We start from the raw sequence: 57,671 nt of genomic DNA on the forward strand, positions 1-57,671 counted from the left end.
GGTCATGCCGGCACCCGGTCCGCGTCGGTTACCGCCAGCCGGCGGGAGTTCTCCACCGCCATCGTCTGGATGTCCTGCTCGGTGAAGCCGGCTTCGAGTAGGCGGTCGGCGAAGAGTGCGAGGCCGTCCTCGACCGGTGGGTTGAATGGTTGTCCGAGGTCGCTGGAGAGTATCGAGTGTGCGATGCCGACGGTTCGGATGTTGTCGAACAGGTTGTCCCAGGAGACCTTTCCGGTGTACGCGGTGGTGTAGCAGCGTTCGAGCAGGGCGCCGGCTTCGGCGAGTTCGCGTTGCTGGTCGGCGGAGAGGCGTTGTGAGGTGAACTCGGGGTGGGTGACGACGATCCGGCGTACCCCTTCCTGCCTGGCGGCGTGGACCACGGCGAGGATTTCCGGGCCGTTGAGGTGTCCGGTGGCGAGGACGAGGTCGTGTCGGGCGATGACCCGGAGTACCTGGCGGACTCGTTCGAGTACGTGTCCGTGCGGGTCGAGTACCTCGACGATGTCGGGGACGATGCCCTGGGCGTGCAGGTCGGCCTGGAGTGCTCCCCACATTGCCGGTTTGGCGCCGGGTAGGTCGGTGGCGGTGCTGCGGCGTTGGTTGCCGGAGTCGACGGTGGGCATCCAGATGATTCGGGCGCCCTGCCGGCCGGCGATCTCGACGGCGGCCGGGTTCATCCCGCCGATCGTGCCGTTCAGGGTGAGTGCGCCGAGGACGTCCACTCCTGGTATCGCCTTGCGTACCACGGCCGCGCGTTCGGCGGTCGGCACGTAGTGGGACTTGAGGACGAAGCCGGCGAGTCCGACCTCGGCGAACCGGCCGGCCAGGTCGAGGTCGTCGATGCGCCGCTCCATCACGTCGGGTGCGATGTGCACGTGGGTGTCGTACGCCCCCCGCACCAGGGCACGGGCACGGGCGGACGGGACGGGATGTTCTGACATGACGCTCCTTGGCGGGGTGGGCGGACCGTACGCCGGTCAGCCCGGACGGGTGGGATCGGGCCGGCCGCTCCGGCGACGGATCGCGGTCGTGGTCCTGGCCAGGGTGGACTCGACGTGCCCGAGGTGCTGGCGCATCGCCGCCTCGGCGGCGTCCGGGTCCCGGGCCGCGATCGCCTCGACGATCGCGGTGTGCTCCTCGAAGGACCGGTTCGGCCGGCCGGGCACCAGGATGGTGCGGTACTGGAACCGGACGAGCTGGGCCCGGAGCCCGGCGATCATCCGGGCCGCGGTCTCGTGCCGGGCCGCCGCGATGATCGCGGCGTGCAGCTTGGCGTTCCCCTCCGAATAGCCGAGCAGGTCGTCGGAGTCGAGTTTTCGGGCCATCCGGTCGAGTATCCGGCGGATCCCGGCGATCTCCCGGGCGGTGGCGTGCAGTGCCGCCTGCCGCGCGGTGAGCGCCTCCAGTACCGCCCGGACCTGGAGGATTTCGACCGCCTCCTCCTCGGTGACCAGCCGGACGTGTGCGCCCCGGTTCGGGGTGAGTACGACCAGTCCGTCCTGACCGAGTCGGACCAGTACGGTCCGGACGACCGCCCGGCTGACCTGTAGCCGGGTCGCCAGCTCGATCTCGATCAGCCGCTCGTTGGGCATCAGCTCGCCCCGGTAGATCTCCTGCCGGAGCTGGTCGTACGCCTCCTCGGCGGACCGGGCCGGGCCCCGCCGGCCGGGCGCCGGTCGCTCCGAAGTGGCCGGTGGGTCGTTCCGGTCGGCCGACGGTTGCGGTGGGTCGACCGCCCGGTGCTGCCGGGCGCCCCGGGGACGAGCTCGGTCGGCTGATGGTGGCTGCTGCGCGGATTCGGTCATGATCCGGTCACCGGAGCGATCCGTGCCCGGTCGATCCGGGCGGAAATCTGTCCAACGTCCAACGTCGGTCAACATTTGGGCGATTTCGGTGGCAGCCGCGACGGAATCGATCGGGACGGTGAGACTGGTATGTCGGGTCCGCGGAGTCCACTGTGTCGACGGGGATATGCACGCGTCGGACCTTAGCCGGAGTGCGCCCGCCAACCGGGCAGTACGCCGGCATGGCGCGACCGGTGTCGGGCGGGTCGACCGGGTGCCGGCACCCCGCCAACTCCCAGCTCAGTGCGGCTGAACGCAACATTGTCTCCTGAATTATCAACAATATTGCGGACAGGTTTGCTGCTGTCGATGCCGAATGTCAATCGTCGTGACCTGCTGATATCTTCCGACGGGAAACGATCATGCGTCTGCTTGCCAGAATCTTGACCGGATCTTGTCGATGACATTTCGGACAAGGCTCATTTACGATTCTCGACCGAACGAGGGCCGGCAGGCCGGATACGCGCCGAGGGGTCGCGGCGTGCTGTTCGCGCGGGAGGCGTCGATTGCCCGCCCTCGGGTCCATTCCACAAGCGGGAGGCACACATGATCAGACGTTCTCGCCTGCTCGCCGCGGTGTTACTGGCGGCGGCGCTGGCGGTCACGAGCGGGTGCAGCGGCGACTCCGGTGCGGAGGCCGAAGCGTCCAAGAAGGACCCGGACAAGGTCGCGTACATCACTGCCTTCGGAGCGGTCGGCCGGGACGCGTTCGTCTGGGTGGCCAAGGAGAAGGGCTATTTCGCCGAGGCCGGCATCGAGGTCGACATCCAGAAGGGTGCGGGCAACGTCCCCAACCTGACGGCGTTGAAGTCCAACAAGGTGCAGTTCGCCGCCCTCGACTTCACCGGTGCGGTGATCCAGGCCGGCAAGGGCGAGTTCACCGAATGGCGGGCCATCGCCGCCGTACACCAGCAGACGCTGGTTGCGGTGATGACCACCAAGGACACCAACATCAACACCCCGAAGGACCTGGAGGGCAGGACCATGGCGACCGGCGCCGGGTCGGTCACCGAACTGCTCTTCCCGGCGTACGCCCGGCTGGCCGGCATCGACACGGCAAAGGTGAAGATCCAGGGGGCACAGGCCACCGCGTTGAACGGTCTGATGGCGTCCCGGCAGGTCGACGCGCTCGGCACCTTCCTGCTCAGCCGTACGGCCCTGGCGAACGTCTCCAAGAAGGAGGTGGTGGTGCTGCCGTACAGCGACTACCTCCGGGACCTGTTCGGCAACGCCGTCATCACCACGCCCGCCCTGATCGAGAAGAACCCCGAGCTGGTCCGCCGGTTCACCGGCGCACTGCTGAAGGGCTTGCAGTACTCGATCGAACACCCGGAGGAGGCGGCGCAGATCCTCAACAAGGCGGAGCCGAGCTACGCCGTGCCGTCCGGGATCGGCGAGATCAAGGCGATGACGCCCTACGTGGCACCGGTCGGCGGCGCGCCGATCGGCTTCATGGAAGAGCAGCGGGTGATGCGGACCATTGCCGTGATGCAGGGCGCCGGCCTCATCCCCGCCGGACTGACGCCGGACAAGGTCGTCGACTTCGGGTTCGTCCCGAAGTCCTGAGGGCCGAGGGTTCCGTACCGATGCCCTGCAAGGCCGGCCGGTGACGGAGCCGGGCCGGGACGGCGGTCGCATCGGCCGCCGTCCCGGTATCGCCCGCACCGTTCCCGGCGGCGCACCGACCGGGCCGCCGGCCAACCCCCTTCCGTCGCCGCGTCACCCCACCCGGAGGCCGTCATGACCAGTTCGCCGACGAACACCCGCCTGGCCCGACTCTGGACCAACGTCGGACTGCCGGTACTGGGTGCCGTGCTGGCGATCGGCCTCTGGTGGCTGGTCACCCGCCTCTTCGACATCTCGTCGTTCTTCCTGCCGGCGCCGCCGGACGTGGTCGACGCGTTTCTCCGGCTGCCCGGCTATCTGCTCGCGGAGACCTGGGTGACCCTGCTGGAGACGGTGATCGGGTTCGGCATCGCCGCCAGCGCCGGGCTGCTGGTCGCGCTGCTGCTGGCGGCGTCCCGGACGGTCGAGCGGATGACGATGCCGCTGATGGCGGCGGTCAACGCCGTACCGAAGGTGGCGCTCGCGCCGCTGCTGCTGGTCTGGATGGGCTTCGGCTCGGAACCGAAGATCGTCATGGTGATCCTGGTCTGCTTCTTCCCGATCGTGGTCTCCGCGATGGCCGGGCTGACCTCGACCCCGAACGACCTGCGCGAGCTGGTGCACTCGCTCTCCGCCTCGTGGTGGCAGACCTTCCTCAAGGTACGACTCTCCTGGGCGCTGCCTCAGATCTTCGTCGGGTTGAAGGTGGCGATCTCCCTGGCGATCATCGGCGCGATCATCGGCGAGGTGGTCAACCCCGACCGGGGGCTCGGGGCGGTCATCGTCAACTCCGGAGCCTCCGCCGACACCCCGCTCGCGTTCGCCGCGCTGACCCTGTTGGCGTTGATGGGCGCGCTGCTGTTCTACCTGGTGGTGGCGGTCGAGCGGCTCGTCGTACCGTGGGCACGGGCGATCGCGTCGTAGCCGGTGCCCGCCGCGCGGGGCTGCTGGCGGGCCGGTTCGCTCGCTACTGTGTCGCCAGGGGCGGTCCGGCCGGTCCGGCCGGTCCGGCCGGTGGTGTCGGGCCGGGCGGCCGGTGTGTTGGTGGTCGGTGAGGTAGGGGTGGCGGTGGTTGTGGTGGCATCGGGAAAGCTGCTGAGGTTCGACGAGGTACGCGGCTACGGGTTCATCGCCCCCGACAGCGGTGGTGAGGACGTCTTCGTGCACGCCAACGACTTCGGTGAGGACAAGCACCTGATCCAACCCGGGATGCGACTGGAATACGAGGTCGAGCAGGGGGAGCGGGGGCTGAAGGCGTCGACGATCCGGATCACCGACCGGCCCGCCAAGCCGCGTCCGAGCCGGGCGGCCGGCGACGACGAGCTGTGCGACGTACTCTCCGGAGCCGAGTTCAGCGCCGAGGTCACCGAACTGCTGATCGAGAAGGTGCCGTCGCTGACCGGTGCCCAGATCGGCGCGATCCGGCAGCAGTTGGTCGGGCTGGCCCGGTCGCACGGCTGGGTCGAGCCCTGAGCACGGCCGTTCGGCCCGACGTGCGGGCCCGGTAGGGTCGCCCGGTGACCACCTCGCGTCCCGGCGGCAGCCTGCTGGCCGTCAGCGACCTGCACGTCGGTTATCCCGAGAACCGGACACTGGTCGAGAGCTTCGTTCCGGGCTCGGACGAGGACTGGCTGCTGGTGGCCGGCGACGTCGCCGACCGGGTGGAGGACATCTACTGGGCGCTGCGGCTGCTGAAGGAGCGCTTCTCCACCGTGGTGTGGGTGCCCGGCAACCACGAGTTGTGGACGCCCCGCCAGGACACGGTCCAGTTGCGCGGGGTCGCCCGGTACGAGTTGCTGGTCGAGATGTGCCGGCGGATCGGCGTACTGACCCCGGAGGATCCGTACCCGGTGTGGACGGGTGCGGGTGGGCCGGTCACGGTGGTGCCGCTCTTCCTGCTCTACGACTACACCTTCCGGCCGGCGGGCGCGCAGACCAAGGAGGCCGGGCTGGCGCTGGCGCACGAGGCGGGGATCGTCTGCACCGACGAGTACTTCCTGCACCCCGATCCCTATCCGAGCCGGGAGGACTGGTGCGCGGCCCGGCTGGCGCTCACCGAACGCCGGCTGGCCGAACTCGCACAGGGCACCCGGACCGTGCTGGTCAACCACTTTCCGCTGGTCCGTGAGGTCACCGACATCCTGCGCTACCCGGTCTTCGCGCAGTGGTGCGGCACCGTGCACACCGCCGACTGGCACCGGCGTTACCGGGCCGCCGCCGTGGTCTACGGCCACCTGCACATCCCCCGGGTCAACTGGTTCGACGGGGTCCGCTTCGACGAGGTGTCGCTCGGCTATCCGCGTGAGTGGCAGCGGCGGGCGAAGCCGCCCCGCGGCCTCCGGTCGATCCTGCCGGTCGGCTCGCCGGAGCGGGACGCCGACCTGGCCTGGTGAGCCGGGTCCGGTTGCCCGGGCGTGAGCGGCGCGTAGCCGGGGGAGCGTCGGGTAGCCGGGGTGCCCGCAGTGGGGCACGACGGGTGGCACCCACCGGGCCGGTCAGCCGGTGCCGGGCGGTTGGTCGGCGCGACGCATCCAGAACGCGCCGGTGGGCAGTCCCCGGAGTTCGGCCGGCAGCGAGTCCGGGTGGCACGACCAGAGCCACGAGGTGAAGAGCAGCACCCGCCACGCCGCGTTGTCGGTGAGGAACGCCCGGAGCAGGTAGACCTCGGTCCAGTCCCGGCCCTCCCGGAGCCACCGCTCCGGATATTCGAACGGCCAGTGGATGTCGTGGATGTGCACGATCACCCCGGGACGCAGCGTCGGCAGGACGTGCAACAGCAGCCAGACGACGTCCGAGCCGGCCTTTGCCACGTGCGTCGAGTCGATCAGCAGGATGTCGCCGGAGTCGAGCCGGGCGAAACTGGACCGGTCGACGTCCTGGACCCGGTGCTGGACCAGGTCGACCCGGTCACCGGGGCGCAGCCGGGAGCGCAGCCGCTCCGGATGCGGTTCGACGCAGGTGATCCGCAGATCCGGCAGGTAGCGGTCGGCGACGTCGAGGGCGACCGCGGTGGAGTAGCCGGAGCCGACCTCGATCAGCCGGGCCGGCCGGTGGTGCCGGAGCATCGCGTGCAGCACGGCGGCGTCGGCGCGGCCGTACATGCCGTTGTGGTCGTGCCAGCGGTCGCTGGGGAGTTCACGCATCAGCGGACCGAGTTCGGCGGCCAGCCGGAGCTGCTCCGGCTCCCGCAGGTCGACGCCGACCGGGGCCAGGTCGCGCCAGCCGATCGCGGTGGCCCGGTCCGCCGGCGAGGTGGCCGGCGAGTAGAAGTGCCCCGGTTTCACGTACGGCGGTGTGCTGAGGGCGGCGCTGATCCCCCGGGCACGCCGGACGACCTGCGTCTGGAACTCTCCAACAGCCATGCGGGGAATTCTGTCCTTTATCGCGATACTTTCGCTAGTACCCCGCAAAAATGGAACTTCCGTGTCTATCCGGCGAGTGCTTGATCCGATCGAGGAGGTCAGACCACGATGGAGGACGTCACCGCGCTGATCCTGGACGACCATGCGGCGTTCCGCCGGGGATTCGCCCGGCTCGACGACGCCCGGGGCGAGGCGGCACTCCGGGCGGTCTGGGAGCCGCTGGCACTGCACCTCGACATCCACGCCGAGGCGGAGGAGGCGATCCTCTACCCGTACCTGGTCCGGCACGGCGATCCCGGTGCCGGGGAGGAGACCGACGACGCGATCGGGGACCACAACAAGATCCGGGACGCGATCGCCGAGTCGAAGCGGCACGTACCCGGCACCGACGGGTGGTGGGCGGCGGTCCGGCAGGCCCGCCGGGAGAACAGTGAGCACCTGGCCGAGGAGGAGGACGGCGCGCTGGCCGACTTCCGGCGTAACTCCAGCCTCGAACTGCGTGCCGAACTCGGCGCCCGCTGGCTCACCTTCTACGGCGAGCACCCCGGCGGGCGGGACCTGACCTTCCAGGACAAGGACCCGAAGGCGTACGTCCAGGAACACCGCTGAGCTGGCCGAGCCGAGCCGCCCCGGATCAGCCGAGCCGTCCCGAGGCAGAATGGCCGGGTGACGATCCGGGCCGCACTGGCACCGCTGACCGGTGGCGCCACCTAGCGCCGAAAAGTCTTCCTGCTGATCGGGCTTCGTGGTGCCGCCGCCGAACGGCTGAAGACTGGGTACCGCTGAACCGGCGCTGACCAGCGGATTCAAGGTTCTTACAGGCAATGCGCTAGGTCGCTGGGGCAGTCTCGGGGACGGATGGCCGGTCGGGGGCACAAGGGTGTGCGGCGCGAACCCGACCGGATCACAGGAAGTTGAGAGATGACGATGAGGCGACGGCGCATGTCGACCGGATCAACCAGTGGTCACGGACGTGGCCAGGACCCGTGGTGAAGTCGACCAGATGACGGCACCGGCACGTTGCGCTCGACCGACGGTCGGGTGCCACCGGACCGCCGACCAGCAGCGGCGGTCTGCGGAGCGCCAGACTGACGGGGGACGGACGCGTCACCCCGCCGGCCGAGCGTGACCGGGGCGGTACGTCCGTAACACAGCAGCCCGCCCCCGCTCTCCGGGCAGCGGGGGCGGGCTGCTGTGCGTCAGTCCACCGAGAAGGTCTGGATGGTGATCCCGACCTTCGGCGTCCCGCCGCCGGCCGCGATGGAGTTGTCGTGGCCGCCGGCTGCCACCCGGTCCACCACGTCGAGCCCGGTGCTGACCGTGCCGAACGGGGTGTAGAGCGGCTGGAGCCCGCTCGTACTGTCCTGGAAGATGATGAAGAACTGGCTGCCGTTGGTGCCCGGCTCCCCGGTGTTCGCCATCGCCACCACGCCCCGGCCGTACTGCGCGCCGGTCAGGTTCTCGTCGGCGAACCGGTAGTCCGGCCCGCCCATTCCGGTGCCGCTCGGGTCGCCACACTGGAGCACGAAGATCCCCTCGGTGACGAGCCGGTGGCAGCGGCTTCCGTCGAAGAACTTCCGCTCGGCGAGATGCTGGAAGCTCGCCACCGTGCACGGGGTGCGGGCCCGGTCCATGGTGATCGCGATCTGCCCGAGGTTGGTGCTCAGCCGCATCGTGGCGGTACCGGTCTGCGGCGCCCCGTCGAAGTCGGGCAGCCCGACCACTTTTGTCTGGGCGTGCGCCGGGGTGATACTGCCCGCACACCGCGCCGACGCGTTGCGCGACCCCGCGCTCGGCGGAGTTTCCGTGCTCTCGGTGCTGGCGTCCGATCTGCCGTCGTTGCCGAGCTGTACGTAGTAGACCACCAGGCCGGCGCAGCCGATGCCAAGGCAGAGCACGATCGCCACGGCCGCGGCCACCAGGCCGATCACCAGCGGGCGGCGGCTCCGCGCCGGCTGCGCTCCCGTCTGGTACGGCGACGCGGGCGGGACGGGACCGGGCGGCGGGACGGGACCGGGCGGCGGGAATTCGGCAGGCGGCTGACTCACCCGGCCAGCCTACCGACAGTGCTCGATGAGTACCCGGATCGGCAAATGCGTGGCTCGAATTACCTGGTCATGGCAGTATGCGCGGTCGTGACAGACCTCGACGCCATCCAGATCACCACGCTCGCCGAGCGGCCCGGGTTGACGGCCCGGATCTACGAGATCACCGACACCTGGCCGGTCTTCGCCAGCGAGGACCTGCTGGCGAGCGCGCTGCACCTGCGGGTACCCGGCGAGTTCCCGGAGTACTGCGTCGTGGCGACCGGGTCGTCGCGGGGGTTCGCCGTCCCGTTCAACGCCGTGTTGAAGGACCGGGAGGAATGCCGGCGCAGGGCTGGGACGTGGTGCTGGTGTGGGCGTTCAACGACCGGCGCCGGGGGAACGTGCCGACCGTCGCCAGCGCGCTGGAGATCACGATCGACGTCGACTACTTCGGCCGTGGTCTGTCCCACCGCATGGTGACCGCGCTGCGACAGGCGGCCGCGCGGCAGGGCCACGACGTGCTGTTGGCTCCGGTCCGACCGACGGAAAAGCAACGTCTGGGTACGGCACAGCACGCGATCTACCGCCCGGGCAGGTCGCTGACGAAGATCCGCCAGGCGTCCGGCCCGAAACTCAGCACCGGACCACTCGGGTCCTTGCTGTCCCGCACCGCGACGACGCCAGCCAGGTTGTCGGCGACCTCCACACAGTCGCCGCCGGTGCTGTTGCTCCGGGTGCTCTTGCGCCACCGGGCTCCGGTCAGGTCCATGTCTCCGCCACCTCCGCGATCAGGTCGAGCGACTGCTGGTGCGGCAGTGCCACGCTCCGGACGGTTTCCCAGACATCGATCATATAGTTCACGTAGTCCGACCGGTCGTCCATCTGACCGTGCCGGTGTCCCTCGAAGTAGACGACTGGTTCACCCATCGGGGGAGTCGCCAGCACGAACGAGCCGTCCAGCCCGGCGTAGGAACCGGCCGAGGCCGGCACGACGTGGATCTTCACCTGCGGCACGTTCGTGCCTGTCTTGACCAGGTGCAGCAACTGCTCGCGCATCACCGCCTGATCCCCGATCGGGCGCCGCAACACGTACTCGTCGAGCACGAAGGTGAGCAGCGGCGGCTTGGCTCGCGACAGGATCTCCTGCCGGTCCAGTCGGGCGGTCACCTGCTCTTCGACCTCCTCGGTGGAGAGCAGCCCTGGCCCGGAGAGAACCGCGCGGGCATATGCCTCGGTCTGCAACAAACCTGGGACGTAGGCCGGCTGAAACGAGCGCAGCGCTTTCGCTTCCTGCTCGACGCCGGCCCATTCCCGGAAGTACTGGACGACGATTTCTCGGCTGATCCGCTTCTGGATGCGTACGAAGCGGCCGTCGGTGGTGAAGACCGTGTCGCAGCGCCGGGCGAAGTCGAGGCTCGGTCGACGTTCGCAGCTCTCCACCTTGGCGACCATCGGCTGCGAGTAATTGATCGCCTCGGCCAGCGCCGTTTGCGACATGTTGGCGGCAGACCGGGCGAGCCGCAGTTCCTCGGCGAAGTGTTCGAGCATCGGAGACCGTTCCATATGACTCCTCCATGACGAAGGGCGTACAGGCGGGATAAACCCGGATACGCACGGGTCGTACCGATCGAGAAGCTCCTCAGCGTAGTGCCATCCACAGCAGAGTGTCACTAGCGGAACCGCTCGGAGCCATGGCATCGGAAAGGACGGGCGGGACCGCGCGGGGGCCGTCGGTTTCCCTTCCCCACCCGAGGCGGCCCCCGCTTCCAGATATCGAGGAGGTGGCCGGGTGTGAGCTGGTTTCGACGTACGCCGAGAATTCACCGCCGGGACTGGCGACGGCTCTGGCGGTACTGCCGGTGCGGGCACCGGTGGGGTTGCCTCGGCACACTTCCGCCGCCGGCTCCGGCGTCGCCGCCACCGATGCCGATGCCGCCCTCGCCGAGGCCGTCGGTGCGTGGGCGGGTACGGCCGACGAACCGGGGACACCTCCGCGACTGGAATGGTCGGAAGGGTGTGAACGGTGATCGACACGCCGGCCGTCGAGCGCCCGCCGAGGTCGAGCCGTCCGGCGGCGACCGCCGGCCCCGGGGCGCCGAGCGATGACCGGACCCGCCCCACGACCCGAGTCCGGATGCGCGGTCGAATCCGGGCCTGCCCACGACCCGAGTCCGGATGCGCGGTCGGATGAGCGTTGACGACCTCCGCCGGCCCGAGAAAGAGGTGGTCCGCCGCAGAGCCTTTAGAGCTGGGTGCACAAACCAGGGGGACGTTCTCGACCTCAACTCCCAAATGCCTACGAGGTGTTTCTACGGGGCGCTCAGCGATGATGGAGCCCGGTCGTCGGGCGGATGCACAAACGGGGCAGCTCGACAGTCTCGCAGACAAGGTATTGCCACCGGCCAGCCGGCGTACCTGTCGGGAAGTGGGCGGGCGGCTGGGACGGGCGCATCTGCCGCAACGGCCGAGCTGGCTGTGCCGGGCCTGTGGCGCCGCGTGGCCGTGCCCGGCGGCGCGGGGGCAGGGCGTTGTGCCACCGTAGACTTCCCGGCGGCCATCGCCCGGTCAGCACGACGACGGCGGACGACAGATCGACATCTCGGGGAACGAAGGTGCATCACGACCAGGTACGACGCCCGCGAATCCGGTTCGGCAGTGGGTGAACAACCGCATCTTGAGGCTGGCCAGGCCATCCGCGAGCCGGTTAGCTGGGGATGCGAGGCAGTAACCAGGGAATATGTGGGAGGAAACGCTACCGTGTCACCACCACCCGAGGAGGTCATCGCCGGCCAGGCCGTCTACAACCGGTTGGTGCTCGCCGGCTACGACGGGTTCGTGCTCGGCTTCTCCTGCAGCCTCGTCTGGCGCTGCGCCAAGCGGCACATGCTGGACAACTACCAGCGCAACATCGGGGGCCGGCACGTCGAGTTCGGCACCGGCACGGCGTACTTCCTGGACCGGTGCGGCTTCCCGACCGTGACGCCGGAACTGACCCTGGTCGACCTGAACCCGACCGTGCTGCGGGTCAGCGCGACCCGGGTGGCCCGTTATCAGCCAGCCGTGGTGCAGGCGGACGTGCTCCAGCCGCTTCCCTTCGATGACGACACGCTCCGGACCGGCCACTACGACTCGGTCGGGGCGAACTTCCTGCTGCACTGCCTGCCCGGTTCCTGGTCCGACAAGGCCGCCGTCTTCGACAACGCGGCGGCGGCGCTCCGCCCCGGCGGGCGGGTATTCGGCAGCACGATCCTCTCCTCGGGAGTGCCGGTCAACGTCCCGGCCCGGCGGCTGATGAAGGTCTACAACGCGCGGGGAATCTTCCACAACGCCGACGACGACCTGGCCGGGCTGCGCTGGCAACTCGACCAGCGGTTCACCGACATCCAGCTCACCGTACGCGGCTGCGTCGCCCTCTTCGAAGCCACCAAGCCGGCGCTGGCCGAGACGGGCTGACGGCCGACATCGGCCACAGGAGCCAGTTCGCCACTGTCCTCAGCCGGACGTGACGTAGGGGCGGTGGGCGGGTGGGGCGGCCGATGGTGGGATGCTGATCACCGGGATCCACCTGCCGATCGGGTCCGCCATCCGGGTGGTGGTGAAGGTGAGCCGTCCGCCAGCACCGGGCACATAGCTGCTGTTGTTCAGGTTCATCAACTGGCCGCGTACGTTGCCTGCCCGGGGGATCTCGTCGGGCGGCAGGCCGGGCGTGACGGCGCGAATGGCCATCACGGCGGTGGCCATGGCGTCGTGGTGGGTCGGCCCGTACCCGTCGTCGAGCGCGCCCGGCTCGCCGAACTCCTCGGCGCGAAACGCGGTCAGGAACGGCATCAGGCCGTCGGGCGCGGTGCCGGACGGAGGGCTCTCCGTGGCGAACCAGGCGGGATCCACCCCCGCCGCGTTGATGATGGTGATCTGCCCCTGTTGCAGGATGGGCGTGAGGTCCGCGAACGGGCCCAGGCCGGTCGCGCCGACCAGGATGGAGATCGGGTCGCGGCAGCTCCGGACGGCGAGCGAGTGGACGAAGTCGTCCAGGTCCAGCGCCCGGCCGGCGTAGAGGATCAGGTCGGGGCGCGGCGTGTTGCAGACGCTGGTCTGGATGGTGGAGAAGAGTTGGGTGCGATTCTCCGGGTCGGCCGCGCCGAAGTACGCCTTGGCGGGCACGGTCAGATACCGACCGAGCAGCCGTTCGTACACCGCTCGGAGGTCCCGCACGTACAGGTCCGGTTCGGAGTCGTCGTAGACCAGCATGCCGGTACGCAGCTCCGGGTTTTCGGCCAGGTACGCGCCGAGCGCCCGGACGTAGTCCGTGTTACTCGGCGAGGTCCGTACGAAGCCGGGGATGTCGCGAAACTCGTCGCTGGTGGCGACCCCGGCGACCATCGGCAGGTCGGCGTCGGAGGCGGACAGGTAGTGGGCCGTATCCCGGGTGGCGGTGATGCTGGTCCCCATGCCGATCACGGCGACCAACGGATGCCGGTCGTCGGTCGTCCGCTCCAGCGCCTCGACGACCCGGCGCCACTGCGTCTGCCGGCTGCCGGGGTTGGCGAGCACGAGTTGGACCAGCGGGCGCGGGTCGGCGAAGTCCGGCGTATGGTTGGCCCGCCGCTGGGCCACGTACGCACCCTGCACCGAGTGCCGGATCTGCTCAGCGCTCATGAAGCTCTTTGCGGTCGCGGTCATCGGGGACAGCAGCGCCACCCGGACGTACCGGTTGCGCTCCGGATCGGCCTGCCACTGCTCGTGCACCCAGGCGTTCTCCCGGGCGATGGCGGCCTGCACCGATCGCAGGTCGTCGCTGAAGAAATGCCGGTCGACATCCGTCAGTGTCCCGACGCACTCGCCGTCCACCCGAATCAGCCCGGAGCGCACGCCCGCGCAGGAGACGACGATCCGGTGTACCGCCACCGTCCCGACGCCGATCACCGCGAGTACGGTGACCACCGCGGCGACGCGGCGCAGTACCGTCCGCAGCCGGGGCACCTGCGGGGCGAGATAGTCCAGAGGGACGTCGGCCACCGGAACTGTGCTGTTCACTGCCATCGTTCCGCCAAGACCCGGTGTGCGTCGGCCGCGGCGACCAGCCGGGACTGGTCGTCGTGGAGCTGAAGGGCGATCGCCCGGTACTCGCGCTTGATCTCGTCGTGCAGGCTGGCCCGATCCCGGCCGCTGAACGGGTCGGCCAGCACCCACAGCCCGGCGACGAGCCGCGTCATCCGGCCGAGCCGGCTCTCCGGATCGGCTCCGGTGAGCCGGGCCAGCCGGCGCGCCTCATCGGCGGGTGGTCCGGCCTGGGCCAGGTTCCTCGGGGCGGTGACCACCCGGCGCATGGTGGTCAGCCACTCGTGCGTCGGGGCGAGCCCGGCGCGTTCGGTGAAGTACGCCGCGACCTGACCCAGTTCGCCGAGGGCCAGCAGGTGGTACAGCTCGCCGACCCGGTCGCCGCGTTCCGCACTCTCCTGGCGGAGTCGTTCGTGTACCGCCACCCAGCCGTCCTGCGCGTCGGCGGGCCGGTCGGCGAGCCGGCGCAGCAGGAGGCGGCGCAGCGGTGGCGGGGGAGCGTCGTGGTCGGCCGGCCAGAGATCGTTGAAGAGGGCGATCAGCTCGCCGGTGTACTGCTCGGGAGTGAGCAGGCCGCTGCCCACCGCCAGAGCCCCCGCCTCCTGGCCGGTCCGTGCCGCCGCGCAGGTGGTCACCGTCTCGACGGTCTCGTCCGGGAAGGTGTCGTTGTCGCCTATCCCGAGTAACCGTCGGCAGAGCCGCTCGGCGATGGTGGGCTCCTTCCGACTGGCGTCCTCCGGTGGAGGAGTTTCCCGCCAGTGCAGGAGTACGGCCAGCTCACCACCACCCTCCGGCCATTTCGCCACCTTGTCCGCAGTCTCCAACAGCAGGCTGACGGCGAGTGGATTACCCTGCGCGAACTGTTGGATCAGCAGTGGGATCCGGTGGTCGAGGCGGACGTGCTCGGCGCTGACCTTGCGGGCGATGTCCTCGTCGGTCAGTCTGGTCAGCCGGTAGCGCATCCATCGGGGCCACGGGCGATTGTCGGGTAGCCGCAGCGCCTCGTCGGGGCCGAGGTGGCGCTGCTCGCCGCCGGACAGGTGGTCGAGGAAGGGCTGCCGGGCGGTGACCACCACGGCCAGCGGGTCGTGCTCGCCGTCGGACCGCCGCCGGACCAGGTCGGTGAGTACGGTGCGGCCGAGTCGCGTGTCGGCGTTGTCGAGCAGCACCACGCAGCGCGGCATCCACGACCGGCGGCGTCGTCGCCCGAGGCCGGCGGCGAGGTCGGCGTGGAACGCCGCCCACAGCAGGTCGTCGCGCTGCCGCGCGTTGTTGCCCCGCTCGGGATGGCGGTGCCACTGGTTCAGCTCGATCAGTATCTCGACCGGGGAGCGGTGGGTGCTGCCCCGCGTGCCGTACCACTTCTGTGCCTGACCCAGCACGAACCGGCTGCTCCAGGTCCAGTGGGCCAGCCCGCCGATGGTGGCGGCCAGGATCCGGCCGGCGAGGCTGAGCGGGGCCTGTACCGGAGATGGCAGGACGGCCGGGAGGTTGCCGGCGCCATCGCGGATGGTGGCGACTAGTTGGTCGATGCCCCGGTGGGCACGCAGTAGTTCGTTGATCCGCCGCCGAGCGGCGTCCCGGTCGTGCAGGTCCAGGCCGGCATCATCCATGATCAATTTGCCCACCGCCAGTCGCGGGAAGCGCAGCGTGCCGTAGAGCGGGCAGGGCCGGCCCAGATGGAAGGCGAGCGCGAACAGCACCTCGGGAGTGCCCGGCCGGCCCGGCGTACGCAGGTCGATGTGGGCGAACGGCACGCGCCCGTCGAGCAGCGTGGCCACCGCGTCGAGCAGCGCCGACTTTCCGACGCCCCGGCCGCCCTCGAAGACCAGCACCGGTGGCGGCGGTCTGTCCTGTGGACTGGCCATAACCTGTCGGACCAGCTCGACGGCGTGCCGCCGGCCGAAAAGTGTCATACCGCTCCCCGCGTGCCGTCCCGTGGACAATTCGACCATTCTTGGGTATGGGTGGAGGTGAATCAACCGGCTGGGCGGTACGGCTGGTGACGGGTTTCCTACACTTCGACCGGCCCGGCCGACCGCCGGTGATCCGCGTTCGACACGATCCGGAGCTAGCGTAGGTGCGTGACGGAAATTTCCCAGGTCCCACCGACCCCACCGGCCGAGCTTCCCGGCACCCTCGGCGAGCTGCGCGCCACCGGGCACCGGTACCGGACGGTCAAGCAGGAACTCCGGGACAACCTGCTGGCCCGGCTCCGGTCCGGCGAACCCCGCTTCCCCGGCATCGTCGGCTACGACGAGACCGTGCTGCCCGAGGTCGAGCGGGCCCTGCTGGCCGGGCACGACATGGTACTGCTCGGCGAGCGCGGCCAGGGCAAGACCCGGCTGATCCGCGCCCTGGGCCAACTCCTCGACGAGTGGACCCCGGTGATCCGTGGCTCCGAGCTGAACGAGCATCCGATGCACCCGCTGACCCCGGCGTCCCGCCGGGCGGTGGAGGAGACCGGCGACGAACTGCCGGTCGGGTGGCTGCACCGGTCGATGCGGTACGGCGAGAAGCTCGCTACCCCGGACACCAGCGTGGGCGACCTGATCGGCGACGTGGACCCGATCCGGGTGGCCCAGGGGCGTACCCTCGGCGACCCGGAGACGATCCACTTCGGGCTGGTACCCCGGACCAACCGGGGCATCTTCGCCGTCAACGAGCTGCCCGACCTGGCCGAGCGGATCCAGGTGGCGCTGCTCAACGTGCTGGAGGAGCGCGACATCCAGGTACGCGGCTACCAGCTCCGGCTGCCGCTGGACCTGCTGCTGGTGGCGAGCGCCAACCCCGAGGACTACACCAACCGGGGGCGGATCATCACGCCGCTCAAGGACCGGTTCGGCGCCGAGATCCGCACCCACTACCCGCTCGACCTGGAGCTGGAGCTGGACCTGATCCGGCAGGAGGCGGCGCTGGTCGCGGCCGTGCCGGAGCACGTGCTGGAGGTGCTGGCCCGGTTTGCCCGGGCGGTGCGGGAGTCCCCGGCCGTCGACCCGCGCTCGGGTGTCTCGGCCCGGTTCGCCATCGCCGCCGCCGAGACCGTCTCGGCCGCCGCGCTGCGCCGGGCCGGACTGCTCGGTGCCGGTGGCCCGGACGGGCAGCCTGCCGCCGCTGCCGACACCGAGCCGGTGGCCCGGGTCGGTGACGCGGTCTCGGTGACCAGCACCCTGCGCGGCAAGGTCGAGTTCGAGAGCGGCGAGGAGGGCCGGGAGATCGAGATCCTCGGTCACCTGCTCCGGACCGCCACCGCCGAGACCTTCCGGGCCCGGCTGGCCGGGCTGGACGTCTCCGGCTTCACCGCGCTGGTCGCCGACGGCGCGATCGTCGAGACCGGTGAGCTGGTCGGCCCGACCGAGCTGCTCCGGCAGGTCGGCACCGTACCGGGGCTGGCCAAGGCGCTGGACCGGCTCGGGCTGGGCGACGCGCCCACCCCGGCGGAGGCGGCGGCCGGGATCGAGTTCGTACTCGAAGGGCTGCACCTGACCCGGCGGCTGGCCAAGGACGTGACCGACGAGGGACGTACCCGCTACGGCGGGCGCAGCCCCGACGGCGGCCGCGGCCCCGGCGAGCGCTCGGCCCGCGACGACGACTGGGCCTGAGCGTGGCCGGCGGAAACCGTTTCCGGTACGGCTCCTGGCGCGGCGGCCCCGACCCGCTCGCCCCGCCCTACGACGTGCGGGCAGCGGTGGATTCGGTCGGCGCCGAGGTGCTGGCCGGCGGCAGCCTGCGTGAGGCGCTGCGCAACCTTCTCCGGCGCGGCCCGCAGGGCCGGGGCGGCCTGGACGACCTGGTCGCCCGGGCCCGGCGGATGCGCCGGGACGCGCTGCGCCGGGGTGACCTGGACGGCGCGGTGACCCGGGCCCAGGCCCTGCTCGACCAGGCGCTCGCCGCCGAGCGCGACGAGCTGCGCGGCCGGGACGACGACAACGCCCGGTTCGCCGAGGCGGTGTTGGACAACCTGCCCTCGTCGACCGCCCGGGCGGTGGAGGAACTCTCCGGCTACGAGTGGGCCAGCGACGAGGCCCGGGCCGCCTACCAGCAGATTCTCGACGGGCTGCGCCGGGACGTGCTGGAGCAGCGGTTCAGCGGACTGCGGGACGCGATGCGCGGTGCCGCCAACCCGGCGGCGCAGCAGCAGCTCTCCGAGATGCTGCGCGACCTCAACGACCTGCTGGCCCGGCACGACCGGGGCGAGGACACCACCGACGCGTTCGCCGAGTTCATGCGGCGGCACGGCGAGTTCTTCCCGGAGAATCCGGAGACGGTGGACGAGCTGGTCGACGCGCTGGCCCGGCGGGCCGCCGCCGGTGAGCGGCTGATGCGCTCGCTGTCACCGGCCCAGCGCGAGGAGCTGTCCCGGCTGATGGAGTCCTCGCTCGGCCCGGAACTGGCCGGGCAGCTCTCCGCGCTGGACGCCAACCTGCGCTCGCTCCGCCCCGACCTGGCCTGGGACCGCCGGGAGCGGGTCCGGGGGGACCAGCCGCTCGGCTACGGCGAGGCGGCCGGGGCGCTCGGCGAGATCGCCGACCTGGACGACCTGCTGGACCAGCTCGGCCAGGAGCATCCGGGGGCGACCCTGGACGACATCGACGTGGAGTCGGTGCAGCGCAACCTGGGCCGGGACGCCGCCGACGACGTACGCCGGCTGCGCGAGCTGGAGCGGGAGCTGCGCCGGCAGGGTTGGGTGACCCGGGGCGGCGACGGGCTGACCCTGAGCCCGAAGGCCCTGCGCCGGCTCGGCGGTACGGCGCTGCGCCGGATCTTTGCCGAGTTGCGCAGTGGCCGGCAGGGGCAGCACGATCTGCGCTCGGCCGGTGCCGCCGGTGAGGTGACCGGCGCGTCCCGCCCCTGGGAGTACGGCGACGAGCAGCCGCTCGACGTGGTGCGTACGCTCGGCCGGGCGGTCCGGCGCGGTGGTGCCGGGGTACCGGTGGCGCTGGCGGTCGAGGACTTCGAGGTGGTGGAGACCGAGCGGCGCGCCTCGGCGGCGGTGGCGCTCTGCGTCGACCTCTCCTTCTCGATGATCTCGGAGGGGCGCTGGGGTCCGATGAAGCAGACCGCTCTGGCGCTGTCGCACCTGGTCGCCACCAGGTTCCCGCAGGACGCGTTGCAGATCATCGGCTTCGGCCGGGAGGCGATGCCGCTGACCCAGCAGGAGCTGGCCGGGGTGGAGCCGGACATGGTGCAGGGCACCAACCTGCAACACGCGCTGATGCTGGCCGGTCGGCACCTGCGTCGGCACTCCGGCTCCGAGCCGGTGGTGCTGGTGGTCACCGACGGCGAGCCGACCGCGCACCTCGATCCGGAGGCCGGCGGCGGGGTCTTCAACTGGCCGTCACTGCCGGAGACGATCCAGTTGACGGTCGCCGAGGTGGACAAGCTGACCCGGTACGGCGCCACGATGAACCTCTTCATGCTGGGCGAGGATCCCGGGCTGCGCCGGTTCGTCGACGCGGTGGCGCGGCGCTGCGGCGGCCGGGTCTTCACCCCCGAGCTGGACGACCTCGGCGAGTACGTGGTCTCCGACTACCTGCGGGCGCGGCGCGGCCGGCGCGGTCGCTGACGACCGGTCGCGCCGGGCCGGCGACCGCCGGGTCCGGCGATATCCGGGTACGGCACGGGAACTCTTCCTAGACTCGGTCGAATGGAGACGGCCGAGCTGCGCCGGGCGTACGCGGACCTGCTCGCCGAGGTCGACGGGAGCTCGTTCGGGCCACCGCCGCCGGGGGAGTTGACCGTCGAGGAGGTGCTGGTGCACCTCGCCGCCAACGACGAGTTGCTGACCGAGGCGACCGAGGCGGTGCTGGCCGGCTCGCCGTGGGCGTACTACGACGGGCAGTCGACGCTGCGCCCGCAGGTGGACGCGATGCTGCCGCGCGACGGCGGGCTGCCCGAGCTGGCCGCCCGGCTGCGGTCCACCAGCGAGCGGCTCTGCGCGCTGGTGGACCGGCTGGGGCCGGAGGCGGAGACGCCGGTCGACTCGCATCTGCGGGAGGGCTTCGAGCTGCACATCGAGGAGTCTCTGCCCTGGGGGCGGATGCTCGACATCCACGGCCGGATCCACCTGCCGGCGCACCTCGAACAGTTGCGCGCCATGCGTACCGACGTCCGGTAGTTGCGCGTGGGAGCGTTCCCACACTTCGGGACGTCGTGATCTAGCGATCGTTCGCGGCATTACCTTCCTGTTAACCGATGGGAGTGAATATGTTGCGACGTCAATCCGTCGGGCGCCTCTGCCTGGCCGGCGCGGCCGCCCTGATCGCCCCGCTCGTCGCGTTCGGCCCGCCGCCCGCCGCCGGACAGCCCGCCCCGGACCGGGCGGCGGTGGCCGCCGTGCCACCCCTGGACCAGCTCACCGTCAGCACCACCCAGCTCGCCTTCGGCCTTCAGCGGCCGACCGCGATCTTCGCTCCCGACGACGGCAGCGACCGGCTGCTGATCGCCGAGAAGCAGGGGACGATCCGGGTCTACCACCCGGACACCGGGCTGGCGACGGACCCGCTGCTCGACATCAGGGACCGGGTCGACACCTCCGGCAACGAGCGCGGACTGCTCGGCCTGGTCACCACGCCGGACTTCACGCAGACCCGAACCCTGTACGTCGCCTACACCGCACTGCCCGAGGGCACGGTCACGCTCTCCCGGTTCACCCTCGACGCGGCCGGCCAGACGCCGATCCCGCCGGACGGGGAGCAGGTGATCCTGACCCAGGCACACGCCGAGTTCTCCAACCACAACGGCGGGCATGTCACCTTCGGTCCGGACGGCTACCTCTACTGGAGCATCGGCGACGGCGGCGGCTCGGACGACGTACTCAACTCGGGGCAGAACCTGGACACCCTGCTCGGCAAGATCCTCCGGCTCGACGTGAACCGCTCCTGCGACGGGCGGCCGTACTGCGTACCGGCGGACAACCCGTTCGTGGGCACCGCGAACGCCCGGCCGGAGATCTGGACGTACGGGCTGCGCAACCCGTGGAAGTTCTCGCACGACCTCGGCGGGGACGGCTCGCTCTGGATCGCCGACGTCGGGCAGGGCACCTTCGAGGAGATCGACCACCTGCGCGCGGACCAGGCCGGTGCCAACCTCGGCTGGTCCTGCCGGGAGGGGCCACAGGTCTTCGACCCCGACCGCTGCCAGGCCGGCGCCGAGTACGTCGAGCCGATCTACTCGTACCGCACCTCGACCGACGGCTGCGCGGTGATCGGCGGGTACGTCTACCGGGGCGAGCAGTACGCCGAGGTCGCCACCGGCACCTACCTGGCCACCGACTACTGCTCCGGTACGGCGTTCGTGGTCCGGCCCCCGGCCACCCCCGGCGGGGCGTACGAGACCCGGGCGCTGACCGAACTGACCATCCAGCCGACCAGCCTCGGCCAGGACGCCAACGGCGAGCTGTACCTGGTGAACGACCTACCGGGCCAGCTCCACAAGATCGAGTTCGGCACCACCGCCCCGCCGGCCGCGTGCCGGATCGGCTACCGGGTCGACCAGCAGTGGGGGACCGGCTTCAACGCGACCGTGACGGTCACCAACACCGGCACCCAGCCGGTCAGCGGCTGGACGGTGGGCTGGACCTTCCCCGCCGCGCAGCGCGCCGGCACCTTCTGGAACGCCAGCGGCAGCCAGTCCGGCGCGGTGGTGACCGCCCGGAACACCAACTGGAACGGGAACATCGCGCCGGGCGGCACGGTCCAGTTCAGCTTCCTCGCCTCGAACACCGGCCCGAACCCGGCACCGACCGCCTTCACCCTCAACGGCAACACCTGCGCCTGACACCGCGAGCGGTCCGTCCACAGGGCTGCGATCCGCCAAGGGGCCCCGCCGCACCGGCGGGGCCCCTTCGCTACACCTGCCCCGGGTCGGCACCGACGGCCCGGGGCGCCTGGAAGGTACGCCGGTAGGCGGTCGGCGGCACCCCGATCCGCTGGTGGAGCTGTTGCCGCAGCGCGGCGGCGGTGCCGAAGCCGGACCGCCGGGCCACCTGGTCGACGCCGAGATCGGTGGACTCCAGCAGCAGCCGGGCATGCTCGGTGCGCTGCCGCAGCAGCCACTGCGCCGGACTGAGGCCGGTCTCCTCGCGGAACCGCCGGGTGAAGGTCCGGACGCTCATGCTGGCGTGCGCGGCCATCTGCGGCAGAGTCAGCGGCTCGTGCAGCCGGTGCTGGATCCAGTCCCTGGTCCGGCCGGTGCCGGTCGCGGCCGCGTCCGGCAGCGGTCGTTCGATGTACTGCGCCTGCCCGCCGTCCCGCCAGGAGGGCACCACGCAGCGCCGGGCGGAGCGGTTGGCGACCCCGCTGCCGTGGTCGGTCCGGATGACGTGCAGGCACAGGTCGAGGCCGGCCGCCACCCCGGCCGAGGTGAGCAGGTCACCGTCGTCCACGAAGAGCACCTCGGGATCGAGCCGGACCCTCGGGTGGAACCGGCGGAACCGGTTGGCGTACGCCCAGTGCGTGGTGGCGACCCGGTCGTCCAGCAGCCCGGCGGCGGCCAGTACGAACGCGCCGGTGCAGATTGACATGATCCGTACGCCCCGGTCGTGCGCCTCGCGCAGCACCGCGCGGATCTCCGGGTCGACGGTGCCGTCGGTCAGCGGCGCGCCGTCGTGGATGCCGGGCACCACGATGCTGTCGGCGTCGGCCAGGATCTCCAGCCCGTGGTCGGGCAGCACCTGGAATCCGGCGGTGCTGCGCACCGGCCGGGCGCCGGAGGTGCAGGTGGTGACGGTGTAGAGGGACTCCCCGGCGGCGTCGCGGGCGGTGCCGAACACCTGGGCCGGAGTGCCGAGGTCCAGTCCCACCACCGAGTCCAGGGCGAGCACCACGACCCGGTGCGGCCGGGGCGGTGCCGGCGGCCGGCCGGATCGACCCTGCCCCGGCTCGCCCGTCCCCGGGCGTCCGTCCGGCGAGTCCTCCGGTGGCCTGCCCGCCGGACTGTTCCCCGGCAATCTGCCCGCCGCGCTGTTCTCCGGCAACCTGCCCGCTGACCTGTTCTCCGGCGACCTGCCCGCCGGCGTGATGGTGGTCACCCGCTGCTCCGCTCTCCAGTGCTGTTGGCCCAATTCTTGCGCATCATGGCTGTCCGGCCACTCGTCCGGGGTCCCACCGGCCCGCAGACTCGTCGGGTGAGATCCCGCCGCCTGCACCCCGCCTGGGTAGTCGCCGCCGTCGCCTTCGTCGCGCTGGTCGGCGCCGCCGGGTTCCGGGCCACCCCGTCCGTCCTGCTGCACCCCCTGCACGAGGAGTTCGGCTGGCCGCTGGCCACCATCTCGGCCGCGGTCTCGGTGAACCTGCTGCTGTTCGGGCTGACCGCACCGTTCGCCGCCGCCCTGATGGACCGGTTCGGCATCCGGCGGGTGGTGGCGGCCGCGCTGACGCTGGTCGCCGCCGGCAGTGGGCTGACCGTGTTCATGCGGACCAGCGCGGAGCTGATCCTCTGCTGGGGCGTACTGGTCGGGCTGGGTACCGGGTCGATGGCGCTCGCCTTCGTGGCCACCGTGACCGGGCGGTGGTTCGTCAGGCGCCGGGGACTGGTCACCGGGGTACTCACCGCCGGTGGCGCCGCCGGGCAGCTCGTCTTCCTGCCACTGCTGGCGAACCTGGTCGAGGCGTACGGCTGGCGGACGGCCGCCCTGGTGGTGGCTGGCTCGGCGCTGGCCGTCGTACCCCTGGTGGGGTGGCTGCTCCGGGACCACCCGGCGGATCTCGGCCTGCCGCCCTACGGTGCGACCGAGGTCGTGCCGGCGCCGGCCCGGACCGGCGGGGCGGCCTCCCGGGCGCTCGGCGCGCTGCGCACCGCGGCCCGGACCCCGGCGTTCTGGCTGCTGGCCGGCGGCTTCGCGATCTGCGGCGCCTCGACGAACGGCCTGGTCGGGACGCACTTCATCCCGGCCGCGCACGACCACGGGATGACCGAGACCGCCGCCGCCGGCCTGCTCGCCCTGGTCGGGCTCTTCGACATCGCCGGCACCATCGCGTCGGGCTGGCTGACCGACCGGTTCGACAGCCGGGTGCTGCTCGCCGGCTACTACGCGCTGCGCGGACTGTCGCTGCTGGTGCTGCCGAGCCTGTTCAGCGGCTCGACCGAGCCGAGCATGCTGGTATTCGTGATCTTCTACGGGCTGGACTGGGTGGCCACCGTGCCGCCGACGGTGGCGCTGTGCCGGGAGTACTTCGGGGCCGGCGGTGCCGTGGTGTTCGGCTGGGTCTTCGCCGCTCATCAGGTCGGGGCGGCGGTGGCGGCCACCGGCGCCGGGCTGATCCGGGACCAGCTCGGCAGCTACACCCTGGCCTGGTACGCCGCCGGGGCGCTCTGCGCCGCCGCCGCGGCCTTCTCGATCCTGCTGCGCCGCCGCCCCGGCCCACCCGGCGGGCCGGACACGCCCGCCGCCCCCGCCACCTCGCTGGCCGGACGATCCGGGGCACCGGTGTCAGCAGGCTGACGGGACAGTGTCGGTAACCCGACACAACATTACTCATGGTTACGACACCATTACTCTATGAATGCTGGTGTGCTCACCCTGGTGGTTTCCGGGCCGGTCCCCGGTAGCGTGCACGGCGACGCCGAATCCGCCTCCGCGCTGGCCCGGGAGCTGCACACCCGGACGATCCTGCACGTCGTCCGGCCCGGTGTCGACGATCCGACGGCCCCGTCCGACCCCGACACACCGTCCGACCCCGAGGCACCACCCGAACTCGACGGATTGCCCGGTCGCGGCGACCTGCCCGACCTCGGCGGGTTCGGCGGCACCGGCGCGTTCGCCCGCAAGGGCGGCGGCGCCGGGTCACTGGCCGAACTCGTGGTCACCGGCCTCTTCTCAGCCACCACCGTCGCGGCGCTGGCCCAGGTCGCGGTCGCCTTCCTCGAACGCGGCGCCGCCCGGCGGATCACCCTGCGGGACGGCCGGCGCACCCTGACGATCAGCGCGCCCGGCGAGGACACCGAGCAGATGGTGGTCGAGTGGCTCGGCGTGCCGCCGACACAGAGCGGCCCCGGCTCCGGTGCGGATTAACCCGCCGGCCGGCCGTTACGCGCTGCTGGTCGCGGTCGGCGAGTACGACGACCCGTCGCTGGACCAACTCCGGGCTCCCGAGCAGGACGTGGAACGACTGGCGGCGGTGCTGGAGGACCCGTCGGTGGGCAACTTCACCGTGCGCACCCTGCAGGACGCCCCCGACCAGGAGGTACGCCGAGAGATCGAGGACCTGCTCACCGACCGGGTGAACGACGACCTGGTGCTGCTCTACTTCTCCTGCCACGGCATCGTCGACCCGTTCCACCGGCTCTACTTCGCCGCCGCCAACACCGTGCGGACCCGACCGGCCAGCACCGCCATCTCCCGCTCCTTCGTCAACGAGCAACTGGAGGCGTGCCGGGCCGCCGCCAAGGTCCTGGTGCTGGACTGCTGTTTCGCCGGTGCGTTCGCCGAGGGCTTCAAGGGTGCGCCGCAGGGTGCGCTGGAGGGCCAGGTCGGCCGGGGGTACGTGGTGATCAGCGCCTGCGACAGCTACGAGTACGCCTTCGAGTCCGACGGCCTGGTCGAGTCGGCGCCCCGTGGCTCGATCTTCACCGACGTGCTGCTGGAGGGGCTGGCGACCGGCGGTGCCGACCTGGACGGCGACGGCCGGGTCGGCGTCGACGAGCTGTTCCGGTACGTCCACGACGGGGTGGTCCGCCGCCGGCCGGACCAGAAGCCGAAGTGGAGCGCGTACAACGCCGAGCCGCACATCTATCTGGCCACCGTGCCGCCGACGGCCAACCTGCCCGCGGCCGGCGAGGGCCGGCCGGGCGGAGTGGTCGAGGCGACCGCCGCGGCGGTGCCCCGGCCCAGCAACTTCAACCGGCACCAGGCGATCGTCGCCCGCGGCTTCCGGGCCGGCGCCGACCTGGTGCGGCGTACCTTCGGTCCGCTCGGCCGGCGGGTGTTGGTCGAGGACGCCTCCGGGGCGTACCACGAGCTGGCCGACGCGGCGAGCGTGGTACGGCTGTTCACCGCGTACGACACCCGGGACGCGATCGGCGCCAGCTATGTCCGGGAACTGGTGGAGGGGGTACGGCACCGGGTCGGCGACGGCGCCACCACCACCGTGGTACTGGCCCAGGCCATGCTGGACGGTGCCTCGGCGGCGCTGCGGGCCGGCGCCAACCCGGTGGCGCTGTGCCGGGGGATCGAGTCGGCCGCCCTGGCCGTCCTTTCCGAACTCGGCGACCTGGCGGTGCCGGTGGAGACGAAGGAACAGCTCAAGATGGTCTCCACGATCGCCTCCGGCGACGAGGTGATCGGCGACCTGCTGGCCACCGCGATGGAGCGGGTCGGCAAGGACGGCGTGGTGATCGTCGAGGAGAGCAACCTCTTCGGGCTCGAACTCGAACTCACCAGGGGGACGAGGGTGCCGGCCGGGCACGTCTCGCCGTACTTCGTGACCGACCCCGAGGAGGCCGAGGCGGTACTCGACGACCCGTCGATCCTCATCGTCGACCAGCGGCTCTCCGCCGTACCGGAGTTGCAGCCGCTGCTGGACGAGGTCGGCCGGTCCGGCCGGCCGCTGGCGGTCTTCGCCCGGGACGTCCGGGACGCCGCTCTGACCGCTCTGATCGTCGGCAAGATGCGGCACACCCTCAACTCGGTCGCGGTCCGGCTGCCCTGGCCGGACGAGGAGCGCTGCACCGTGATGGCGGATCTGGCGCTGCTCACCGGGGCGCAGGTGGTCGGCGACGCCGAGGGCGGGCTCGCCGCCGCCACCGCGCAGGTGCTCGGTGGTGCCCGAAAGGTGATCACCACCCGCCGGGACACCACGCTGGTGGACGGTGCCGGCGATCCGGACCTGGCCCGGCGCCGGGTGCAGGGGCTGCGGGCCGAGTTGGCGCGGCGGGCGGCCGGGCGCGACCGGGAACTGCTGCGGGAGCGGCTGGCCCGGCTGGGCGGCGGGGTGGCGGTGATCCGGGTCGGCGAGTCGACCGAGGGGCAGCTCAAGAAGCGCAAGCGGCAGATCGACGACGCGGTACGCAACGCCAAGGCGGCCGTCGAGTGGGGACTGGTACCGGGCGGCGGGGCGGCCCTGCTCACCGTCGCCGGTCGGATCGGGCCCCGGCTGCCGCCCGGCGGTGACGAGGCGCTCGGCTACGCGGTGGTGGTCGACGCGCTGGTCGCGCCGTACGAGGAGTTGATGCGCAACGCGGGGCGGGACCCGGAGGCCGGACCGGCCGACCTGTGCCGCCGTGGTCCGGGGGTCACCTTCGACGTGGTGGCCGGGGCGTACGTCACCGCGCTGGACGCCGGCATCGTGGACGCGGCCGCGACGCTGCGCCAGGCGGTCACCGCCGCCGCCGGGGTGGTGACCCGCTACCTGATGATCGGCTGACCGCGTCACGGGTCTGCTGGGGGTTCCGGCCGGCGGGTGGTGCGGGAGTTGGCGGGTGGCCGGCGCCGGGTAAGCCCGGCGCCGGCCCCAGCCCATGCTGCTACGCGGTGCCGCCGACGTGCAGCAGGTCAGCGATCCGTTCGGCGACCGGTCCCGCCTCCAGGTGCAGCCACGACACGTTCAACCGGTCGTCGCCGAGCACGGCGAGCAGTACCTGGTCGCTCACCCCGTACACCGTGAAGTAGCCCTGGTGGCTGTGGACCGTCAGCTCGCGCAGCGGACCCTGTTGGAGCGTCAGGCCGCACTGCCGACCGAGCCCGAAGGTGGTCGCCGCGAGCGCGGCGAGGTCGAGCGGCTCGGGGCCGGCGGTGAGGTCGTGCAGGAGCAGCCGCCCGTCGATGCCGGCGAGCACGGCACCGCGTACTCCGGGCACCCGGTCCCGGAGCACACCCAACTCGGCGTGTACGGCCGACTGGCCGGAGCGGGGCTGGCCGGCGGCACCGGGACCCGGTTGGTCGAAGGCACTCTCGGGCAGGGCGTCCTCGCCGCCGCTGTCCAGTCGGGCCCCTGGAGAACGCCGGGGCAGCGGGCTGTCGAACAGGTCCCCTCCTCTGGCGTCCTGGAACTGCGTCACGGTCATCACCGCTCCTCGACCTGGCGCGCGTGGCGCGGGGCGGATGCGTGGTCAACCTGGGGGCAGGCCGGAGCAGCATGACGGATGGGTTCCTTGCCCGCGCGGGAACTCAGCGGCCGGATCGGCTGGTGCTTCGCCACTGACAGCGCCTCCATTCTTGGTGTGAACGTCACTGCCCGTAGTGCCATCACCGCTGAACGGCGAATGTGGGCGGCGGCCGGTCTGACGCGCGAGTTGCTCCTCGGAGGAGAGTGGCATGCCGTGGTGCAAGTTGCATCTCGCGAGACAGGTATTTGTCTGTGCAGCTAACTTACTGTTGACCCGTCCGCGATGGAACAGGGCGATACGACCGATGTTGCGCGGCATGGGGGGTCGTTCTACGCATCGCATCACTGCGCACAGTGACCAAAACGGAGTGTGATTGCACGTGGCGTCTGCAAACCGCAAATGCACGTGCGCTTCCCAGGTCATCACGGGATGCGAGTGGACGGCATCGAGGTGCTGTGCCAGAGTGCAAGGGAAGACATTTACGAATACAACTGTCTGATGCGCGGACGCGGGGAGAAGCGCGGTGTTGCCCATCACCGCCCTACGTGGAACAGGTGAGCGACCTTGATACCCCTCGGGGCGGGGTCGCTGCTCGAGTACCGGGTGACCGACGCGATGTGGGTCTGTGCCGGGGTCGTACGCGTCGCCCGGTCCTTCTTCTGCCTGACCGATCCCGATCCGCCGCCACGCTGGCACTGGCAGGCCAACGCCCGGGACAACGGGCTGGTCGGGGTGACCGAGGGGGCCATGCTGGTGCGTACCGGCTGCGGCGGCGGCTGGGTCAACCTCACCGTCGAGCTGCACGCCGAACGGCCGGCGGCGGAGACGGCCGGCTGGGACGACGCGGTCGAGATCTCGTACCGGACGGAGGTCGGCCAGTCGCACGTCCGGTCGGCGCGCGGCGGCGGTACCGACTTTCCCCGGGTCAGTTTCCGCGGCGCGGGCAGCTACCGGATCCGGGTGCACGCCCGGGGGCGGCACCCCTGCGTCGGCCGGCCCGTCGCCGGCCGTGTGGAGGACTACCTGTTGCAGGTCTGGCGGGCTCCGGTGGGGCGTACCGTCATCCTCCGGGCGGCCGGCGGATGACGGGCCCCCTCCTCGGGAGGCGACGCCCGCGCGGTGCCGAGCCGTCGTCGGTGGTTTCGGGCTAACCGGACGGATTGTCCGACATCGGGACCCGGGGCGACGACATGCTTCGCTGGTCGGTCCGCCGCGCGACCCGACGCCGGCGGGCCGCCCTCCGCCGGCGTGGCGGCGGACCGGTGGGGGGCGGTCATCGGCGCCACGTCGTCGGTGGCCGACCCCGGACAGGCCCCGGGGCGGGTGCCCGCAGTACGGCCGTCACCTTCCCCCGTAGTTGACGGCCGGCCCAGCCCGCCCCGGTGCCGACCCCTCCGCCACCTAATCGGTCCGGCTTCGCCAGCCGCTGGCGGGGGCCCGGACGATAACTGGGAGGTCAAGGTTTGGTTATTGAGGATATCCAGCAGGTCTCTCCGTGCTATACCGTGACCGGGTGAGAGTCGAGCGGCACTGGTGGAACGGCGATCGGGGTCCGCGCTCACGGCGCGACGTCTACATTCGTACGGATGGGCAGCTATGGGAAGTCGAGGCCCAGGTCGGGGGCGCCCAAGGGCGCTCGAAGGTGCAACAGTGCCCCGGTGAGGCATCCGCGCGCATTCTCGCGGATGCCTGGCTAGGTGGGCGCCCGGGTTGGCGAGAGATGGTGCTCTGAGCCGACCGCCGTCCGGGCTGGTCGCGCGTAGCTGTCTCGCGGCTCGATAGTCTTCTGGAAAGATCCGAGAGGCGGGCCACGCCGAGGGTGATGGTCACCCATCGGCGTGGAGTTGCGCGTCCACCCGGGCAGCGCGGGGTTCCGTTACCGGAACCGGTCGTGGTGGCCAAGGCACTTTCCGCGATCTGCCAAAGGAATTGCACCCCGGTTACCTCTTGCGGTTGCGTCAAGTTACCATCTAAGCACTCATGGTGATCAATGTCTTGACGACGATCAGCGGGGTGAGGGTTCGTGGCGCGGGACCTTGACGGGCGATCGGGCGGAATGCGGCGGCGGATCGCGGATCTCGACCGCAGCCTGCTGCTGCACTGCCGGACCAGCCAGGTCACCCAGGCGGCCGAGGTGGCCGACCGGAATGGCGGCGGCCTGGTCGTCACCGCCGACCGGGGCAACCTGCGCGGCTGCCTGGGCCGGGCCCGGCACCTGCGGGAGGTCGACCACTACCGCCGGCCGGTGCTGCTCGACGCGGCCCGGTACGCCGGAGACGGCCGGCTGCCCGCAGCCGCCCCGTTCGACCCGCGGTGGATCGACTGCCAGCGGGACCTCGGGCTGCCGGTGCTGACCGACTCGGGTTACCTGGACCGGGACGACACCGCCGGCCTGGCCGGGATCCTCGAACGGGCCGCCCGGCTCGGTGACGCCATCGCGCTGCTGCCGATGCACCCGGGCTGGCTCGCCGACCGGATCGCCCGACAGACCCTGGTCCGCTATGTGGCGGCGGTCGGCGTACCGGTGGCGGTGGTGGTGGAGGAGTCGGCGAACCCGTTCACCCCGGCCAGTACGGTGCGGGGGCTGCTCCAGTTGCTCGGCTGCGGCGTACCGGTGCTGGTGCTCCGGGCCGACCTGCCGGTGCTCGGAGTGCTCTGCTCCGGGGCGACCGCGGTGGCGATCGGCACCGAACCCGCGCTGCGCCGTTTCGACCCGCGCCGGCCCGCCGGATCCCGGCCACCGACCGGGGTACCCCGACCGTCGGCGGTGGTCCGGCAGTGCCTGTCGTACGCGCCGCTGCCCGAGATCGAGGCCACCATGCGCCGGTACCCGGACAACGGGATGTGGCACTGCGACTGCCCGACCTGTGCCGGCCGGGGCCTCGACTGGCTGCTGGACCGGCCGGACGACGAGCGGAGCCGAACCGCGTTCCGGCACTCCGTCGACGTCCTGCTCGACCTGCGCGCGGAGTTGACCGGGCCGTCCGTGCAGCTCGGCGAGTGGAGCTGGCGGGCCCGCTGTGCCGCCGCCGCGTCCCGACGGCGCGAGGTGGGCTGGGACCTGCTGCCGATGCTGGACCACTGGCAGCAGGCGGTCGGCCCGCCGAGCACCTCCCGGCCGCCCGCACCGACCCGCCGGGCCGGCGGGTCGAGCCGGTTCTCCCGGGCGACGACCCCCCGATCGGCGGCCTGACCGGCGCGCGGGATCAGGCCAGCGCCATCCGGGCCCAGCGGCTCGGGCTGAGCGTGAGCACCCGGAACGGGCAGTGCCGGTCGGTGAGCAGCGTGTACGCCTCGATCGCCCGCTCGGCCGCGTCCTGGGCCTGCTCGGCCGGGGTCATGCCCCGGCCCCGGTTGCGGAACAGCGCGCCGTAGAAGGCGGAGCAGAAGACGCCGCTCTCGTGCCAGCCGATCTGTGCCGAGGTGCCGATGTAGGTGACCTCGTCCTGGAGGCAGTCCCGGACCGCCTTCTGCCAGGCGCCGGTGCCGGTCCGGCAGCCGTCCGCGAGGATCGCGTGCGCCGAGATGCCCCGGCCCCGGGCGGCCGCCTCCTCGCCCAGCGCCTCCAGCGAGATCTTCGTCCGGCCGTCGCTGCTGGCGAAGGTGGGGGTACTGCTGTGGTCGCCGTGCGCCATCACGTGCAGCACGTCGCAGGAGGCGGTGAAGGCGGTCAGTACCGTGTCCGGGTCCCGGGAGCGGACGAAGTCGATGTCGACGATCGGCTGCTGGTGCTCGGCGTTGATGTTCTGCAACGTGGACTGCACGAACGTCATCGCCGCGTCGAACGACGAGTCGAGCCCGATGTCGAGCAGACTCACCCGCTTCGCCCTCATCGCCATGGCGAACCTCCCCCGGATGCGATCAACACGCTACCCCTGCCCCGCCAGCCCCGCCGGCCCGGCGATGCCCCGAGCGGCCCCTTCTGGCCGGCGACGCCTGGCTGTGCGGCGACGCGGGCCGACCCCACCGGCCGGGTCAGTCGACCAGGGCCGCGTAGACGAGCTGGCGCAGCTCCGCACGGAGCGGATGGGTGCTGGAGGGGACGAGCTGGGTGAAGAGCAGCGCGGTCACCTCGTCGACCGGGTCGACCCAGAACGCGGTACTCGCCATGCCGCCCCAGTAGAACTCGCCCGCGTTACTCGGGGTACGGCTCGGCACCGGATCGAGTACCACCGCGAAGCCGAGCCCGAAACCTATGCCGTCGAAGGTGGTCTCGGCGAACCCGCCGGTCGAGAGCCGTCCCAGGTCCTGCCCCTCCGGCAGGTGGTTGCGGGTCATGAACCGGACCGTACGCGGACCGAGCAGGCGTACCCCGTCCAGCTCTCCGCCGCGCAGCAGGAACTGGGTGAACCGGTGGTAGTCGGCCGCCGTGGAGAGCAGGCCGCCACCGCCGGAGAGCAGGGCCGGCTTCTTGTGCGCCAGCGCGCCGACCTGGTCGTACCGGACCGCCTGGCCGGTCGTCGGGTGCGCGGCGTAGCAGGCGGCCAGCCGGTCCGCGTCGGCGCCCTCGGCCCACCAGCCGGTGTCGGTCATGCCGAGCGGACGGAGGATGCGTTCGGTGAAGAAGACGTCCAGCGACTGGCCGGAGACCACCTCGACCAGCCGGCCGAGCACGTCGGTGGCGACCGAGTAGCCCCAGGCGGTGCCGGGCTGGAACAGCAGCGGCAGCCGGGCCAGGCCCTCGGTGGCGGTGGCCAGGTCGAAGTCCGACGGGGGATAGAGGTCGAACCCGGCGGCCCGGTACAGCCCGTCGACCACCGAGGTCTGTAGGAAGCCGTAGGTCAGCCCGGCGGTGTGGGTGAGCAGGTGCCAGACCCGGATCGGCTCGACCGCCGGCACCGTGTACGGCTTGAGCGCCGACCCCCGGTCGTAGACCCGGACGTCGGCGAACTCCGGCAGCCAGCGGCTGATCTCGTCGGTGAGCTGGAGCCGGCCCTCCTCCCAGAGCATCATCGCGGCGACCGAGGTGACCGGCTTGGTCATCGAGTAGATCCGCCAGAGGCTGTCGGACTCGACCGGCAGCCCCGCCTCCCGGTCCCGCATGCCGTAGGTCGAGGAGTGGGCGATCTCGCCCCGCCGGGTCACCACGATCTGCCAACCGGCCAACTGCCCCGCGTCGACGTACCGGGCGAAGTGGTCGTCGACGCGGGCCAGCCTGGCCGGGTCGAAGCCGACCTGGTCAGGGTCGACGCTGCGCTGGAGGCTCATTCGGCGAACCATACTGCCGGCTCGGAAAGGGCGGCAACGACCATCGGCTGTCGGTCACGGCACACCCCGGCCCCGGTCGGCACGGTCGGCCACCGGGTCAGCCGGGCTCCGCCGGCCGACCGACCGATCCGTCCCCGGGCTCTCCGGGCGGTCGGGTCCGGCGCCAGTACTGCCGCTTGCCCTCGTCCCGGACCACCACGCCGAGCGGGACCAGTTCGGTCCGCAACTCGGCCACGTCCGCCTTGTCACCCTTGTCCAGCGCCCGCTGCCGGGCCTTGAGCAGCGAGTTCGCCCCGGGAGGCAGCTCCGGGCCGCCGTCGGTCCAGCGCCGGAAGTCCGCCCGGTACGGGTCGCCGTCGGCGTACCAGCGGTAACCGTACGCCTCGAAGGCGACCCGGAGCCGGTCGGCCGGAAGGTCCGACGGCTCCCGGGCCAGCTCCTCGGCGGCGGGCCCGAGCAGGACGAGCCGCTTGCCGTCCCGGAACGCCCCGGTGATCTCGTCCCGGCCGATGCGCCGGGTGACGGTGCCCCGCACCAGGGTCACCCCGTCGGCGGCGACGGTGACGGTCAACCGCTCGGCGGCGGCGATCCCCGCCAGGAGCAGCCCGCCCAGCGTGCCGAGGACCAGGGCGCCACCGGTGGCCCAGGGCTCGTCGATCGCATCGATCAGCATGAACGGGCCGCGCATCGGGATCCAGCGCAGCGACGCCAGCCAGCCCGCCGAGAACTGCACCAGCCAGAGCAGCGCGGCGCCGAGCGGCGGGCAGAGGATCCAGACCAGGGCCACCCGGCCGGCCGGCTCGGCCACCACCGTCGGCTCGCCGGGCGCCGCCGCCGGGGTACGGCCCGGGGCGGGTTCGCCGGACGACCCGGTACGGCCCGGGGCGGGTTCGCGGGCCGGCGGCCGGGTGCGGTCCGGCGGGGTCGCGTCGGCGGGCACCTCAGGACACCTCCCGGCGTACCGTCCGGATCAGCCCGCCGAGCAGCGGCACCAGCACCCAGACCGCGACCGAGACACCGAGCCGGGCCCACTGGCCGCCGTCGAGGTGCCCGGGGTTCGGCGGCTCGACCAGCGCGGCCGTGGTGAGCCCGGTGTCCAGCCACTCGGCGGCACCGTGCAGCCGCTCGATCATCCCGCCGAGGGTGGACCAGGCGATCGGCAGCACCAGGGAGAGCACGATCGCCAGCGGGGTGCTCTGGAGCAGCAGGCCGAACGCGATGCCGAGGAGCACGTTGACCACCTGGAAGACCGCCGCGCCGACGAACGCCGACCCGTCGGTGGACCAGGACCCGCCGTCGCCGGTCAGTCCGGCGATCATGGTGCCGACCGCCGCCGTCGCCAGGCTGGCCGCCACGGAGATCAGCGCCGCGACCACCCCGGCGCCGAGCTTGGCGGCCACCACCCGGTGCCGCTGCGGCACCAGCGCGAAGGTGGTCAGCACGGTGCGCTGGGAGAACTCGCTGGTGACCAGCAGGATGCCGAGGATCGGCAGCAGGATGCCAACCGGGATCTGGGACAGTGCGAAGAGGTTCTCGAACCGCTGGTCGGGGTCGGGCGCGGTGAAGAGCAGCACGGCCACGATGATCGCCGCGACCAGGCCGATGGTGATCAGCAGCCAGTAGCCGGCCCGGGTGTCGGCGAGTTTGCGCAGCTCGACCAGGGTCAGCCGGAGCAGCGTCGGCCGGCCGGAGGCGTCCGGCCGGTGCGCCCCGGAGTCCCGGTCCTGCGGCGCCAACTCGGTGCGCGTGGTGGCATCGGTGGTCATCTCACGGCCTCCCGGGCGGATTCGCCAGCGGTCAGGGTCAGGAAGATCTGCTCCAGGCCGGCGCTCTCCGCCGGCCGGAGTTCCAGCAGCGCCACGCCGGAGTCGGCGGCGGCCTGTCCGACGGCGCCGGGGTCGGCCCCGACGAGGAGGCCGCCGTCGGTGCCGGACCGTACCGGCAGCCCGGCCCGGTCCAGGGCACCGCGCAGCGCCTCCGGGTCCCGGGCCCGGACCAGCGCGCCCGCGCCGGCCAGCAACTCGTCCTTGCTGCCCTGCGCGACCACCCGGCCGGCACCGATCACCACCAGCCGGTCGGCCACCGCCTCGACCTCGCGGAGCAGGTGCGAGGAGAGCAGCACCGTGCCGCCCCGGTCGGCGAAGTCGCGCAGCAGGCCGCGCATCCAGAAGATCCCCTCCGGGTCGAGGCCGTTCGCCGGCTCGTCCAGAATCAGCACCCGGGGGTCGCCGAGCAGCGCCTGTGCCAGGCCGAGCCGCTGGCGCATCCCCAACGAGTACGCCCGGACCCGTCGCCGGGCCGCGACCGCGTTCAACCCGACCTGGTCGAGGCACTCGTCTACCCGGCGCCGGGAGACCCCGATGGTGCGGGCCGAGAGCATCAACGTCTCCCGCCCGGACCGGCCCGGGTGCTGCGCACCGGCGTCGAGTAGTAGCCCGACCCGCCGACCCGGGTTCGGCAGCCGGCGGTAGTCGACCGACTCGACCGTGGCGGTGCCGGCGGTCGGCGGGGTGAAACCGCAGATCATCCGCATGGTGGTGGACTTGCCGGCCCCGTTCGGGCCGAGGAACCCGGTCACGGTGCCCGGTTCGCAGCGGAACGAGACGTCGTCGACCGCGGTGTGCCGGCCGTACCGTTTCGTCAGGTGTTCGACACTGATCATGCAGTCGAGCCTGCCGGGGCCGGCGGGTCGGGCGCTGCGGCCCGGAGTCCATAGCCGGCGACCTTCGGCTACTTCCAGACCTCGACTTTGGTCGGTGTCCGGTGCCGACGCCGGTTCGTACAGTTGGCAGATGACTGGTGTGGCGGCGCGCCCCGAGCATCCCTGGCTGCTGCCGGCCACCCTGACCGCCGACCCGGCCACCGGCCGGCCCCGGCCCCGCCGGTCGACCCGGGACTGGATCGTCGACACGATCTGCTTCCTGATCGCCTCCGGATACGCGTTCATCGCCTTCTGGGACGTGCTGAGCCCGCGGCCGACCCTGGTGGCGGACCGGGCCGACTCGGAACTCGCGGTCGCGATCGACTCGGTACTGACCACCGCGCTCTGCCTCGCGCTCTGGGTACGCCGCCGCTGGCCGGTCGCGCTGGCCGCCGCGGCCCTGCCGGTGGCGCTCTTCTCCACCCCGTCCGGTATCGCCACGCTGATCATCCTGCTGACCCTGGTGGTGCACCGGCCGCTCTCGGTGGCCGGCCCGCTGGTCGCGGCGCACCTCGGGGTCGCGGTGCTCTACGAGTACCGGAATCCCGACCCGACCGACGGGCCGTGGATCGGGATGGCGCTCAGCGGGGTACTGACCGCCTCGGTGCTGGCCTGGGGGATGTTCATCCGGGCCCGGCGGCAGCTCGTGCTCTCCTGGCGGGACCGGGCGTACCGGGCCGAGGCGGAGCAGCGGTTGCGGGTCGAGGCGGCCCGGCGGCTGGAACGGACCCGGATCGCCGGCGAGATGCACGACGTGCTTGCGCACCGGATCTCGCTGCTCAGCCTGCACGCCGGAGCGCTGGAGTTCCGGCCCGACGCGCCGCCGGAGGAGATCGCCCGGGCGGCCGGGGTGATCCGGACCAGCGCGCACCAGGCGTTGCAGGACCTGCGCGAGGTGATCAGTGTGCTCCGGGAGGACCCGCCGGAGGGCGGGGCGGAGCAGGAGCAGGCGGTCGAGCCGACACCGTTGTCCGACGGCTGGGGCGCGGCGCCGAAGGCGTACCCGCCGGACCCGCCGTATCCGCCGGTGCCGCTGCCGGCGGCCGGGGAGCCGGATCCGCCCGTTCCGCCGGCCCGGACGCCGGAGCGGCCGCAGCCGACCCTGGACGACCTGCCGGCCCTGGTGGCCGAGTCCCGGGAGGCGGGCATGCGGGTGGACCTGCGTACCGAGTTGACCGCCACGGAGACCGCGCCGGCCGGGCTCGGGCGGGGGGCGTACCGGATCGTGCAGGAGGGGCTGACCAACGCCCGCAAGCACGCTCCGGGGACCAGCGTGCTGGTGACCGCGCGGGGACGGCCGGGGCTGGGGCTCAGCGTCGAGGTACGCAACCGGTGGCCGGTCGGCCAGCCGGCCGGACCCCGGATCCCGGGTACCGGCACCGGCCTGGTCGGGCTCGGTGAACGGACCGCGCTGCTCGGCGGGTGGCTGGAGCACGGACGCACCGACTCGGGTGACTTCCGGCTGGCTGCCTGGCTACCGTGGCCATCGTGAGCGGGGGACACGTCGATCCGGTTCCGGGATCGCCGCCGGAGCCGCCGGCCGGTCCGGTACGGGTGCTGATCGTCGACGACGACGCGCTGGTCCGGGCCGGGCTGTCGATGATCCTCGGCGGTGTGCCGGAGCTGCTGGTGGTCGGCGAGGTGGCCGACGGCAGCGAGGTGCTGCCGGCGGTCGCCGCACACCGCCCCGACGTGGTGCTGATGGACATCCGGATGCCCCGGATGGACGGGCTGGCCGCCACCGAGGCGCTGCGCCGGCTGCCGCACCCGCCGGAGGTGCTGGTGCTGACCACCTTCGACGTCGACGAGTACGTGCTGCGGGCATTGCGGGCCGGTGCCAGCGGCTTCCTGCTCAAGGACACCCCGCCGGTCGAGATCGTCGCGTCGATCGGCCGGGTCGCGGCCGGCGAGGCGACGCTCTCCCCGACGGTCACCCGCAAGCTGATCGCGCACGTGACCGGCGCTGGTACGCCGGCCCGGCGGGACGCCGACCTCCGGCGGGACCGCGCGGTACGCCTGCTCGACGGGCTGAGCGCCCGGGAGCGGGAGGTCGCGGTCGCGATCGGCCGGGGCTGGTCCAACGCGGAGATCTCCGCCGCGCTGTTCATGAGTGTGGCGACGGTGAAGGCGTACGTCTCCCGGCTGCTGACCAAGCTGGAGCTGACCAACCGGGTCCAGGTGGCCCTGCTCGTGCACGACGCCGAACTGGTCTGACCCGGGCCCCGGCCGGCACCGGTCAGCGCTCCTGGAGTCGCAACACGTCCAGGCCGCTGGCGTCGACCACCGGGCCGGTCTCCCGCATCCGCTCGGCGACCTGGTGCCACCGCCCGGCCTGCCGGGTGCAGATGCCCTGCGCCTCGTCGCCGCGCAGCGGCTCGCCCCGGTAGTCCAGCTCGGCCAGCCGGCGCCGGGCGCGCAGGCTGCCGTCCCCGGCGTGCTCGGCGACGGTCTGGTAGATGGCGTTGAGCCGGCGGTCCACCAGCGCGATGTTGTGCCGGGCCAGCCGCTCGATGTTCTCCTCGGTCCGGCTGCCGTCCCCGACCAGCCGGTCGGCGCCGGCCAGGCAGAGGTCGTCGTAGCGCGGGATGGCCGGCGGGAACCGGGCCTCGGCGATCCGGATCGGGTCGACCGCCTCGCGCAGCAGCCGGATGAACTCGGCCCGGTCCCGCCAGTACCGGGCGTGGTCCAGGGCGATCCGGCAGAGCGTGTCCCAGGTCTCCGCGTCCAGGTCGAGCCAGCGGATGAGCTGGTGCGGGTCGGCGGTCTGCGGCGGCAGGGCCCGGTCGTGCCAGGTCTGTTCGAGGAGTACGGCACCCTGGCAGAGCAGTTCCTTGGCGTACGCCGACATCCGGGAGTTGATCACCTTGTCCGGGCGCGGCAGCACCACCTTGAGGCTCGGGTACACCTCCTCCTCGAAGTACCCGAAGTCTTGCAACCGGCGCAGCGGCGCCAGATCGGGCTCGCTGCTCAGGATCCACCGCCGTAGCCGGTCGGCGGCGACCCCGCTCTCGGTGCAGGCCAGCGCGGCCCGTAGCTGCTCCACGGCCTTCGTCACCAGCGGCGCGACCGGCGGGGGCAGCGGGTGCGGGGTCGGCTCCGGCGCCACCGGACCGGTCGAGGTGGCCGGCGGCGCGGCCGGTCGGCGGTGCCAGCGGGGCGGGTACGCCAGCGGCAGCGCGTCGGCGATCAGCCGGCGGCCCCGCCACAGCGCCCGGCCGGCCGCCGACAGGTACGCCGGAGCGGTCCGCTCCAGCTCCGGGAAGTACCCCTTGAGCGCGAAGGCATAGGTGCAGGCCGCGTTGTAGAAGTCGAACGACCCGAGATGGTGTCTCGGCCACCGTCGGTGTTGCGCCCGCCGGATCGCCCGGTCCAGCAGTACGCCCCGGCACGGCCACTCCCGGCTCAGCGCCCGGGCCCGGGTACGCGGGCCGCGCCGCCACCAGCCGGCGAGGCAGCCCCCGTCGTCGAACGGGCCGGCCGGCGCTCGGCTGTCACCGGCCGGCCCTCCGCCGTCATCGGCCGGCCCTCGGCCGTCACCGTCACCGGATCGCCCGGCCAGCCCGGTTGCGGCGGGAGGGTGTGCCGGCTGCCAGCCGGCGGCGGCCCAGTCGTGCCACGCCTTCGCCAGCCGCAGCGGTGCCCAGACGTCCCGGAGCAGCAGCAGCGCCGAGTGGGTCACCTCGGACCGGGTGGCCCGGACGAACCAGGCGAGCACGGTGTCCTCGCGCAGCCGGTACAGCTCCTGGGCGGCGGCGATCTGGAACACCACTCGGGTCGCCTCCGGGAACTCCCGCAGTACCCGGCGCAGCCACTCCTTGGCGGCCGGTTCACCGGGCGCGTCGACGAAGGTCACCACCACCGGCCAGTACCGGTCGACGAACGCCTTCTCCAGGCGTTGCCGCACCTGGCGGCGTACCTTCTCCCGGTCGCCGACGCCGTCCTGCTTGAACCACTGGTGTACGGTCCGCTCCGTGTACGCCAGGGTGCAGGCGTACTGGTAGCGGAGCTTGATCGAGTCGGGCCGGCGGCGCAGGTAGCGCAGCGTGCCGAGCAGGTGCCGGGGCAGGTGGCGGAGCCGGCCGGCGCGGGTGGTCCAGACGTGGTCGTCGTACCAGCCGCCCTGCTCGCGCAGCACCAGTGCCGACTGGTACGTGTCCAGCGCCTCCAGGAACAGCCCCATCTCCTCCTGCACGCTGGCCACCATCATCCGCAGGTCGGCGTTGAACGGGTCGAGCCCCAGCGCCTCGCCGTAGTAGCGCAGCGCCTCGTCGAACTGCCGCCGGTCCTGCAACTCCTTGCCCTTGTTGTACGCGGCGAAGAGTGCCGCCGGCAGTTCCCGGCCGTGCCAGTTCCGCCACGGCGCGGCCCGGCCCAGCCGGGTCACCGGCAGGATCGTGGCCAGCACCCAGTACGCGGTCCGCCGGGTCGCCTCCTCCCAGGTGCCGCCCCACTGGGTGGTCATCGCGCTGCGGCCGCCGCCGACGAACGAGGTGACGGTGGCGGAGACGCCGTAGCAGGGTTCCTGGGCCCGGACCTGCAACACCCCGGTCACCCGGTAGCCGATCTTCGGCCAGAGCCGGGGCAGCATCTGGAGCAGCATGACCAGCGGGTTGCCGCTGCGCGGGTCCACCCCGCTGGCCACGTCGAGGAAGGTCTCGGGCGGCGGGTCGGCGGGTCCGGCGTACGGCGGATAGATGTGCGTCTCGGAGAGCCGCTGGCAGAACTGGCTCTTCAGGTCGTCGACCGGGGCGTTGTGGTCCGGGGTGGCGTCGGTGAACTCGTGCACGTCCACCGGCCCGGGCCGGTAGGCGAGCCGGACCCGGCGCCGGTGCCGCCAGGCGGCGAAGCAGATCAGGGCCAGCAGGAGCAGCCCGAGTCGCTGCCGCATCGGGTGCGGCCCGTCGCCGCCGAGGGCGATGGCGAAGCCGTCCAGCGGGCTGAGCAGCCAGGTGTCGGGGCGGCCGGCCCGCAGGTGCGCGCGGCCGATCCAGACCAGCGCGGCGAGCAGGGCCAGGGTGCTGAGGAGTTGCCAGGCGAGCGCCCGTCCGGTCCGGGGCATCGGCAGTGCGGCGGGCGCGGCCCGGGATTCTCTGCCGATCCGCCGGGGCGTTGGCTGCTCCCACTGCTCGGACCGTTGGATACCGTGTGACGTTCTTCGTGCTCTATGAGGCATCTCGGCCACCGATGAGTCTCGGCTCGGTCCCCTTTCCTGACAAACCCGCACCTCCAGGCTAGGGATCGTGGTAACGGCTGTGGTCCGGAACGCCCGTTCTCGGGGGTCTCGTTGGGGTGGTCGCGTCTCGCCCGTACCAGTGGTTCCGTACCGGGGTCGCTTCCCTCCGGCGGGGGAGACCGGCCCGCCGGGCGCCCTGGTCGGCGCGGCGGCGCCGCTGGCGGTCGCGCTGTACCGGGCGGACCGCAGGTGGTGGCCGCTGGCCGGGGCGGCCTGGGGGCTGGGGCTGACAGTGGCCTCGCTGGCCTACCGGCGGCGTACCCGGCGCTGACGGCCGCCCGCGCGGCGGGGCGACCCCTTCCAGCGGAAACTGTCGAGCTGCCTCGTCTGTGCTACCTCCGATTCCGGCCGGGCAGGTCGAACAGGTTCGCCCGCTCCCGGGCGCTCGGACGGGTGCGTCAGTCGGGCGAGCCCGGAGCGGGGCGGCGTGCGTTCGTGTCGGCGTACCGGGACCGCATGGCGGGGCTGGCGGCGGGGCCGGCGGCGAAGACGAAGTCGTCGCCGTCCAGCCGGCGGCCGGTGGCCCGGTCCACCACCACGGGGTCGGCCTCGATGCCGGTCTCCCGGTCCACCAGGATCATGCTGCGCTCCTCGGGGCGGAGCCGGGAGTTGCCCCAGGCGGCCAGCGCGACCACGACCGGCCGGAGGCTGCGGCCGAGGTCGGTGAGGACGTACTCGTAGCGGTCCGGGCGGGTCTGGTAGCGGCGGCGCCGCAGCAGACCGTTGTCGGTGAGGGTCTTCAGCCGGCTGGTCAGGATGCTGGACGAGATCTTCAGGTTCGCCTGGAACTGGTCGAACCGGGTGTAGCCGTCGAAGGTGTCGTGCAGGATCAGCAGCGTCCACCACTCGCCGACGTGCCCGAGTGCGGTGGAGAGCGGACACTCGCGGTCCTCAAGTCTGATCTTGCCTGCCACCGGTTTGTCTCCCGTCGGGCCGCTGATGAGTTGATGCTAGTGTAGAAGCTACTAGCTTCTAGTTCGAAAGTAACTTAGGAGACCGATCGTGACCAGTGCCAACGCCGTCCCCGAGATCATCCACCGGTACTTCGCGTACGCCTCGCAGCAGGACGCCGAGGCCTACTTCGGGCTGTTCGCCGACGACGCCGTGGTCGAGGACGAGGGGAAGACGTACCGCGGCATCGCCGAGATCCGCCGCTGGCGGGGCCAGGTGCCGCTGGTCAGCTACGAGATCACCGACGTCGAGCAGACCCCGGCCGGGACGGTGGTCACCGCCACCATCACCGGAGACTTCCCCGGCAGCCCGTTCGCCGGGCTCCGCTTCCGGTTCGAGGAGTACGACGGCGCGGCGATCCGGCGACTCCGCATCGCCCCCTGACCGGGCAGGACCCGGACCAGTCGAACAACCGGGTCGACTGTCTGATTCAGGATTGACCAATCCAGGAGCGTGCTGACAGAGATCGATTATTGCTTACCGGTTTCCGATGGATGACGATTGATGCCCGGGGGGATCTTCCAAGGAGGCATCTCATGGCGGAAGCGACACAGGTCCCGGATGTCCAGTCCTATCCACTCGGCGCCAGCCGTCCCCCGCTCGCCGTGGCGGACCTTCCCGAGCCCGAGGAGGTCTTCAAGGTCCGCAGGCTCGGCCCCCGAGAACTGGTCAAGTACGCCCTCGGCCCGAGCCTGATCGCGCTGGGCATCTCGATCGGCAGCGGCGAGTGGCTGCTCGGCCCGCAGGCGGTCGGCCAGTTCGGCTTCGTCGGAGTCGGTTGGGTCATCCTGATCTCGGCGGTGCTGCAGACCTTCTACAACATCGAGTGCTCCCGGTACGTGATGGCCACCGGCGAGGCTCCGGTGGTCGGCTGGGGGCGGGTGCCGCCCGGCTACCTGCTCTGGGTACCGCTCTCGGTGTTCCTGGTGATCTTCGCGTTCATCGCCGGGGGATGGGCGGCCTCGGCCGGCCAGGGCATGTACGCGCTGGTGCACGGTGAGGCGCCGCCGTCCGGGGCGGAGGAGCCACGGCTCTGGGCGATCGCCCTGCTGGTGCTCGTCTTCCTGATCGCTGCCGGGGCGAAGCGGATCAGCCGGGCCCTCGAACTCGCCAACTGGGTGATGGTCAGCACCGTCCTGCTCGCCCTGCTGCTGGTGGCGTTGCTGGTGGTGCCCTGGGACATCTGGTGGGAGGGGATTCGGGGCTTCGTCACCCCGGCCGCGCCGCCGGAGGGGATCACCGCCACCCAGCTCGGCGGGCTGGCCGGGTTCACCGCACTCGTCTCCGGCCTCAACTGGTACGTGATGGGCCACTACCGGGACAAGGGCTACGGGATGGGCTTCCGGACCGGGTACATCTCCGGGCTGCGCGGCGAGCGGCGGGAACTGCTGGCCACCGGGGTCACCTTCCCGGACAACCCGGCGAACGCGGCCCGGTGGCGGCGCTGGTACCGGCTGCTGCTCATCGACATGTGGGGGATCTTCTTCGTCGGTGCGATGCTCGGCATGCTGCTGCCCACCATCCTGATGGCACAGGCGGTGCAGCTCTCCGGCGAGGCGCCGACCGCGTCGAACGTACCGACCTTCGTGGCCACCGCCCTCGAACCCGACTACGGGCCACTGATGTTCTACGGCATGCTGCTGATCGGCGTACTGGTGCTGTTCAGCACCCAGCTCGGCATCTTCGAGGGAATGGTGCGGGTCAGCACCGACGCCGCGCACGCGACCAGTCCCCGGCTGCGCCGGCTGCTGGAGGGCGACCCGCGCAAGTTCTACTACCCGTTCATGTTGCTGCTGCTCGTGATCATTTCAGTGGTGCTGCACCTGGCGGTGCCGGTCAACCTGGTGCAGTGGTCGGCCAACATGTCGAACCTGGGCGCGCTGCTCTATCCGTTCCTGCTGATCTACCTGAACAGCCGGCTGCCCCGGCCGGCGCGGCCGCGTCCCTGGCATTACGTACTGCTGGTGCTCAACGTGCTGTTCTTCGGCTTCTTCTTCGTCAACTTCATCGCCGACTTCATCGGTGACCCGCTGATCACGTTCTGAGGTGTGTCAGGAGAGGTCCCCTTCTCAGGCAGAATGCGAAAAGAGGGGGCCTTTCCTCGCAGGTGGGCCGGTGACGGGGGGCTCAACGGGCCGAGGTCGTCTCCCGTACCCAGGGCAGGGCCAACCACTCGATGGCGACCAGAGCGTAGTAGAGCACGATGCTCATGGCTCCGACCAGGATGATCGCGGCCCAGGCGGTCGCGCTGTCGGCGACCCCGCTGTACTGAAGGATCTGGAAGCCCAGCCCGGCGCCGTCCGCGGCGTAGAACTCACCGAGGACGGCGCCGATGGCCGCCAGCGGCATGGCGACCTTCAGACCGATGAACATCTGTGGCAGCGCGGCCGGGAACCGAACCTTGGAGAATGCCTGCCAGCGCGAGGCGTCCAGGGACCTGGCCAGTTCGGCCAGGTCCGCGGGGGTGGTGGTGAGTCCGGTCGTGGTGGCCAGGACGATGGGGAAGAACGCGAGCAGGACGACCATCGTCAGGATCGGCTTCTGACCGAAGTCCAGGGCGATGACCAGCAGCGGCGCAATAGTGATCTTCGGGACCGCGTTGACGGCCACGAGCAGCGGCGAAAACATCCGCTCGGTCGTGCGTGAGGCGGCCAGGGAGATGCCGATCAGGACTCCCGCGGCGGTGGCGAGCAGGAAACCGATCACGGTTTCCGCAGTGGTGGTCCAGGTGCCGTCGAGTAGCTCTCCCGGCTTGCGACGAAACGCGACCAGAACATCGGCCGGCGGCGGCAGGACCGCCGGGTGGACGAGCGGGTACGCGGTGGTGACGAGCCACCAGGTGGCGATCGCGAGCAGCAGCCCGAGGAGGGGCCACACCCCGGCGTACGCCACCCGGGCGGCGCTCCACCGGTCTCGGGTCGCGCGCGCCTCGGATCGAACCTCGACCATTTCAGGGCTTCGGCGTCAGGCTGGCGTCGACGATCTGCTCCGGCGTCACACCCGGGGGGATCGAGCCGGCGGTCTCCAACAGGGCGATACTGCCGGCCACCCGGCCCAGGTCGATTCCGCCAATTCCGGTCTCCGAGGCCACGTACGTGGCCATCAACTCCAACTCGGCGGCGGCCGGCGCGGCAGCCGCGGCCGGCACGTTCTTGTGGAGAATCTCCCCGGACTCCTCGGGGTTCGCGATGCTGTATTCCAGCCCCTTGAGCAGGGCAGCGGTGAACCGTTTGACCATGTCCGGATTCTCCGTCGCGATCTTCTTGGAGGTGACCAGCACGTTGCCGTAGAGGTCCCGCATGACGTCGCTGTACGGCAGGACGACTGCCTTCCTGCCCTTCGCGGCGGCCTCGACGGTCGGCTTGCCGACCACGAACTGCCCGATGCCCTGTACGCCCCCGCCGGCCAGCGTGCCGATCAGGGTCTGCGGGGTGCCGTTGACCCACTTGACCTTGCTCTCGTCGATCTCCGCGAGCTTGGCGTAGGTCGGGAACAGGTTCCGGACAACCGAACTGGGGCTGTCGGCCAGGGTCCTGCCTTCCAGGTCCTTCGGGACGGCGATTCCGTTGCCCTCCAGACTCATGATCGCGGCCATGGTCTTCTGCTGGATGGCGGCAACCGCGACGACGTCCTTGGCCTGTCCCTGCCCGGCGGCGAGGAGGAGACCGGTGAGGTCGAGCGGACTGAACGCGGCCCGCCCCGCGGCGATCATCTTGAGGTTCTCGGCGGTGGCGTTGCCGGGCTTGATGTCCACATCGAACCCAGCCTCCCGGAAGTACCCCTTTTCAAGGGCGACCCAGGCATACGCGTCACGCCCGAAGTTCCCGAAACTGGTCAGGTACGCCACCTTCTCCAAGGAGCCCGAGTCGCCGCCATCCGTGCCGCCGTCGGACGAGCCCGAGCAGGCGGCGGTGAGCAGCAACGTGGCGGCCAGGGCCGCGGCTGCGGTCGTACGCGCGAGTCTCACGACAACCTTCCTTTCGATCCGGCGGTACCCGACCGTCCGGAGTGGGGGTTGGGTTGAGTACGGGGGCCTTGGCCGAGGTGGCCGGGCGGGGAAGGCGGGAGAGTCCGCGTATAGCCTAGGAGAAAGCCACACCGCCGGCGAGGTCCGGTCCACACCAGCGCAATGCCACAATGGACCGGCGAACGGGGCCAATCCTTGCGCGCCGGGTGGCAATGACGCGAGTCATTACCGCACTGCTGCCCGCCGATGGCGGGGAAGGCGCAGGTGGGGCGGGAGGGGCATGACATGCGGGTAGCGATCTTCACCGAGCCGCACCGTGGCGCCAGCTACGACGACCAGCTCCGGATGGCTCGACTGGCCGAGGACTCCGGGTTCGACGGCTGGCTGCGGGCGGACCACTACCAGGCGATGGGTGACGACCCCGGGCTACCCGGCCCTACCGACGCCTGGCTCACCCTCGCCGGTCTGGCCCGGGAAACCTCGCGGATCCGGCTCGGCACGCTCGTCACCTCGGCCACGTTCCGACTACCCGGCCCGCTCGCCGTGCTGGTCGCCCAGGTCGACCAGATGAGCGGCGGCCGGATCGACCTGGGCATCGGCGCCGGCTGGTACGAGCGGGAACACCGCGCGCTCGGGATCCCGTTCCCGACCGTGGGCGAGCGGTTCGACCGGCTCGCGGAGCAGCTCGCCATCGTCACCGGACTGTGGAGCACTCCGACCGGTTCCCGGTTCAGCTACGCCGGCGACCACTACCAGCTACAGGACGCCCTCGGCCTGCCCAAGCCGATCCAGCTGCCAGGACCGCCGATCATCGTCGGTGGCCGGGGGCCGAAGCGGACACCGGAGCTGGCCGCCCGGTACGCGGACGAGTTCAACATGCCATTCCGGACGGTCGGGGAGACCGCCGAGGCGTACGAGCGGGTCCGCGAGGCGTGCGACCGGCTCGACCGCAGGGCAACCGGCCGTGATCCGCTGGTCCTGTCCGCCGGAATCGTGGTGGCGATCGGACGGACCGATGCCGAGGTACGGCGGCGCCTCGCACCGCTGCACGAGAAGAGCGCCCTGCCACCGGAGGACCCGGTGGCCGGTCCGCCGGCCCGGCTCGTCGAGCGAATCGGCGAGTTCGCCGAGGTCGGCACCACCCGGGTGCACCTGCGCCTGACCGAGCTCAGCGACCTCGACCACCTGGAACTCATCGCCGCCGAGGTGCTGCCGAAGCTCGTAGGATAGGCCTGGCTCACGACGCTGGCAGGAAGCCGTCGGCTGGGGTGGGGTCACCGACGCGGGAGGTGGGCATGACGGGGCCGGCGGAGCTGGTCGAGATCGCATCCGAGGCCGAGTTGCGGGAGCTGCTCGGCGAGCCGATGCCGCGGGCGGTGACCAAGGAGCGGGTACGACTGCACGAGATCGACCGCGAGTGGCTGGCCGCCTCGCCGTTCTGCCTGGTGGCCACGGCCGACCCGGCCGGCAACTGCGACGTCTCGCCCAAGGGCGACCCGGCCGGCTTCACCCTGGTGCTCGACGACACCACGATCGCCATTCCGGAACGTCCGGGCAACCGGCGCGCGGACGGTTTCCGCAACATCCTGGCGAATCCGCACGTCGGGCTGGTCTATCTGATTCCCGGCCGGGGCGAGACGCTGCGGATCAACGGGCGGGCCCGGCTGGTCCGGGAGGCGCCGTTCTTCGACCAGATGGTGGTCAAGGGGCACCGGCCGATCCTGGCGTTGGTCGTCGAGATCGAACAGATCTTCTTCCACTGCGCCAAGGCGTTCATGCGGTCGTCGCTGTGGCGGCCGGAGACCTGGCACCCGGAGGTACTGCCGCCGCAGCCGCAGATCGTCAAGCGGGTCCAGCAGACCGAGGAGTCGCTGGAGGAGCTGGAGCGCTACTACGGCGCCGAGTACGCTCGCCGGCTCTACCAGGGCTGACCGCACGTCCGGTCCCGTCACCGGGTGGAGAGCAGCCGGTCGACGGGGAGCCGCCGGATGGAGGCGTCGAGCACCTGGGCGGTGTGCGCCACGGCGATCCCACCGGCCGCGCCCGGCTCGACCGAGGCCGTACCACCGAGCCGGGGGATGGCGGCGGTGATCTGCATCAGGCAGCCCGGGTTGGCGGTCACCAGGAGTCGGGCGCCGGTGGCGAGCACGTCCGTGGCCTTGCGCTCGCCGAGCCGGGCCGCCGGCTCCGGGTTGAGTACGTTCCACACCCCGGCCGAGCCGCAGCAGAGTTCCGGGTCGGCGATCTCGCGCAGTTCCAGTTCCGGAATGGCCCGGAGCAGCTCCCGGGGCTGACTGCGTACCCCCTGGGCGTGCCCGAGATGGCAGGCGTCGTGATAGGCGACGCTGACCGGCAGCGGGTGTCGCCGGGCCACCGGGCCGAGTTCGACGAGGAGTTCTGCGAGGTCGCGCACCCGGGCGGCGAACCCGGCGGCCCGCCCGGCGTAGGCCGGGTCGTCGGCGAGCAGTTGGCCGTATTCCTTCAGGGACGAGCCGCAGCCGGCCGCGTTGACCACGAAGTAGTCGATGCCGGTGTCGGCGAAGGCGTCGATCAGGTTCCGGGCGAACGCCTGCGCCTCCGCCTCGCGTCCGTTGTGCACACTCAGCGCGCCACAGCAGCCCTGCCGACCCGGATTGATCACCACCTCGCAGCCCTCGGCGGCCAGCACCCGGGCCGTCGCCGCGTTCACCCCGGGAAAGAAGGCGCTCTGCACGCACCCGGTGAGCATCCCCACCACCGCCCGGCGCGGCCCGTACGCCGGTACCCGGTCGGGTGCCTTCGGCGCCCGGGTCAGCCGGGGCGCCAGTGACTCCAGGGCGGCCAGCGTCGGCGCCAGCCGGGGCAGCAGCCCGCTCCTGGCCACCAGTCGACGCAGCCCGCTGGCCTGGTACGCCCGCAGCGGTCCGCGCAGCAGCCGCAGCCGCTTCGGGTACGGGAAGAGCGCGAAGATGGCGGCCCGGAGCGCCCGCTCCCGGGCGGGTCGGTGGTGCCGGCGCTCCACCTGCTGCCGGGTGTTCTCGATCAGGGTGTCGTAGCGGACCCCGGAGGGGCACGCGGTGACGCAGGCCATGCAGCCCAGGCAGGCGTCGAAGTGCCCCACCATCGAGTCGCTGAGCGGTTCGCCCTCCAGGCCCTGTCGCATCAGGTGGATCCGGCCCCGGGGCGAGTCCATCTCCTCGCCCCACAGCACGTACGTCGGGCAGGTGGGCAGGCAGAATCCACAGTGCACGCAGTCGGCGACGAGGTCGGCCGGCGGTGGCCGGTGCCCGTCGAAGGCGGGCCCGCCGGGCGCCGGCCCGAGCAGTCCGAGCACGTCCCGGGGCGCGCTGGCCGGCCGGGTACCGCCGGGCGACGGCGCCTCAGGCGCCGGCGGGCTGGCACCGGCTGCGGCGGATCCGGGCGGGAGCGGGTCGGGTGCCGTCATCAGATTCCTCCCACGAAGCGTCCGGGCGCCAGCCGTGCGTCGGGATCGAACCGCTGCTTGACCCGGCGCATCAGCTCCAGCCCCTCCACCGGCCCCCACAGGTCGACCCGGTCCCGGACCCGGTCCGGCGCGGTCAGCACCACGGCGTGCCCACCGGCCTCGGTGGCCGCCCCGCGCAGCTCCTCGACGACCCGGGCCACCCGGTCCGGCCGGGCCGCCGCCGGCAGGCCGGCGTAGAGGACTCCGGTGCCGGCCGAGCCGCGTACCCCGATCGGCACGTCGTGCCGGTCACCCGCCGCCCGGGCCGCGGCCAGCAGGTCGGGTACCCCGGAGAGCACCGCCGTGAGCTTGAGCCCGGTGTCGCCGGGCTGCCAGGGGTACCGTCCCCACCAGGGCGGCGCCTCCTCGGTCTGCACCGCGTCGGCGCCGAGCAGTCGGGCGGCGACCTCGGCCCGGCCGGCCACTCCGGCCGGAGTCCCCTCCAGCAGCAGCACCGTCTGATAACCGCCGCCGGGTGGCGCCTCGACCTCCAGGGCGGTCGGCACCAGCTGGGCCCCGAGCACCGTGCCGAGCAGCCGTCCGACCCGTTCGACGCCGTGCACCCCGGCACCGGCCGTGCGACAGCGCACGTACGCCCGGGCGGCCGGCACCGGGTGCAGCCGGAACACGCACTCGGTGACCAGCCCGAGCGTGCCGTACGCCCCGGTGACCAGCTTGCCCAGGTCGTAGCCGGCGACGTTCTTCACCACCTTGCCCCCGGCGTGCGCCACCACCCCGTCGGCGCGGACCAGGGTGACCCCGATCAGCAGGTCCCGCACGGTGCCGTAGAGCATCCGGCGTGGGCCGCTGCCGTTCACCGCGACCGCGCCGCCGACGGTGGCGCCGCCGACCGGATCGTCCAGCCCCAACTGTTGCCCGGCCGGGGCGAGCGCGTGCTGGAGTTCGGCCAGCGGGGTCCCGGCCCGGACCACCGCGATCAGGTCGCCGGCGGCATGCTCGACCACTCCGGCGAGCCGCCGGGTCTGCACCACCAGGTCGAGGCTGCGCGGCGGGTTGCCCCAGTCCGACCTGCTGCCGCCGCCGGCGAAGACCACGCTGAGCCCGAGTCCGGCGGCGGCCCGCAGCAGCGCCGCCGCCTGCGCGGTCGAGCCGGGCGCCGCGACGATCCGGGCCGGTACGCCGCCGACCGCGTCCGCCGGCCCGGCCGGCCGGACCAGGTCGAAGCCGGCCCCGGCCGTGCCGTCGCGGGTCGAGCTGTCCCGGGCCGTGCCGTCCGGCCCGGTGCCGGCCGGGCGGGCACCGTTCGGGCGGGTGCCGGCCGGTGTCGTCGGGTCGTCGTCACCGGCCGAGGCGATCGCGGCCCGGAGCGTGTCGAGGTGTGCGGTGGTGGTGTCGGGTCCGGGCATGGCTCAGAACACCTCCGCGATGCCGGCCTCCTGGAGCGGATGCGCGCCCCTGTGCCGGCCGGGCACCTCGCCGCAGAGCCGGGGAGTGGGGAAGATCTTGCCGGGGTTGGCCAGCGAGCGCGGATCGAAGGCGCAGCGCAGCAACTGCATGGTGTCCAGGTCGTCGTCGGTGTACATCCGGGGCAGGTACTTCGCCTTGTCCATCCCGACGCCGTGCTCCCCGGTGATCGACCCGCCGTACGCGACGCAGAGGTCGAGAATGGCGCCGGAGAGTTCCTCGGCACGCTCGGCCTGCCCGTCGACGGCGTCGTCGAAGAGGACCAGCGGATGCAGGTTGCCGTCCCCGGCGTGGAAGACGTTCGCCACCCGGATTCCGCGCTCGGCGGCGAGTTCGCCGATCCGGCGCAGCACCTCCGGCAGCGCGGTACGCGGGATCACCCCGTCCTGCACGATGTAGTCCGGGCTGATCCGGCCGACGGCGGCGAACGCCGACTTGCGTCCCTTCCAGAAGAGTGCCCGTTCGGCGTCGTCGGCGGCGATCCGGATCTCGAACGCGGCGTTGGCCCGGCAGAGCCGCTCCACCTCCGCGAACTGCGCCTCGACCTCGGCGGCCGGGCCGTCCAGTTCGACGATCAGCACCGCGCCCGCGCAGGCCGGATAGCCGCAGTGCACCGCCGCCTCGGCCGCCTCGATGGCGAGCGCGTCCATCATCTCCACCGCCGCCGGCACCACCCCGGCGGCGATGATCGCCGAGGTCGCCGCGCCGGCCGCGTCCGTGCTGGCGAAGGCGGCGAGCAGGGTACGCACCGACTCCGGCAGCCGGACCAGTCGGACGGTGACCTCGGTGGCGATCCCGAGGGTGCCCTCGGAGCCGACGAAGGCGCCGACCAGGTCGTAGCCGGGGCTGTCCGGTGCCGCCCCGCCGAGCCGGACCAGGTCGCCGTCCGGGGTGACCACCTGCAACCCGAGCACGTGGTTGGTGGTGAAGCCGTACTTCAGGCAGTGCGCCCCGCCGGAGTTCTCCGCCACGTTCCCGCCGATCGAGCAGATCTGCTGGCTGGACGGGTCCGGGGCGTAGTAGTAGCCGTACGGGGTGGCGGCCCGGGTGACCGCCAGGTTGATCACGCCCGGCTCGACGACGGCCCGTTCGTCGGCCGGCAGCACCTCCCGGATGGTGCGCAGCCGGGAGGTGACGACCAGCACCCCGTCGGGGTGCGGCAGGGCGCCGCCGGAGAGCCCGGTGCCGGAGCCCCGGGCCACGAACGGCGCCCCGGCGGCCACGCAGGCCCGGACCGCCAGGACGCACTCCTGGGCGGTCCGCGGCAGCACCACCAGCGCCGGCACCACCCGGTATTGAGCCAGCCCGTCACACTCGTAGGTCCGTAACCGGGCCCGGTCGTCGATCACCTGCTCGTCGCCGAGGGCGCCGCGCAGCTCGGCGGCCAACCTCTCGATCTGGGGTCGGGGCATCGTCGACCTCCGGTCTCAGCGCGGCGCGGTGGCCGGCGCGCCACTGCGCGCCTCGGCCGCCACGCGTCGGGTCTCAGGGCACTTCTTCGCCGCTTCCGTTCGTCGTCGTCAAGATGTCTCCGGCTCAGGGCATCCGCTCGTACGCGGGCAGGGTGAGGAAGTCGACGAACTCGTCCGCCACGGCGACCTCCATGAACAGCCCGCGTGCCTCGGCGTACCGGCCGGGGTCGGTGCCGAGCTTGCCGATCTCCTCGTCGGCGATCCGCTCGACCAGTTCCCGGGTCACCCGGACGCCGGTGTCCAGCGTGACGTCGTTGTGCAGCCACTGCCAGACCTGGGAGCGGGAGATCTCGGCGGTCGCCGCGTCCTCCATCAGGTTGAAGATGGCGACCGCGCCGGAGCCGGCCAGCCAGCTCGCGAGGTATTGGATGCCGACGCTGACGTCGTTGCGCAGTCCCGCCTCGGTCGGGGCGCCGGGGGTGGCCGCCACGTCGAGCAGTTGCGCCGCGCTGACCCGTACCTCCTCGCGGGTCCGGTCGAGCTGGTGCGGCCGGTCGCCGAGTACGCCGTCGAAGACCTCGCGGCAGACCGGCACCAGATCGGGGTGGGCCACCCAGGAGCCGTCGAAGCCGTCGTTCGCCTCCCGGGTCTTGTCGTCCCGGACCTTCGCCAGGGCAATCTCGTTGACCTGCGGGTCCCGCCGGCTGGGGATGAAGGCGGCCATCCCGCCGATCGCGTGCGCGCCGCGCCGGTGACAGGTCCGGACCAGCAGTTCGGTGTACGCCCGCATGAACGGCGCGGTCATCGTCACCGCGTTCCGGTCCGGCAGCAGGAAGTCGGCACCCCGGGTACGGAACTTCTTGATCACGCTGAACATGTAGTCCCAGCGGCCGGCGTTCAGCCCGGCCGAGTGCTCGCGCAGCTCGTAGAGGATCTCGTCCATCTCGAACGCGGCCGGGAAGGTCTCGATCAGCACGGTGGCCCGGATCGTGCCGCGCGGGATGCCGAGCCAGTCCTGGGCGGCGGCGAAGACGTCGTTCCAGAGCCGCGCCTCCAGGTGGCTCTCCAACTTGGGCAGGTAGAAGTACGGGCCGGAACCGGCGTCGAGCTGCGGCCGGGCGCAGTGGAAGAAGTAGAGGCCGAAGTCGACCAGGCTGCCGGAGGTGGGCTCGCCGTCGACCAGGATGTGCTTCTCCGGCAGGTGCCAGCCGCGCGGCCGGACCACGATGGTCGCCAGCTCGCCGTCGCGCAGCCGGTAGTGCTTCCCCTCCGGGGTGCGCAGTTCCAGCTTGCGGGCGATCGCGTCCCGGAGGTTGAGCTGCCCCTCGATCACGTTGGGCCAGAGCGGGGTGTTGGCGTCCTCGTGGTCGGCGAGCCAGACCCTGGCGCCCGAGTTGAGCGCGTTGATGGTCATCTTGGCGTCGGTCGGTCCGGTGATCTCGACCCGCCGGTCGACCAGCCCGGGTGCCGGCTCGGCGACCCGCCAGTCAGCGGCCCGGATCTCCGCCGTCTCCGGCAGGAAGTCGAGGGTGCCGCCGGCGGCCAGTGCCGCCGCCCGGTCGTCGCGCAGCGCCAGCAGTTCCCGGCGGCGGCCGTCGAACGACCGGTGCAACCGGGCCACGAAGTCGAGCGCTTCGCCAGTGAGTATCTCCTGGTAGCGGTCGTTCATCGGTCCGGTGACCTGGACGCCCTGCGGCAGCTTCATCGCCGACCTCCTCGTAGGTGATCCCCGTGATCAGGGTACGGCGCTCCGGGCGTTCCGGCCCGGCGTGATCGACCCGGATCACGGGGATCGTGGTGGTGCACCGGCTCAGCGGATCGCGCCGCCGTTGGCCCGGCAGGTGTCCCGGACGTGCCAGAAGTCGCTCAGGTAGTCGTCGTGGATGCCCCGGCCCATGATCCGCAACATCGCCTCGTCGGCCTGGCGTAGTGCGGAGACGTTGTAGTTGTGGCTGCCGGTGAAGACCCGGGGCACGATGTCGTCGTCGTACGCGCCGTCGATGATCATGTATTTGTTGTGCGTCCGGATGTCCCGGCCCGGCCCGACGTTGTAGTCGCACTGGGTGAGCTGGACGTTGCTGCCCAGCGCGTTCAGCACCCCGGCGTTCGCCTCGCTGTAGACGACGTCGACCCAGCAGCCGGCGTTGCGCAGCGCGGTGAGCTTCTTGGCCACCTCGGGCCGGTTGAACGAGAACATGTTGACCCGGACGTCGGTCTGCCGGCGGGTGCCGTTGTCGTCGTACGAGCAGGAGGCGACCGAGTCGAGCACGCTGACGACGGTGTCGGTGGCCGGGTCGCTGACCGGCTGCCCGGAGCGCTCCCGCCGGGGGAAGAAGTACGCCCGGTACGTCGTGCCGGTCGGGGTGCCCCAGTAGTAGTTGTTGTTGCCGGCCGAGTTGTAGCGGTACGACCGCAGGTCCGCGAAGTACTGCCGGTACGCCTGGTAGGTGGTGGCGTCGCTGAAGGTCAGCCCGTTGTTGTACGCCTCGTTCGCGTCCCACCAGCCCAGGTTCGCCGAGCCCTGGAAGACCACGTTGGACACCGTCGAGCCGTTGTTGAGCACGATGCTGGACGCGATCAGGAACTTGTTGTGGTTGTAGGCGGTCACCGACGAGTCGGTGTAGTCGATCCGGCGGGTGCCGATGCAGCCCCGGTCGGCGCTGGGAAACCTGTCGGCGCAGTGCACGATGTACGACCCGGCGGTGTCGTTGCTGCCGAGCACCGGCAGCAGCCGCTGGTACGGCCGCTGGCTGACCTGCTCGTGATCCAGGATGATTTTGACGCGTACCCCCCGCTGGTGCGCGTTCAGCAGTCGTCCGGGCAGGTCGGGAGTGGTCTCCGAGTCGGTGACGTCGGTGACGCCGAACCCGAACCAGGACATCTGGATCTCGCCGCCGGCCGGTACCCGGTCGATGATCCGGGCGAGCTGGATGAAGATCGCGTTCTGCTGGGCGGCCGTGCCGGTCGGCCGGTTGAAGACCGCGTCGTTCATCGTCGGATCCGGCTCGGCGGCGCTGGCCGGCCCCGCGCCCAGCGTCGGTGCGCCGAGCGTGCCGGCGGCGAGGATGAAGACGAGTGCCGACCGGGCGACCAGGCGTGGCGAAAATCTACGCATCCACATGGCTAGATGATTGCATCGAACTGTGACCCACGGAACCTCCGTTCCCGGTACGGATCGGCCGGCCGGCGCGGTTGCCCCGGAGGTGAGCGGTCGGGACGTCGACGTGGTGGTGATCGGGGCCGGTCAGGCGGGACTCTCCGCCGGCTACTTCCTCGGCCGGAGCGGGTTCGCGCCGGAGACCGGCTACGTGCTGCTGGACGGCGGCGCCGGACCGGGCGGCGCCTGGCGGGACCGCTGGCCGACGCTGCGGATGTCCGCCGTGCACGGCGTACACGACCTGCCCGGCCGGGCGCTCGGCGAGGTCGACCCGGACCGGCCGGCCGCCGAAGTGGTCGCCGACTACTTCGCCGGGTACGAGCGGGAGTTCGGCCTGCCGGTGCACCGCCCGGTGAACGTGACCGGGGTGCACGACCGGGACGACGGCCGACTGGAGGTGCGGACCGGCGCCGGGCGGTGGCGTACCCGGGCGCTGGTCAACGCGACCGGGACCTGGCGGCACCCGTTCTGGCCGTACTATCCCGGCCAGGAGTCGTTCGCCGGCCGGCAGTTGCACACCGCCGACTACCGGGGACCGGCCGAGTTCGCCGGCCGCCGGGTGGTGGTGGTCGGCGGCGGCACCTCCGCCCTCCAGTTGCTGGACGAGATCGCCACGGTCGCCGCCGAGACCCGCTGGGTCACCCGACGGCCGCCGGTGATCGTCGAGGGTGCGTACACCCCGGAGTGGGGTCGGGCCGCGGTGGCCCGGGTCGACGCCCGGGTCCGGGCCGGACTGCCGCCGGCCAGCGTCGTCGCCGCGACCGGTCTGGTGTGGACGGAGCAACTGCGCCGGATGCGGGCGCAGGGCCTGCTGCACCGGCTGCCGATGTTCGCCCGGATCACCCCGGACGGCGTCGTCTGGCCCGACGGCAGCGGGTTCGCCGCCGACGTCATCGTGTGGTGCACCGGATTCCGGGCCGCCCTCGACCATCTCGCGCCGCTGAGGTTGCGGGGGCCGGGTGGCGGGATCGTGATGGACGGGACCCGGGCGGTCGCCGACAACCGGGTGCACCTGATCGGGTACGGACCGTCGGCGAGCACGATCGGCGCGAACCGGGCCGGCCGGTCCGCCGTGCGAGAGATAAGGCGGCTGCTCGACGCGGCGTCGGCCCCGGCCGAAATGCCGTGCTGACCTGCTAAAACGTCCCGCCGAACGGGTTCCGGAGACCCCCTAACACGCCCCGCCGGGCGGCTCACCGCATTTGACGAATCGGGCTGGAAGCGGCAACGTAGGGCAAGTACGGCCTGTCGCCACGAGCTGGGGGCTCGGCGCGACGTGCACCGGCCGTACCCAGGCGTCAGCCCGGTCCGCGCAGCGTGTGGACCAGACGAACGGGCTGGCTACATGACCGATGGCCGCCGCGCTGTAGGACCCAGTTGGCCGGCGCGGGTGCCCCGGGGCACGCCCGCCGGATGGGCGCACGGGCCGAGCACACGAAAATCCACGAGGAGTCTGCATGCTCACCATGACCGAGAACGCCGTACTCGTGATCCGGGACCTGACCGCACAGCAGGAGGTGCCGGACGGCGCCGGCCTGCGGATCGCCAGCGACCTCACCGCCGGGTCGCTCAACCTCACCCTGGCGGAGAGCCCCGCCCACGGTGACCAGGTGGTGGACAGCGACGGGGCCCGGGTCTTCCTCGACCCGCAGGCCGCGCAGATCCTCGACGACAAGGCCTTGGACGCCGCGGTGGACGCACAGGGTGCGGTGCAGTTCGGCTTCGCGGAGCAGGGCCCGACGGTCTGACGCCGTACCCCGGACTTCGACCTGGATCGGGTCTCCCGCCGGCTGGGATCACCGGCGGGCGGCCCGGTCCTGGTCCGGTACAGTCCAACCGTGCATCGCTGCTTCCCCATCACCCCGCCCCCGCGCTCCTGAGCGGGGCGACAACCCCAGCGCGTCGCGCCGATCCGGCCGGTGCGCTGTTCCCTGTCGGGTGATCCTGGGCTCGTCCCGCTTCCGCGACCACGTCCCCCCTCGTCGCAGGAGCGCGAACCCTCATGCACACCTCTTCCGCACCACTGGCTGCCGTGCGCCCCCGGTCCGGTGCCGGCCTGTGGTTTCTGATCGTCTCTGGCACCCTGTGGGGCACCGGTGGGCTCACCGGCAGTCTGCTGGGTCGGCACACCGGGCTCTCCCCGGTCGCGGTCGCCGGATACCGGCTCGCCGTCGGCGGGATCCTGATCGTGGCCTTCCTCGCCCTCACCGGA

General features: G+C 71.9%; 50 protein-coding genes (1 of these 50 running past the window's edge). 26 read left to right on the plus strand and 24 right to left on the minus strand.

The window, feature by feature from the left end; translation table 11 throughout:
• Window positions 1-2: 2 nt before the first annotated feature.
• Window positions 3-941 carry a DUF6282 family protein gene (locus tag R6Y94_RS38720; protein ID WP_318401719.1) on the minus strand — a complete coding sequence of 313 codons (939 nt, stop codon included), beginning with the start codon at window positions 939-941 and terminating at the stop codon, window positions 3-5.
• A gap of 36 nt (window positions 942-977) precedes the next feature.
• Window positions 978-1,805, minus strand: coding sequence for a GntR family transcriptional regulator (locus R6Y94_RS38725; RefSeq protein ID WP_318401721.1), 828 nt, complete (start codon window positions 1,803-1,805; stop codon window positions 978-980).
• A gap of 585 nt (window positions 1,806-2,390) precedes the next feature.
• On the opposite strand from R6Y94_RS38725, the gene R6Y94_RS38730 reads away from it, so the two are divergent.
• The 4 genes from R6Y94_RS38730 (at window position 2,391) to R6Y94_RS38745 (ending at window position 5,842) form a co-directional block, all read left to right on the plus strand.
• Complete coding sequence (locus R6Y94_RS38730) at window positions 2,391-3,410, plus strand: ABC transporter substrate-binding protein (protein ID WP_318401723.1); 1,020 nt, start codon at window positions 2,391-2,393, stop codon at window positions 3,408-3,410.
• A gap of 174 nt (window positions 3,411-3,584) precedes the next feature.
• Window positions 3,585-4,373 carry an ABC transporter permease gene (locus tag R6Y94_RS38735; RefSeq protein WP_318401725.1) on the plus strand — a complete coding sequence of 263 codons (789 nt, stop codon included), beginning with the start codon at window positions 3,585-3,587 and terminating at the stop codon, window positions 4,371-4,373.
• Window positions 4,374-4,523: 150 nt separating this feature from the next.
• A complete protein-coding gene (locus R6Y94_RS38740; protein ID WP_318401926.1) occupies window positions 4,524-4,922 on the plus strand; it encodes a cold shock domain-containing protein in 399 nt (132 codons plus the stop codon).
• Window positions 4,923-4,966: 44 nt separating this feature from the next.
• The gene (locus R6Y94_RS38745) at window positions 4,967-5,842 is read left to right on the plus strand and encodes a metallophosphoesterase (protein WP_318401727.1); all 876 of its coding nucleotides are present in this window, start codon (window positions 4,967-4,969) and stop codon (window positions 5,840-5,842) included.
• Between the two features lie 102 nt (window positions 5,843-5,944).
• On the opposite strand, the gene R6Y94_RS38750 is transcribed toward R6Y94_RS38745, so the two are convergent.
• Window positions 5,945-6,811: a class I SAM-dependent methyltransferase gene (locus R6Y94_RS38750; RefSeq protein ID WP_318401728.1), complete on the minus strand. Its 867-nt coding sequence runs from the start codon at window positions 6,809-6,811 to the stop codon at window positions 5,945-5,947.
• Between the two features lie 108 nt (window positions 6,812-6,919).
• On the opposite strand from R6Y94_RS38750, the gene R6Y94_RS38755 reads away from it, so the two are divergent.
• Window positions 6,920-7,420 carry a hemerythrin domain-containing protein gene (locus R6Y94_RS38755; RefSeq protein ID WP_318401730.1) on the plus strand — a complete coding sequence of 167 codons (501 nt, stop codon included), beginning with the start codon at window positions 6,920-6,922 and terminating at the stop codon, window positions 7,418-7,420.
• 590 nt (window positions 7,421-8,010) lie between these two features.
• On the opposite strand, the gene R6Y94_RS38760 is transcribed toward R6Y94_RS38755, so the two are convergent.
• Window positions 8,011-8,859 carry a peptidylprolyl isomerase gene (locus R6Y94_RS38760; RefSeq protein ID WP_318401732.1) on the minus strand — a complete coding sequence of 283 codons (849 nt, stop codon included), beginning with the start codon at window positions 8,857-8,859 and terminating at the stop codon, window positions 8,011-8,013.
• A gap of 87 nt (window positions 8,860-8,946) precedes the next feature.
• Here R6Y94_RS38760 and R6Y94_RS38765 point away from each other — a divergent pair, with 87 nt between their 5' ends.
• A complete protein-coding gene (locus tag R6Y94_RS38765; RefSeq protein WP_318401734.1) occupies window positions 8,947-9,318 on the plus strand; it encodes a hypothetical protein in 372 nt (123 codons plus the stop codon).
• Window positions 9,319-9,418: 100 nt separating this feature from the next.
• On the opposite strand, the gene R6Y94_RS38770 is transcribed toward R6Y94_RS38765, so the two are convergent.
• Together R6Y94_RS38770 and R6Y94_RS38775 are read right to left on the minus strand one after the other, a co-directional pair.
• Window positions 9,419-9,607, minus strand: a complete 189-nt coding sequence (locus R6Y94_RS38770; protein WP_318401736.1) for a DUF397 domain-containing protein — start codon at window positions 9,605-9,607, stop codon at window positions 9,419-9,421.
• Entirely contained in the window at window positions 9,598-10,401 is an 804-nt protein-coding gene (locus R6Y94_RS38775; protein WP_318401738.1) for a helix-turn-helix transcriptional regulator, read from the minus strand. The genes R6Y94_RS38770 and R6Y94_RS38775 overlap by 10 nt, the downstream gene beginning before the upstream one ends.
• 1,194 nt (window positions 10,402-11,595) lie before the next feature.
• On the opposite strand from R6Y94_RS38775, the gene R6Y94_RS38780 reads away from it, so the two are divergent.
• Window positions 11,596-12,291 (plus strand): class I SAM-dependent methyltransferase, encoded by a 696-nt coding sequence (locus R6Y94_RS38780; RefSeq protein WP_318401740.1) that lies wholly within the window; start codon window positions 11,596-11,598, stop codon window positions 12,289-12,291.
• Window positions 12,292-12,330: 39 nt separating this feature from the next.
• Here the strand turns inward: R6Y94_RS38780 and R6Y94_RS38785 are convergent, their stop codons facing one another.
• Window positions 12,331-13,854, minus strand: coding sequence for an ABC transporter substrate-binding protein (locus R6Y94_RS38785; protein ID WP_318401742.1), 1,524 nt, complete (start codon window positions 13,852-13,854; stop codon window positions 12,331-12,333).
• A 14-nt stretch (window positions 13,855-13,868) separates the two neighbouring features.
• A complete protein-coding gene (locus R6Y94_RS38790; protein ID WP_318401744.1) occupies window positions 13,869-15,812 on the minus strand; it encodes a hypothetical protein in 1,944 nt (647 codons plus the stop codon).
• Between the two features lie 168 nt (window positions 15,813-15,980).
• Here R6Y94_RS38790 and R6Y94_RS38795 point away from each other — a divergent pair, with 168 nt between their 5' ends.
• The 4 genes from R6Y94_RS38795 (at window position 15,981) to R6Y94_RS38810 (ending at window position 21,675) form a co-directional block, all read left to right on the plus strand.
• Window positions 15,981-17,498, plus strand: a complete 1,518-nt coding sequence (locus tag R6Y94_RS38795) for a sigma 54-interacting transcriptional regulator (RefSeq protein ID WP_318401746.1) — start codon at window positions 15,981-15,983, stop codon at window positions 17,496-17,498.
• A gap of 2 nt (window positions 17,499-17,500) precedes the next feature.
• Complete coding sequence (locus R6Y94_RS38800; RefSeq protein WP_318401748.1) at window positions 17,501-19,462, plus strand: hypothetical protein; 1,962 nt, start codon at window positions 17,501-17,503, stop codon at window positions 19,460-19,462.
• Window positions 19,463-19,543: 81 nt separating this feature from the next.
• Window positions 19,544-20,014, plus strand: a complete 471-nt coding sequence (locus R6Y94_RS38805) for a DinB family protein (RefSeq protein WP_318401750.1) — start codon at window positions 19,544-19,546, stop codon at window positions 20,012-20,014.
• An 89-nt stretch (window positions 20,015-20,103) separates the two neighbouring features.
• Entirely contained in the window at window positions 20,104-21,675 is a 1,572-nt protein-coding gene (locus R6Y94_RS38810) for a PQQ-dependent sugar dehydrogenase (protein WP_318401752.1), read from the plus strand.
• Between the two features lie 70 nt (window positions 21,676-21,745).
• Here the strand turns inward: R6Y94_RS38810 and R6Y94_RS38815 are convergent, their stop codons facing one another.
• The gene (locus R6Y94_RS38815; protein ID WP_318401928.1) at window positions 21,746-22,723 is read right to left on the minus strand and encodes a GlxA family transcriptional regulator; all 978 of its coding nucleotides are present in this window, start codon (window positions 22,721-22,723) and stop codon (window positions 21,746-21,748) included.
• A gap of 300 nt (window positions 22,724-23,023) precedes the next feature.
• On the opposite strand from R6Y94_RS38815, the gene R6Y94_RS38820 reads away from it, so the two are divergent.
• The 3 genes from R6Y94_RS38820 to groEL are packed head-to-tail and all read left to right on the plus strand — an operon-like array spanning window position 23,024 to window position 27,260.
• Complete coding sequence (locus R6Y94_RS38820; RefSeq protein WP_318401754.1) at window positions 23,024-24,340, plus strand: MFS transporter; 1,317 nt, start codon at window positions 23,024-23,026, stop codon at window positions 24,338-24,340.
• Window positions 24,341-24,397: 57 nt separating this feature from the next.
• Complete coding sequence (locus tag R6Y94_RS38825; protein ID WP_318401756.1) at window positions 24,398-24,910, plus strand: hypothetical protein; 513 nt, start codon at window positions 24,398-24,400, stop codon at window positions 24,908-24,910.
• Window positions 24,900-27,260, plus strand: a complete 2,361-nt coding sequence (gene groEL, locus R6Y94_RS38830; RefSeq protein WP_318401758.1) for a chaperonin GroEL — start codon at window positions 24,900-24,902, stop codon at window positions 27,258-27,260. Before R6Y94_RS38825 ends, groEL begins: the two co-directional genes overlap by 11 nt.
• Before the next feature lie 100 nt (window positions 27,261-27,360).
• Here the strand turns inward: groEL and R6Y94_RS38835 are convergent, their stop codons facing one another.
• Window positions 27,361-27,900 carry a roadblock/LC7 domain-containing protein gene (locus R6Y94_RS38835; protein ID WP_318401760.1) on the minus strand — a complete coding sequence of 180 codons (540 nt, stop codon included), beginning with the start codon at window positions 27,898-27,900 and terminating at the stop codon, window positions 27,361-27,363.
• Between the two features lie 606 nt (window positions 27,901-28,506).
• On the opposite strand from R6Y94_RS38835, the gene R6Y94_RS38840 reads away from it, so the two are divergent.
• Entirely contained in the window at window positions 28,507-29,028 is a 522-nt protein-coding gene (locus tag R6Y94_RS38840) for a hypothetical protein (RefSeq protein ID WP_318401762.1), read from the plus strand.
• A gap of 937 nt (window positions 29,029-29,965) precedes the next feature.
• Window positions 29,966-31,135, plus strand: coding sequence for a hypothetical protein (locus R6Y94_RS38845; RefSeq protein ID WP_318401764.1), 1,170 nt, complete (start codon window positions 29,966-29,968; stop codon window positions 31,133-31,135).
• Between the two features lie 13 nt (window positions 31,136-31,148).
• Here the strand turns inward: R6Y94_RS38845 and R6Y94_RS38850 are convergent, their stop codons facing one another.
• The 5 genes from R6Y94_RS38850 to R6Y94_RS38870 all read right to left on the minus strand — a co-directional run bounded on the left by R6Y94_RS38850 (window position 31,149) and on the right by R6Y94_RS38870 (window position 35,812).
• Window positions 31,149-31,781, minus strand: coding sequence for a hypothetical protein (locus tag R6Y94_RS38850; RefSeq protein WP_234359474.1), 633 nt, complete (start codon window positions 31,779-31,781; stop codon window positions 31,149-31,151).
• A gap of 136 nt (window positions 31,782-31,917) precedes the next feature.
• Entirely contained in the window at window positions 31,918-33,150 is a 1,233-nt protein-coding gene (locus R6Y94_RS38855) for a serine hydrolase domain-containing protein (protein ID WP_318401766.1), read from the minus strand.
• 97 nt (window positions 33,151-33,247) lie between these two features.
• Complete coding sequence (locus R6Y94_RS38860; RefSeq protein WP_318401768.1) at window positions 33,248-34,090, minus strand: hypothetical protein; 843 nt, start codon at window positions 34,088-34,090, stop codon at window positions 33,248-33,250.
• Between the two features lies 1 nt (window position 34,091).
• Window positions 34,092-34,916: an ABC transporter permease gene (locus R6Y94_RS38865; protein WP_318401769.1), complete on the minus strand. Its 825-nt coding sequence runs from the start codon at window positions 34,914-34,916 to the stop codon at window positions 34,092-34,094.
• Window positions 34,913-35,812: an ABC transporter ATP-binding protein gene (locus R6Y94_RS38870; RefSeq protein WP_318401771.1), complete on the minus strand. Its 900-nt coding sequence runs from the start codon at window positions 35,810-35,812 to the stop codon at window positions 34,913-34,915. Before R6Y94_RS38870 ends, R6Y94_RS38865 begins: the two co-directional genes overlap by 4 nt.
• A 130-nt stretch (window positions 35,813-35,942) precedes the next feature.
• Between R6Y94_RS38870 and R6Y94_RS38875 the strand changes: the two genes are divergently transcribed.
• On the plus strand, window positions 35,943-37,343 hold the full coding sequence (locus R6Y94_RS38875; protein ID WP_318401773.1) for a sensor histidine kinase: 1,401 nt from the start codon (window positions 35,943-35,945) through the stop codon (window positions 37,341-37,343).
• Complete coding sequence (locus R6Y94_RS38880; protein ID WP_412102983.1) at window positions 37,322-38,065, plus strand: response regulator transcription factor; 744 nt, start codon at window positions 37,322-37,324, stop codon at window positions 38,063-38,065. Before R6Y94_RS38875 ends, R6Y94_RS38880 begins: the two co-directional genes overlap by 22 nt.
• Before the next feature lie 22 nt (window positions 38,066-38,087).
• Here R6Y94_RS38880 and R6Y94_RS38885 read toward each other — a convergent pair whose 3' ends face one another.
• On the minus strand, window positions 38,088-40,910 hold the full coding sequence (locus tag R6Y94_RS38885) for a tetratricopeptide repeat protein (RefSeq protein ID WP_318401777.1): 2,823 nt from the start codon (window positions 40,908-40,910) through the stop codon (window positions 38,088-38,090).
• Between the two features lie 253 nt (window positions 40,911-41,163).
• On the opposite strand from R6Y94_RS38885, the gene R6Y94_RS38890 reads away from it, so the two are divergent.
• Window positions 41,164-41,355: a hypothetical protein gene (locus R6Y94_RS38890; protein WP_318401779.1), complete on the plus strand. Its 192-nt coding sequence runs from the start codon at window positions 41,164-41,166 to the stop codon at window positions 41,353-41,355.
• Window positions 41,356-41,482: 127 nt separating this feature from the next.
• Here the strand turns inward: R6Y94_RS38890 and R6Y94_RS38895 are convergent, their stop codons facing one another.
• The gene (locus R6Y94_RS38895; RefSeq protein ID WP_318401781.1) at window positions 41,483-41,998 is read right to left on the minus strand and encodes a helix-turn-helix domain-containing protein; all 516 of its coding nucleotides are present in this window, start codon (window positions 41,996-41,998) and stop codon (window positions 41,483-41,485) included.
• Window positions 41,999-42,086: 88 nt separating this feature from the next.
• Between R6Y94_RS38895 and R6Y94_RS38900 the strand changes: the two genes are divergently transcribed.
• Complete coding sequence (locus R6Y94_RS38900; RefSeq protein WP_318401782.1) at window positions 42,087-42,419, plus strand: nuclear transport factor 2 family protein; 333 nt, start codon at window positions 42,087-42,089, stop codon at window positions 42,417-42,419.
• Window positions 42,420-42,571: 152 nt separating this feature from the next.
• Window positions 42,572-44,080, plus strand: a complete 1,509-nt coding sequence (locus R6Y94_RS38905) for an Nramp family divalent metal transporter (protein WP_318401784.1) — start codon at window positions 42,572-42,574, stop codon at window positions 44,078-44,080.
• An 82-nt stretch (window positions 44,081-44,162) separates the two neighbouring features.
• Here the strand turns inward: R6Y94_RS38905 and R6Y94_RS38910 are convergent, their stop codons facing one another.
• Together R6Y94_RS38910 and R6Y94_RS38915 are read right to left on the minus strand one after the other, a co-directional pair.
• Window positions 44,163-44,984, minus strand: coding sequence for an ABC transporter permease (locus tag R6Y94_RS38910; protein WP_318401786.1), 822 nt, complete (start codon window positions 44,982-44,984; stop codon window positions 44,163-44,165).
• A gap of 1 nt (window position 44,985) precedes the next feature.
• Window positions 44,986-46,002: an ABC transporter substrate-binding protein gene (locus R6Y94_RS38915; protein WP_412102980.1), complete on the minus strand. Its 1,017-nt coding sequence runs from the start codon at window positions 46,000-46,002 to the stop codon at window positions 44,986-44,988.
• Between the two features lie 285 nt (window positions 46,003-46,287).
• On the opposite strand from R6Y94_RS38915, the gene R6Y94_RS38920 reads away from it, so the two are divergent.
• The gene (locus R6Y94_RS38920; RefSeq protein WP_318401788.1) at window positions 46,288-47,232 is read left to right on the plus strand and encodes an LLM class F420-dependent oxidoreductase; all 945 of its coding nucleotides are present in this window, start codon (window positions 46,288-46,290) and stop codon (window positions 47,230-47,232) included.
• A 65-nt stretch (window positions 47,233-47,297) separates the two neighbouring features.
• Complete coding sequence (locus R6Y94_RS38925) at window positions 47,298-47,933, plus strand: pyridoxamine 5'-phosphate oxidase family protein (protein WP_318401789.1); 636 nt, start codon at window positions 47,298-47,300, stop codon at window positions 47,931-47,933.
• A gap of 17 nt (window positions 47,934-47,950) precedes the next feature.
• On the opposite strand, the gene R6Y94_RS38930 is transcribed toward R6Y94_RS38925, so the two are convergent.
• From R6Y94_RS38930 to R6Y94_RS38950, 5 genes are all read right to left on the minus strand, one after another.
• Entirely contained in the window at window positions 47,951-49,426 is a 1,476-nt protein-coding gene (locus tag R6Y94_RS38930) for a (Fe-S)-binding protein (protein ID WP_318401791.1), read from the minus strand.
• Entirely contained in the window at window positions 49,426-50,832 is a 1,407-nt protein-coding gene (locus R6Y94_RS38935) for an FAD-binding oxidoreductase (protein WP_318401793.1), read from the minus strand. The genes R6Y94_RS38930 and R6Y94_RS38935 overlap by 1 nt, the downstream gene beginning before the upstream one ends.
• A gap of 3 nt (window positions 50,833-50,835) precedes the next feature.
• Window positions 50,836-52,302 (minus strand): FAD-linked oxidase C-terminal domain-containing protein, encoded by a 1,467-nt coding sequence (locus tag R6Y94_RS38940; RefSeq protein ID WP_318401794.1) that lies wholly within the window; start codon window positions 52,300-52,302, stop codon window positions 50,836-50,838.
• 124 nt (window positions 52,303-52,426) lie between these two features.
• Window positions 52,427-54,007 (minus strand): malate synthase A, encoded by a 1,581-nt coding sequence (aceB, locus tag R6Y94_RS38945; RefSeq protein ID WP_318401796.1) that lies wholly within the window; start codon window positions 54,005-54,007, stop codon window positions 52,427-52,429.
• Window positions 54,008-54,112: 105 nt separating this feature from the next.
• Entirely contained in the window at window positions 54,113-55,423 is a 1,311-nt protein-coding gene (locus R6Y94_RS38950) for a phospholipase D-like domain-containing protein (protein WP_318401797.1), read from the minus strand.
• A gap of 22 nt (window positions 55,424-55,445) precedes the next feature.
• Between R6Y94_RS38950 and R6Y94_RS38955 the strand changes: the two genes are divergently transcribed.
• From R6Y94_RS38955 to R6Y94_RS38965, 3 genes are all read left to right on the plus strand, one after another.
• Window positions 55,446-56,591: an NAD(P)-binding domain-containing protein gene (locus R6Y94_RS38955; protein WP_318401798.1), complete on the plus strand. Its 1,146-nt coding sequence runs from the start codon at window positions 55,446-55,448 to the stop codon at window positions 56,589-56,591.
• A gap of 325 nt (window positions 56,592-56,916) precedes the next feature.
• Window positions 56,917-57,207, plus strand: coding sequence for an adhesin (locus tag R6Y94_RS38960; RefSeq protein ID WP_318401799.1), 291 nt, complete (start codon window positions 56,917-56,919; stop codon window positions 57,205-57,207).
• 254 nt (window positions 57,208-57,461) lie between these two features.
• On the plus strand, window positions 57,462-57,671 hold the beginning of the coding sequence (locus R6Y94_RS38965) for a DMT family transporter (RefSeq protein ID WP_318401801.1). It continues 714 nt past the right edge of the window; 210 of the gene's 924 nt are visible here — the first part of the coding sequence; the start codon lies at window positions 57,462-57,464; its stop codon lies off the right edge, out of view.

Origin of the sequence: Plantactinospora sp. KLBMP9567, from assembly GCF_033446045.1 — a bacterium.
Taxonomy (GTDB): Bacteria; Actinomycetota; Actinomycetes; order Mycobacteriales; family Micromonosporaceae; genus Plantactinospora.

Coding starts and splice junctions, on each gene's coding strand:
- R6Y94_RS38750 (WP_318401728.1), bottom strand. CDS start 6,811: ATGGCTGTTGGAGAGTTCCAGACGCAGGTCGTCCGGCGTGCCCGGGGG.
- R6Y94_RS38950 (WP_318401797.1), bottom strand. CDS start 55,423: ATGTGGATGCGTAGATTTTCGCCACGCCTGGTCGCCCGGTCGGCACTC.
- R6Y94_RS38770 (WP_318401736.1), bottom strand. CDS start 9,607: ATGGACCTGACCGGAGCCCGGTGGCGCAAGAGCACCCGGAGCAACAGC.
- R6Y94_RS38870 (WP_318401771.1), bottom strand. CDS start 35,812: ATGATCAGTGTCGAACACCTGACGAAACGGTACGGCCGGCACACCGCG.
- R6Y94_RS38850 (WP_234359474.1), bottom strand. CDS start 31,781: ATGGCGATGAGGGCGAAGCGGGTGAGTCTGCTCGACATCGGGCTCGAC.
- R6Y94_RS38735 (WP_318401725.1), top strand. CDS start 3,585: ATGACCAGTTCGCCGACGAACACCCGCCTGGCCCGACTCTGGACCAAC.
- R6Y94_RS38855 (WP_318401766.1), bottom strand. CDS start 33,150: ATGAGCCTCCAGCGCAGCGTCGACCCTGACCAGGTCGGCTTCGACCCG.
- R6Y94_RS38755 (WP_318401730.1), top strand. CDS start 6,920: ATGGAGGACGTCACCGCGCTGATCCTGGACGACCATGCGGCGTTCCGC.
- R6Y94_RS38865 (WP_318401769.1), bottom strand. CDS start 34,916: ATGACCACCGATGCCACCACGCGCACCGAGTTGGCGCCGCAGGACCGG.
- R6Y94_RS38920 (WP_318401788.1), top strand. CDS start 46,288: ATGCGGGTAGCGATCTTCACCGAGCCGCACCGTGGCGCCAGCTACGAC.
- R6Y94_RS38875 (WP_318401773.1), top strand. CDS start 35,943: ATGACTGGTGTGGCGGCGCGCCCCGAGCATCCCTGGCTGCTGCCGGCC.
- R6Y94_RS38960 (WP_318401799.1), top strand. CDS start 56,917: ATGCTCACCATGACCGAGAACGCCGTACTCGTGATCCGGGACCTGACC.
- R6Y94_RS38805 (WP_318401750.1), top strand. CDS start 19,544: ATGGAGACGGCCGAGCTGCGCCGGGCGTACGCGGACCTGCTCGCCGAG.
- R6Y94_RS38940 (WP_318401794.1), bottom strand. CDS start 52,302: ATGCCCCGACCCCAGATCGAGAGGTTGGCCGCCGAGCTGCGCGGCGCC.
- R6Y94_RS38910 (WP_318401786.1), bottom strand. CDS start 44,984: ATGGTCGAGGTTCGATCCGAGGCGCGCGCGACCCGAGACCGGTGGAGC.
- R6Y94_RS38835 (WP_318401760.1), bottom strand. CDS start 27,900: ATGACCGTGACGCAGTTCCAGGACGCCAGAGGAGGGGACCTGTTCGAC.
- R6Y94_RS38930 (WP_318401791.1), bottom strand. CDS start 49,426: ATGACGGCACCCGACCCGCTCCCGCCCGGATCCGCCGCAGCCGGTGCC.
- R6Y94_RS38825 (WP_318401756.1), top strand. CDS start 24,398: ATGAATGCTGGTGTGCTCACCCTGGTGGTTTCCGGGCCGGTCCCCGGT.
- R6Y94_RS38725 (WP_318401721.1), bottom strand. CDS start 1,805: ATGACCGAATCCGCGCAGCAGCCACCATCAGCCGACCGAGCTCGTCCC.
- R6Y94_RS38790 (WP_318401744.1), bottom strand. CDS start 15,812: ATGACACTTTTCGGCCGGCGGCACGCCGTCGAGCTGGTCCGACAGGTT.
- R6Y94_RS38720 (WP_318401719.1), bottom strand. CDS start 941: ATGTCAGAACATCCCGTCCCGTCCGCCCGTGCCCGTGCCCTGGTGCGG.
- R6Y94_RS38730 (WP_318401723.1), top strand. CDS start 2,391: ATGATCAGACGTTCTCGCCTGCTCGCCGCGGTGTTACTGGCGGCGGCG.
- R6Y94_RS38905 (WP_318401784.1), top strand. CDS start 42,572: ATGGCGGAAGCGACACAGGTCCCGGATGTCCAGTCCTATCCACTCGGC.
- aceB (WP_318401796.1), bottom strand. CDS start 54,007: ATGAAGCTGCCGCAGGGCGTCCAGGTCACCGGACCGATGAACGACCGC.
- R6Y94_RS38885 (WP_318401777.1), bottom strand. CDS start 40,910: ATGCCCCGGACCGGACGGGCGCTCGCCTGGCAACTCCTCAGCACCCTG.
- R6Y94_RS38935 (WP_318401793.1), bottom strand. CDS start 50,832: ATGCCCGGACCCGACACCACCACCGCACACCTCGACACGCTCCGGGCC.
- R6Y94_RS38775 (WP_318401738.1), bottom strand. CDS start 10,401: ATGGAACGGTCTCCGATGCTCGAACACTTCGCCGAGGAACTGCGGCTC.
- R6Y94_RS38810 (WP_318401752.1), top strand. CDS start 20,104: ATGTTGCGACGTCAATCCGTCGGGCGCCTCTGCCTGGCCGGCGCGGCC.
- R6Y94_RS38925 (WP_318401789.1), top strand. CDS start 47,298: ATGACGGGGCCGGCGGAGCTGGTCGAGATCGCATCCGAGGCCGAGTTG.